The sequence below is a fragment of the Dorea chungnamensis genome (genome assembly GCF_039832125.1).
GTDB lineage: Bacteria > Bacillota > Clostridia > Lachnospirales > Lachnospiraceae > JAFBIX01.
This window is the reverse complement of record NZ_JBDOHT010000008.1, coordinates 1-57671: the sequence shown is the minus strand read 5'-3', so window position 1 is coordinate 57671 and position 57671 is coordinate 1. Positions and strand designations below refer to the sequence as shown.

Sequence of the window (57671 nt, the reverse complement as noted above, 5' to 3'; positions counted from 1 at the left end):
TTGCCCAGCACAAATACGATCCAGTTCGTACTTCCCTCAGATGCACCGGACAGCATAAGTACAACTTCCATCATTGCCGCATGACTGACTGCAAATGCGCCGATTCGCACATAAGATATGGTGTTGGAAAAGTAACTCAGCATTGTTTCGAACAATTCAAAAAATGCCTGCACAAAGAACATGACTTTTCCTTCTTCCATCTTCTTATGTCGCTTCTGAACCAGATTGGCAAGAGGTTCTTTGAACACGAACATCAAAATCGGAACTCCCAGGAAGATAACCATCATAATATTTCCCGGAACTTTATGTCCTGTCATATACAAGACGATCGTAAGAACGAGAAAGCCATAGAACACAAGTCCTGCCACTCCGTTATTCGAAAACAGCCCGTTTTCCAGATCATGTGACTTTATAGCGTTAACCACATTGAAGATCATCACCAGCAGATTCAGCGCCATACCAAATGCAATTGCCACAACAAATACGGTATTCAGCTGACCGATAAACGGAAGATTCGTCATTGCTTCCACCGGCCTTAACCAATGTGCTTCAATAATATTCTCAAATCCAAATATACTGCCGAACATATATCCAAAAAATGTCGAGAAAAGACCGGCGATGGATATGATTCCCGCCAGATCGATCTTCTTAATCAGATAGAGCAGACCGCCGATAACAAACAGGCACAGTCCCTGCCCCATATCTCCAAACATGGCACCAAAAATAAATGTATACGTCAGTGCCACGAACATCGTCGGATCCATCTCGTCATGAGCCGGAAGCCCATACATACGGATAAACATCTCAAAAGGCTTAAAGAATCGAGGATTCTTTAACTTCGTCGGAGGATCTCCAAAGAACTTTTCCTTATCCTCTTCTACCACGATGAACACTTTGTCATCGTGTTCTGCTTCTTTTACAAATGCCTCAACATCTTTTTCTCCCATCCAGCCGCAGAGGATATAATAATCTTCTTTATTATCTCCTACATCTGTCCTTGCCGCCATCTTTCGTACATCGAAGTTATTCGATAACTCTTCCAGCCTTCTTCTTGCACCAAGAAGCTGTGACGCATGCTTTGTCATGAGTTCTTCGATTTTAGTATCAATTTCCTTCATCTGTTCTGCAGCATCATTAATTTCTTTCTGGATATCCTGGCATGCCAGTTCCGGTGTCCCAACATAATCCCTGGATAGCGAGATTCTTTCAAAATGAAGAGAATTGAATACCGAGTCCACTTTACTTGCCTCTGCATTCGAGACAAAATAGCAGCCATAGACATAATTCTCATTCCGGACACCTTCCAGGAATATTGCATTCAGATCACTAAACAGATATCTCTCCAGTCTCTTATAATAATCGACTTCAATTCTTCCGAAACGAACCTTCATATACTTATATCTCATGACTTTGTAGAGATCCAGCTCCAGTGGTCTGAACGGCTCCAGTACATTCAGGTTATCCTTTATGCCATCTGCTTTCTTCTTTAAAAGTTCTTTCTTTTCTACCAGTTCCAGATAATTATGATTAATATTCCGAATCAATGTAATCATCTCGTCTTCCGTCATGGAAGCGTCCACATGAACATTTCCATCCGGTATCAAAGCCGCAAACTGTTCTGCCTTTGCTAATGGTTCCTTATACGGATTCACCTCTACAAAAGGCATGAGATTGTCTGTCGTCTTTAATTCAGTAAGGGCGTTCTCAAGCTGCATCTCATATTTTGACAGATATACATCACATACACGGTCAATATCTGTTCTTGGTCCGCTAATGCTCAAAAACTTCATTTTTACAATCATTCAATCACACCTCCTAGGTATCCTAACGTTTCTCTTGAAGATAAGCCGTAACGGATACATTCAAGGGCTGTAGTTAGTTTATATATTTCTTCTTCTTTTAAAAATAAATACGTATTGACCGTTGCTATAGAATATGGATTCTTTCTCCGGTCACTCAGATATAATCGCTTCAGACATTCTTTATAGATATGCTCCAGTTTCTTTCCCTCAAAACCAACAAGTTTCTTTGCATAATAAGTCGTCCCAAGCTGCCGTTCGAATTCTTCCAGTGTAGGTGCCTCGACCAGCATTTTAAATTCCTCAACACTGATTCGATAATGAATCGGAATAGTAAGGGAATAGATATCTGGTGGAAGCATATGATAATACTTCTTAGCACGATAGATCCACTGGATATTCAAAAGATCTATCTTCGTTCCACAGTCCCTGGTATAAAGTTCCAGTTCCTTCCCTTTCAGAAGCCGCTTATTCTTTTTCCACATACTGGAAAAATAATACAGATCCAATGCCAGATCATAATCAAAGAGATTCGCATCCTCTGCATCTCTTAGCTTCTGGAGAGGAGCATAATACTCCGTTCCCCGCAGGTTATCTACCAATTCTACAATATTTCTTGATGTGATCAACTTATCAATGGATATCTGGGAATACTTATCGAAGAATTCTTTCTTATATTCTAGATCAAACGGTTTATCGTAATGATTAAATATGATACGCAGACAATAATTAATCAGATCAATCTCATACCTCTTCCAGTATATCTTCAGGAACTTCTTCTGTTCCATTCCCGCAAACCGGAAAATTCTTGTGTAATCATCAAACAACGACTGATACAGCACTTTTTCCACATTGCCGCGGTGATACAACGAGACATCCATCCGATTAACATAATCTGCATAAGCCGGCTTTTCTTTCAGATAATCTATAGCTTCCGGTACGCTTTTCAGATTCGCAATATTCTCAAAATCTTTTTCTGTAAGGAGCTTTGCCTGCATCGCACGGACCTTTGTAACAATTCCGCTGTATGACATAACATTTCCCATGTTTTACACCTCTATTATATGCTTCAAAATCTCCTGGGCATATGCGCTGTGATTTTTCTCAAATTCTTTTCTCAGATTATCAATCGTCGACTGATTCTTCTCTCTCTGATCCGCCAGAATCCGTTCCATCTCCCTGTCGGCTTCTGCTTTAATCTGATCCAGTTGTACCTGCGTCTCACTTTCCAAATTCTCATCAAACTGGTCTCGCTTCCTCTGAATCTCTTTCTCAATCTCTTTTTTCTGAGCCTCGGCATGCTCCACAATTGCTTCCGCAGTCATCTCTATATCCGCTAATTTTTCAACAACAGATTCCATAGGCGCCTCCATTTTCCTATAATTACACTCATGTTATAATAATACTCTTATTTTTTCAAATTTCCATAGTCAATATTACCAAAAAATTACAGCCTTGTTACTTATTTAACACATTCGTGTAGAATTGACTTTTCTTTGCTCAAGAGATAAACTAAAAGATATGCTAAAACGCTTGAAAATAGGGAGGAATCGCGTATGCGTCTTAGAAATATACCACGCGCAGAAGGTGTATTGAACGACTGTAAAGAAGTTGTTAAAAATGAAACTGATTTTAAAGGAAATTGGCAAAATGTATTTGATAATACCAACCCCATACATATAGAAATTGGAATGGGAAAAGGAAAGTTTCTTCTCTCCCTTGCTCAGTGTAATCCAGATATCAATTACATTGGCATCGAGAGATATTCCAGTGTCCTTCTTCGTGCAGTAGAAAAATTCCAGGAAATGGAGAATTCTCCATCTAACATTCGCTTCATCTGTATGGATGCTGCTGATATCGCAGAGGTATTTGCTCCTGATGAAGTCTCCCGTATATATCTGAATTTCTCAGATCCATGGCCGAAGGCTCGTCATGCCCGCAGACGCCTGACTTCCGCTGAATTCTTTGCACAATATGACCGGATACTCACTCAGGACGGGACTGTTGAATTCAAGACAGATAACAGGCCTCTCTTTGATTTTTCCGTAGAACAGCTAAAAGAATCTTCCACATTTGAACTTGCCGCCTGTACCTACGACTTACATAACACACCAGATATGAACCAGGGCAATATTATGACAGAATATGAAGAAAAGTTCTCTTCTATGGGTAACCCCATCTGCAAATTAATTGCTCACAGGAAATCTTTATAATATCTCTCTGTGCCAAAGTCTTGTACATCTGCATATATTAATATAGAAGAATTTATATCTGGATGTAAGCATATGGGACGCAGACGAAAAAAAGGAATCAAACAAAAGATCTGTGAATTTACTTACCGACAAAAAGGATTACACAACAAATTAATCTGTCTAAGGCACTCTATGGATGAAGTATGTCGCATATTGAATCCCAGATGCTAGAAGATGAGAAAAAGAAAGGTTGAATAATATGTTACACTTAACAGCCAAAAATTTTGCGGCTGAGGCGAAACACGACCCTCTTCCGGTTGTGGTCATGTTCTATGCAATATGGTGCGGCAAATGCGCTATGATGAAGCCGGTTGTAGAGGAAATCGAAAAAAAATATGGAGGCCAGATTAAATTCTGCGAAGTAGAAGTTGACGAATCGGCCGTACTTGCCGCCAACTACGAAGCAAATATCGTTCCGACATTCGTATTCTTTCAGAACGGCGAATTGCTTGGAAGTATGCAAGGTGTCATAGACGAAGAGCTATTTGATCAACGTCTACAGAAAATCTTCAGAAATAGTTAATGCATATTTTATTTGCAAAAATAGCGGAATATGGTATATTAGGGTAGAATCATGAAGTCTCCGTGTGGCAGTCGACGAAGCTATAGCCATTTTGCTTGCGTCGGCTGTCGCCGCAAAAGAACAAAAAGGAGGTATGGTGTTTACACCAGACATTATGAAAAAGATAAAACGAACATTACCATTAATCATGGCTGCAGTACTTACCTGCTCCAGCCTGCCTCTGGTAGCTCAGGCTGACAGCTCAAAGGTTGTAACTCTTGGCGCCAATCTTACAGAGGAACAGAAAACCTCCATGTACGAATATTTCGGAACTTCTGCTGATGAAGTGGATACCATCGAAGTAACCAATGCGGATGAAAGAAAATACATGGAAGGAATCGCTTCTGAGGAACAGATTGGAACTCGTACATATAGCTGTTCCTATGTGGAACCAACCAGCAGTGGCGGTGTACAGGTAAAAGTTGCAAACCTGACTTATGTAACCAGTTCTATGATTGCAAGTACATTATTAACTTCCGGTGTTGAGAACTGCAATGTTGTTGCTGCCTCTCCAATCGAAGTATCCGGTACCGGGGCATTGACCGGAATCATGATGGCTTATGAACAGGCAAGCGGTGAAGCCCTGGACGAAGGACAGAAGGAAGCTGCCACTCAGGAACTGATAACTACCGGAGAACTTGCCGATACCATCGGTCAGGAACAGGCAAGCGACCTGATGAACGAAGTAAAAGAAGACGTCATCGATAACAACTTAACAGATGAAGGCGAGATTCAGGATGCAGTCAACAATGCCGCAGATAAATATAACATCACCCTTTCCGAAGGACAGATGGCTCAGATCGTATCCCTGATGCAGACAATCTCTCAATACGATTATGACACAAAAGCATTGAAGAAGACACTGGACAACTTGAACGGAGAAAGCGGCGGATTCTTCTCCAACCTCTGGAGTTCTGTCAAAGGATTCTTTACCGGCGATTCTAACGACGGCGGAATCATCAACGATACTCAGGACGATGTCCTCGGAGCAGATGCCATCATTGACAGTACACTGGATGCAGTTGTCGGCGAAGAAAAAGAAAGCTTCTGGGATAAAATAGTTGGATTCTTCAAAGATCTCTTCGGCGGAGAGGATGAAGATACCAACGAAGATACAGAAGAAGTAGACGAAGACGCTGACACCGACGAAGAAGAAGACAACACCGATGATACAGATATCACAGACGATTCCGATCTCGATGGAAGTGATTCCACAGATGATGCTGCAATCGACGATTCCACCGCAGACGGAACCGATACAGACACCTCCGGTGACACAGGATTAGTCATCGATGATGGCACAACCGATTCCAGCGAGAGTGTTCAGTAGGAATTTTGATGGGTAAGTTTTGTGATTGAGGAGTGCACGACGCAAGGGAGTTGGATCGGTTGGTCTGTATCCGGTATCCTTCGCTGAGAATCCATAACAGAAAAAAGAATTGCAATTTCGTGACCGGACTGATTCACCGAGAAATTTGGATAATTTCTCGATTCAGCAGTCCTTTCGAATTTGGTCTGTAACCAAATTCTCACACGGAATTGCAATTCTTTTTTCTGTAACGGATTCTAGTGCTTGGATAAACGGATACAGACCAACCGATCCAACTCCCTTGCGCCTGACATTCTCAATCACGGAACGAACTCATCTAGGGGAATTCCTAGCGTGAAGCGTAATGAGGTACGATATTCTTATACTATTCATTATTATTTTGATGGAAATATTGTTTAGTTATTCTGTCAAACTATTGCCAATATCTTTCCCTTTTCGTCATACGCAGGAATCCTCGCAGATGAGGAAGTTTCGGACTTGGGAATGACAGGCGAGAGGATGAATGAGATGGTTGACATTCGTTGGACAAGCGTTAGAAGCCGTTACAGAAAAAGGAACAGACATTTTGCGCGAAGATCTGGCCTCAAGCCAGATCTAAGAAGGCTGCTGAGCCTCGAAATCATCAAGATTTCGGGGTGAATCAGCCTGGTCACAAAATATCTGCTCCTTTTCCTGTTATGGCTTCTCAGCGAAGGACTCCGCAATGCCAACCATCCCATTCATCCTTGCGCCGTACACTCTCAATTACCAACTCACTCATCTAAATTCCCACTTAAAACTCAAATATAGCAACTCCATATGCTGGCAATTTATATTCGAAGGAATATGGTCTTCCATCGCATTCTTCCTTCTTAGCCTTATAAACAAGTGGTCTTTCTTCTCCTTTTCCACCATATTTCGGATCATCACTATTCATGATCAGCTTATACTGTTTCTTTCTCGGTACACCAACACGATAATCTTCTCTCTCCACTGGTGTAAAGTTACATACGAACAGGAGGTTCTTTTTATTTCCTTTGGAATGTCTGATAAAGCTGAAGATACTTCTGTCAGCATCGTCTGCGTTGACCCACTCGAAGCCATCCCAGCTGTCATCCTGCTCATACATTGCTTTATTCTTCTTATACAGATGAAGCAGATCTCTTACCCAGTTTTGCATCTGCAGATGTTCCTCTTCTGCCAGAAGATACCAGTCTAACTCTCGTTCTTCACTCCACTCACGAAGCTGGGCAAATTCCTGTCCCATGAACAGAAGCTTCTTTCCGGCATGTCCCATCATAAAGGCATACCCGACTTTTAGATTCGCATATTTGTCGAACCCAAGGCCCGGCATCTTGTTCAGCATAGAACACTTCAAGTGAACAACTTCATCATGTGATAATACCAGAATAAAGTTCTCGCTATGTGCATAACTCATAGCAAATGTCATCTGATTGTGATTATATTTTCTGAAGTATGGATCCAGTTTCATATATTCTATAAAATCATGCATCCATCCCATATTCCATTTCAGGCTGAAACCAAGGCCATCGTCTTCAACATCTCCGGTAACCTTCGGCCAAGCTGTAGATTCCTCTGCAATCATTAATGCACCTGGATTACGTTTTTTTACAATGGAATTCAGATGTTTGAAGAAATCAATTGCTTCAAGATTCTGATTTCCGCCATATTTATTAGAAATCCACTGACCAGTCTGTTTTCCATAGTCAAGATAAAGCATGGATGCAACCGCATCTACTCGCAGACCATCTACATGGAAATATTCAATCCAGAACAAAGCATTAGAAATCAAAAAGTTACGCACTTCATTTTTTCCATAATCAAAAATCTTGGTTCCCCAATCTGGATGTTCTCCCTTTTTTGGATCTGCATATTCATATGTAGGGGTTCCATCAAAATTAGCCAATCCGTGTATATCTCTCGGGAAATGAGCCGGTACCCAGTCCAGGATAACTCCGATTTTATTCTTATGAAGATAATTAATCATCCACGCGAAATCTTCTGGTGTTCCATAACGAGAAGTCGGTGCAAAGTATCCCGTCACCTGATATCCCCAGGAACCGTCAAACGGATGTTCCGCAATTCCCATCAATTCAACGTGAGTATATCCCATATCTTTTACGTACTTTACAATTTCCTTTGCAAACTCACGATAATTATAGAATCCCGTACCTTCCGTTCCAAGATGCCGCTTCCAGGAACCAATATGTACTTCATAGATAGACATTGGTTCTTTCATATGATTCCACTGTTCACGCTTCTCCATCCAGACAGAATCTGTCCACTTAAGCTGGGAAATATCCGTCACTCTTGATGCTGTACCCGGTCTTAGCTCTGCATAATTCGCATATGGATCAGACTTAAAAACATATTCTCCTGTATATGTCTCCACACAGTACTTATATAAAGCTCCCTCTTCAACACCCGGAATAAAACATGTGTATATTCCCAATGGTTCTTCCCTCTCCATTGGATTAGCTTCCATGCTCCACTCATTGAAATCGCCCACTACAGACACAGAACGCGCATGCGGTGCCCATACTGCAAAATATACGCCCTCTTTTTTCCCTTTTTTCACTCTATGAGCTCCCATTTTTTTGTAAATCTCATAGTGTGTTCCCTGTCCAAAAAGGTACTGGTCCAGTTCGCCGATTTCATATGGTTTTTTCTTTTTCTCTGCCATATAACTATCCCTCACATTCTGTTGCGATATATTATTATTATACTTTAGACCACCATAAAAAGAAAGGGTTTTGGCAAATCTTACTCACCAAAACCCTACTTTTTATTCATCTCTTATATTTTGAAATCTTCCTCTTTCAAAATAATTCTGTCAGACTCATCTGTACTTCTTCCAAACACTCTTCTTGCCAAATGCTTTACATTTGCCTTCTGAGAATGTTCAATTGCTTCATCCATGATTTCCTTAACCTCTGCAACAGATACCGCATGATCTTCTCTCTGCATCACATCAATTCTGCTGTATAATGCAAGAATTCCCATTTCATCCAGCTTATAACCATTCTCCTTCGCATATGTCTGTCCAAACGTTACCAATTCATCATTTATAAATACCGGAAGTTCCAGTCTTGAAGTAAACTTCTTCTTAAAATCTGGATTGGCTGTCATCAGACGCTCCAGTGGTTTTCTCTGATCTTCCAGCACAAAAAGAAGTTCTCCTGTCTTCTTTTCCATCAGATAATTTAACTCTTTAATTGTTCTGGAATTCAGTTTGCCTGCCTTTTCGATAATAATTGCACCACCACGAAGCTTCTGAATAATATTCGTCAATTCCTTCTTATTCAATGATTCTCCTGTTACAATCGCTACCTTTCCTTGCTTCAGGTTCCTCTGCTTCTGAATTGCCTTTACAATATCTACTGCAAGTACCGTCTTACCAGAACCTTTACGTCCGATTACCAGAAGGTTTCCTGTCTTTGAGGTTCCTTCTCTCTGTGCTCTCCGGTCATTATCAAGAACTTCCACGATCTGTTCACTCATTCCTCTTACCGGAACAAAATAAGAGAACAATTTTTTCTGTTCTTCGGTAAGTCCAGCTTTTAGACCAATCTCACTAGTTGCGCTCAGATCATAACGTCCGGTCACAACAAATCCTGTATCAAACGGAACTCCACCGCCTTTTGACTTTTTAATTCTTTTCTGAATCTCTTCTTCAGATGGCTCCTCAATTTCAAGAGTCTCTGTTACCGGTTCAGGCTCTGCCTTTTCAAGTTCCTCCTCTTCGAAATCTTCCTCCTCAAAGTCTTCTTCCTCAAGTTCTTCTTCCTCAAGTTCTTCTTCCTCGAAGTCATCTTCCTCAAAGTCTTCCTCGCCGAAATCTTCCTCCTCAAAGTCTTCTTCTCCAAAGTCTTCTTCTTCGAAATCTTCCTCTCCGAAGTCTTCTTCCTCAAAATCTTCCTCTGCAAAGTCTTCTTCTCCGAAATCTTCCCCGAAGTCTTCCTCGTCAAAGTCTTCTTCTTCGAAATCCTCTTCTCCAAAGTCTTCCTCGTCAAAGTCTTCTTCAAACTCCTCTGCAAAGTCTTCTTCGAAATCGCCGATAAAATCTTCTATATCAAAATCTTCTTCCTGATCTTCTACTTCCTCTGTTTCAAAGGTATCTTCCAGCGCATCGGCCTCGAAATTATCTTCTTCTACATCATTCTCCATTTCTTCCATCAATTTTACAATATCATCTGGAATTCTCTGTGTCTTTCCCTGAATGATCGTATCTGCTTCCTCAGCTGCTTTTTTAGCTGCTTCTTCCTCCGCTGCTTTTTTAGCTGCTTCTTCCTCTGCTGCTTTTCTGGCCGCCTCTTCCGCTGCCTTTCTGGCTGCTTCTTCCTCCGCTGCTTTTCTGGCCGCCTCTTCCGCCGCTTTTCTAGCTGCTTCTTCTTCCGCCGCTTTTCTGGCTGCCTCTTCGGCTGCTTTTCTGGCTGCTTCTTCTTCCGCTGCTTTTCTAGCTGCTTCTTCTTCCGCCGCTTTTCTGGCTGCCTCTTCGGCTGCTTTTCTGGCTGCCTCTTCGGCTGCTTTTCTGGCTGCTTCTTCCTCGGCTGCCTTTCTAGCTGCCTCCTCGGCTGCTTTTCTGGCTGCTTCTTCTTCGGCTGCCTTTCTAGCCGCCTCCTCAGCTGCCTTTCTAGCCGCTTCTTCCTCGGCTGCTTTTCGGGCTGCTTCTTCTTCCGCCGCTTTTCGGGCCGCCTCAGCTGCCTTTCTCTCTACTTCTAAGCGTTCTGCTTCTTTTCGACGTTCTGCCGCTTCCCGCTCTTTTCTAATTCTCTCGCGGTCTTCCTGCTTCTTCTTTTCGATTACTTCTGCATTCGCCTTCTGCTTTGCTTCCCACTCCTGAAGGATTTCTTCAATGCGCATCTGTCCAGTAACTCTTAACGCTTCCTCTTTCTCCTTCATTGCTTTCTCTTCTATATTGATTCCACTGGCGATTGCCACTCCCGTTGCAAGTGCTTCTTGCAAAGTTGCACCCTTTACAACTCTCGTAATTGCAGAATGCTTTTCTGGCTTTTCTTCTGGAATCTCTTCTTCCATTACTTCCGGCAATTCTTCTGCGACATCAATTCCATTCTGCTTCAATTCTCTTGCAACGTCCTGAACTTTTTCCTCTTCAGCCGCCTCTGCTTCACGGATAATTTCTGCCATAGGCGTTTTTGCCTGTTCCGGCTTCTTTTCTTCTGTCTTCTCAGACTCTTCTTTCTTTGGTGCGCCTGGGCGAGCATCGTATTTTTCCTTCTGAAGCGGGGTCAATGGCTTATACTTCATCTTCAATTCCATTGCCTGATAGACATACTTTCCTTCGCTAAACCACAGAATCAAGTCATCACATTCTTCCAGACATTCTGCAGTCATTCCCGCCTCATGATATAATTTTGCCAACTCGTATGCCCATTTTTCAACATACTCCGCCTTTTTAAAATCTTCCATGGCATGAATCTGTTCTTCTAATGGTGCTCCCTGTGCTCTCAGAATCTTGTATTTCAAAATATACTGATTTGGATCTTTTGGTGCAAGTTTTACAAATTCTTCATAACAATCTGATGCTTCTTCAAAATCTTCTATCTTTAACGCCAGATTACCGAGTCGGTATACAATCTTTCTGCTTCCCGGAGCGCGATCAAATGCAACAAATAGTATATCTCGGCTCTTCTGGAATTCTCCGTTATATTCATAGATCTCACTTACCATATTCAGCATAGACACATTCTTAACTCTGCGCCAGTCAATGGTATCTGCAATCTCCATAGCTTTCTTATATTGTTTTTTATCCATGTATTCGAGCATCTGCTCTGTCTTTACCCGATATTCATATTTATCCAAATTTCTCACCTCAAATAATTGTCAAAATAGTATATTTACTTACTTATATTTATATAAGTTTATCATATGGTTATAATAATGTCAAAATGTACAAAGAAAATTGTTAAAGATATATTACAAAAGTTACAACTTTATAACCTTATATTTCCATAAAAAAAATAGCCATTAGAACCTTTTGATTATAATGGCTATTTTATATTAAATTTTATCATATACTTTTATATTAATCGGAGGGTTATCTTTTGATTCGATGTTCCCTTTTGCCTTTTTTATTTTATACTTATAACTCAAAGTCCAAGATTACTATACTCTTTTTATTAACGATTATATTCTAATCTTCGATACCATTATTCATATCCCTCAAATCTATATAACCAGATTCCTTAGCTATTTATACCTATAACCGTTCCTATTATAGCCAGTGCCCTTATTATTTGTCTATAATCATATTAAGTTATTTCTTCTATAACATTCCAGTTAATATAGTTTACGAATACATCTGATATATTAGGTAATGTTTCTTTACACATCTTCTAATATCTTTGAACTATTATGTGGTATTATCCTCAATATGTCTGCAAATATAATCTATATTATTTCCGGTTTTTCTTCTCCGACTCTTTTTATTATTATAATTACCGGCTATTCTCTATCCTCTATGGTTAAGGCTTATTCTCTGGGAACTTTCATTTGCCATACCACTAACATATTGACTTGTAAATTCGAAATTGTCCAATGGATTAAGCCTCCTTTAACTTATATTTCCAATTTTGTTATACCTCACCGACATATGAACTATAACTATCTTCATCCATTTCCCTTCTAAAAACATCTCATATAGAATTATTTATATGGGACATCCTTCACTTTTGATTCCCTTTCTCGTCAGGAATTCTTTTGGTTAATTTGGATTTCCTTTGGATTGATTATATAATAGCACTTGAGATCATATTTGTCAACACTATTTTTATATTTTCTTTTTATTAATTTATAATTTGATTCATTTGTATAAATTTTCAGATTTTTATTATTTTTTCGTTATATTTACAAAATTAAGTCGTCTGTTTTCTGGTAGTCCTTCAAACTATAGGATTCTATAATATTGCCCTGTACAACGTACAATGTATCGTCTATGTAGACGCCTCTGACGCTTCGCAGTCCATTCCCGTTGATTTCTTCTTCCATATTGCAGACAAAGCCACTCTCTTCATCGTATGCAAAGAGGTAGTATTTTTCTCCTCCCTGTGCATCACCGGAGAATCCAATGATATTGCGCCCATAATCAATGAGTACTGCCTTGTAATCATAAGAAACGTCTGTACTGTATACATTTTCCAGGACATACGTATCCTTCTTTTTGACATCTGAAGGGTCCGAGATATCGAACATTGACAGCTTGACACCATCGGTCGTCATTGTCTCTTCATCTACGTTCATACCAATTCCAAGCAGCTGATCTTCTCCGTAAAAATGCAGATAATCCGAGAATCCTGGGATCTTCAGCGAACCAATAATCTCTGGATGCTCCGGGTCTGACAGATCAACACTGAACAGAGGATCTGTCTCACGGAACGTTACGAAGTAACCAGTATCTCCCAGAAATCTGGCGGAATATACCCTCTCATCTTCAGCCAGTCCTGTAATGGAACCGACAATTTCCAGTTCTTGATCCAGAATATATACGGAATTCGTCTCACCTTCGGTGGTTACCACTCGCAGATAGCCTTTATATTCATCGATCGAAAATGAATCATTGAGATATCCCTCAAACTGTCCCTGTGCTTCTGCTGTCAGCATTCCATTCTTATAAGATACCTTTCGGACGGTTGTCACATCATTACTTGAATACCTCCATTCGGTCTCATAGAAATAAATATTTTCATTGCTGACATATATATCTCCACCCTTGGAAAATAGTGCTTTACTGTCTGTGACCTCAGAAGGATGTTCAAGATTGACCGCTGTAATCACTTCATACATATATGCCTGAGAGATTTGTGGCAGATAGATATCCTTTTCCTCTATGAGTTTACCATTTACCATCGGTATATAAGTCTCTGGTTCTTCTTTTCTCGCCTGATCTTCCAGATAGTAATCACTGAACAGATATAGATATCCATCCGACATACGAGAGGAATGATAGCTGCCACTTTGGGTAACTGTACCTTGTATCTGTGGTTTTTGCGGATTCTGGATATCATAGGTAATGACCTTGACAGCCTCCATATTGAGACCACTGTGACTGCACACTGCCACTAATTTCTTCTGTTCTTCTGCCAGATAGAATTCGTAGATATAGTCTTCTTCCACGGATATAGAAGATACTTTTTCCATATTCCCGCTGGCAGTGTCAACAATTGCTATCTCTTGTTCATTATCTTCCAGGATATACAGGTATCTTCCATCTATCTTTACAACATCTCCTTCATCGACACCCTCTTGTCTTACATTCGTCTGAGAATAATCGCCAGTTGACGCAGCATAGTCAGAAACTGCACTTTTCGAATCGGCCGCGGATCCATTCGATCCATTTGTCAGAAAATTGCCCCCATCTAAGGCATACTCTTCCGTAATGCCGCCTCTCTCCATTGTGGATTCTTCCTGGTACGCTTCAATATAACGATATACCTGTTCATAATCTTCTGCAGTGGCAATGGTCTTACTGTCATTGATAACATTATCCGATGGCGTTGTCACCGTCTGTTGTTCCTGCCGGGAACCTGCCAATTGCCACACCGCTATCCCTGCCACGATCACCACACACGCAGCTGCCAGGGCACCCATCCGATACACTCGTATTCTTTTCTTCGGTTTCTTTTCTTCCAGCATCCGATGAATCCGATCCGGCCCAAGATTCTCTGGAATCTCGATATTCTCCGTCTGCTTCTGAATCTTATCTAATATCTCCTTTTCTCTTCTATCCATACAGCTGCCTCCCTTGACTCATCTTAATACACATTCCATCTTCTGCAGTGCACGTCGTCTTTTCGACCGCACAGTATTAGAATTTAAGCTCAACATTTTCCCAATCTCTTTACTGTTATATCCGCCAAAGACCGATAAACCTATAACGATCTGCTCTTCTTCTTCCAATACGAAAAATGCCCGCCTGATATCTACCGACAGACCTATGTCTTTTTCCTCAACGGAGAAAGATTCATATGTATCTTCCCATGAACACAGCGCCTCTTTTGTTGCATTTTTCAATTTCTTCTTGCAGATATTGGACAGAATCGTGAACATCCAACTTTTAAACGCATCGGCATTCCGTAGTTTTCGGACATTCTCGTAGGCAGCAATCACTGCCTCACTGACTGCATCTTCCGCTTCATGCTGGTTCTTCATGATACACAAAGCAAATCGATACAGATCCTTATAGACTGTCTCATACATCTGCGCAAATGTATTCGCATCACACTTCATATCTTTTCCTCCCTGCAAGATATATGGGTACTGGTACATATTAGAGTCAAAAATAGGGGTAACTGTTGCGGGGACGCAGAAAAAAACTGCGTCCCCGTGTATGTTTTCTTTTATTTAACCTTTGTAGTAGTTGATCAGGCATCCTTTTAAGATAATTTCTCTTTCGTTGTCTGTCATATCTCCGAGCTTAAGATCAATTTCTTTCAATCCTTCGCCAACCACGTATGCTTTGATGTCGGTTGCTTTTTCTTCGATTGCTTTTTTGATCTCTGGAACGAATATGTAATCGCCGTTTTTGAAGCTTAAGTTCTCATGATTTTCTTCTGTAATGAATGGAAGCATGCCCCAGTTGATCAGGTTCGAGCGATATCTCTTAGTTGCGTATTCATTTGCAATATTGGCCCAGCCGCCAAGCACTTTCTGGCAGGATGCCGCCTGTTCTCTTGCGGAACCATCTCCTGGTTTTACTGCAAATATGGTACTTCCGATTCCAAGATTACCCTTTCCGGCTTCCGGGTAAGTTTCCTGCACTTTTGCCATGACTGGTTTTAATTCATCCAGTACTTCCAGAGGACACTGTCCGGCTTCGATTGCCTTTTCAGCTTTCTGCACTTCCTTTGCACGTCCAACATATGCCGGATCTTTTCTGGAGAGTGCGAATTCTGCCAGTCCCAACGGATTAGAACGATAAGAGGAAGTCTCACCAGAAGGAATCAACTCATCGGTTGTGGTAACCGGATCATGAATCTCAGATACAACTTTTAACAACAGATTCTCCGGAAGTGGTGCCATTGCCGGCCAGTCTTTGATGTTTGGACCAAACTTAATCTCAACGGAAGGATCTGCAACTCCCTTACTGTCAAATACACGATTTGCATAGATATTCTTGTCAAAATGATAGGTACGACCTTTGTATTCCACATCCATCGCCGTAGCAGGAGTCAGGAATCCTTTGTTTGCTGCCGTTGCCGCAATAGAACGTGCATCCATAAGTGCAACAGATGCAATCTGTCCACTCTGCAGCTTAGAGCCTTCACGATTCGGGAAGTTTCTTGTAGAGTGGCGGATAGAGAATGCGTTATTAGCAGGTGTATCTCCTGCGCCGAAGCAAGGTCCGCAGAATGCTGTCTTCACGATCGTTCCTGCCTCCATAAGATCCGCAACTGCACCATTCTTCACTAATTCCATATAGATTGGGGTACTTGCCGGATATACACTGAAGGTAAATTCATCCGATCCGATATAATGTCCCTTAATGATGTCTGCTGCCGCACAGATATTTTCAAATCCACCACCTGCACATCCTGCGATGATTCCCTGATCTACATATAATTTTCCATCAACGATCTTATTCTGTAAGCTATAATCAACTGCTCCGTCCAGACTTACCAGTGCTTTCTGCTCTACATCATGAAGGATATCCTTCAGGTTCGCATTAACTTCATCAATTGTATATACGTTTGACGGATGGAATGGCATAGCGATCATTGGCTTGATCTCACTCAAGTTCACATAGACCATACCATCGTAGTAGGTCACTGCTCCCGGATTCAGTTCCTTATATTCTTCTACTCTTCCATGAATATCGTAGAATTCCTTAATCTTCTCATCCGTCTTCCAGATAGAGGACAGACAGGTTGTCTCTGTAGTCATAACATCAATTCCAATACGGAAGTCAGCACTCAGCTTCTCAACTCCAGGACCTACGAACTCCATAACTTTGTTATTCACATATCCATTTGCAAATGTTGCACCAATGATTGCCAGTGCGACATCCTGCGGACCAACGCCCTTCATCGGTTCTCCATCCAGATAGATTCCTACGACCTGTGGCATCTTAATATCATAAGTCTTATTCAGCAGCTGTTTTACCAGCTCCGGTCCACCTTCGCCCATTGCCATCGTACCAAGTGCACCATAACGCGTATGACTGTCAGATCCCAGTATCATCTTACCGCCGCCAGCCAGCATCTCTCGTGCGAACTGATGGATAACTGCCTGATGAGGTGGTACATAGATTCCACCGTATTTCTTTGCACAAGTAAGCCCAAACATATGATCATCTTCATTGATCGTTCCGCCCACTGCGCAGAGAGAATTATGGCAGTTCGTCAGGACATAAGGAATCGGGAATTTTTCCAGGCCGGATGCTCTTGCCGTCTGAATGATTCCAACAAATGTAATATCATGAGAGGTTAATTTATCAAATTTAATCTGTAATCTTTCCATATTACCAGAAGTATTATGCTCCTCAAGGATATGGTATGCCATCGTATTCTTCGCAGCCTCAGCCGGTGACAATTCCTGTCCTGTCTTTGCCTTTACTTCTTCTGCATGTTCCACAATCTCAGTGCCGTTTAACAGATAGACTCCATTTTCGTATAATTTCACCATGTACTATCTCCTCCTAATTATTTATGTATTTCATGTGGTCTGCTACCATCATGGCTATCTTAAACGTCAAAGCATCGTCAAATACCCTGACATCTAACCCTGTTTTCTTCTGGATCTTCTCCAGACGGTACACCAGCGTATTGCGATGTACATATAACTGTCTGGCAGTCTCTGATATGTTCAGATTGTTATCAAAAAATGTGTAGACCGTCGTCAGTTCTTCTTCTTCAAATTGATCTGCGACATTTCCCTGGAATACTTCCTCCAGAAACATCTCGCACAGAGATGATGGAAGCTGATGAATCAGCCGTCCAATTCCAAGTTCATTATATGCCAGAATATTCTTATCGGAATAGAATACTCTTCCAACTTCCAATGCCATATCCGCCTCTTTGTATGACTTGGACACGTCTTTCAGCTCTTCGATGATCGTTCCATAAGAAACTCTTACGCTTACCATTGCTTCCATATTCAGCGTATCTACCAGCTCTCTGGCAATCTGCGCAAGCTTCTGGTAATCATCCGTCTTCTCCAATGCTCTTACAAGAATTACATGCTTTTCATCCACTGCCGTTACAAAATCCTTTGTGCCCGTAGCGTATAATCCCTTTAACGTCTCAAGAATCAGGTTCTCCCCTTCATTCTTCGCCTCTATCAGGAACACGGTCCTTCGCAGTTCTACCGGGATCTTCATCTTTTTCGCCTGATTATACACATCGACCAACAACAGATTATCCAGAATCAGATTCTGGATAAAACGATTCTTATCCATTCGTTCTTTGTAAGCAAACAGCAGATTCTCCAGTTGGCTGACTCCCATTCTGCCTGCCATTTCCAGCTGTGGAGAATCTCCTTTTAAAACGAATACATAACAAGGATCTTCATCTTCATATGCCAAGAACATTCCTACATCTTCGCTGACTTTCTTCTCGTTCTCCTGTGCCGACTTACAAAACTCTGAGACATCTGCATCAAGACTTATCATTTTTTCATTTGTCATTACAAGGCAGATTCCCTTCATGTCCCACACAGCGCATTCTAATCCGGTAATCCGCTTCACATCCTGTACGGTTTTATGTAATATTTGATTTGATAACAATGGATATCCTCCTATTCTGTAGCATACATGTTTATTTTACCATAGGATAGAAATCATGTCTAATACTTTACTTCAATACAGCAAAGAAGAGGCCAGGCACCCGAAAGTGTCTGACCTCATTGTTATTATTCCTAGTTTGTAATTGTCTGCTCTGTCTCTTTGTCGAATACGTGGATCTTGTCAGCATCAAGAGCAAATTTAACAACATCACCTGTTCTTGCTGTTGTCTTAGGCTCAACTCTTGCTGTCATGCTAGATCCTTCATAATCGAAGTACAAAAATACTTCAGCACCAAGCATCTCGTATACACGAATCTTAGCTTCGATAACTGTATCTGGAGATTTTGCAAGGAATTCCGGCTCATCATGTACATCTTCTGGACGAATACCAAGAACAACTGTCTTTCCATCGTATCCGCCATCGATAAGTTTTTTAGCTTTTGCTGCTGGCAATTTAATCTCAGAAGGTCCTGCGATCAGAGATACTTCGCTGCCATTTACTTTACATACAGCATCTACGAAGTTCATCTGTGGAGATCCGATGAATCCTGCTACGAACAGGTTGCACGGACGATCATACAGTGTCTGTGGTGTATCTACCTGCTGAACGATACCAGCGTTCATAACTACGATTCTTGTACCAAGTGTCATAGCTTCTGTCTGGTCATGTGTTACGTAGATGATTGTTGTACCTAATCTCTGATGCAATTTAGAGATCTCGATACGCATCTGTCCACGAAGTTTTGCATCCAAGTTAGAAAGAGGCTCATCCATAAGGAATACCTTAGGATTACGTACGATAGCACGTCCCATAGCAACACGCTGTCTCTGTCCACCTGACAAAGCCTTTGGCTTACGATCCAACAATGCTTCCAGGTCAAGAATCTTAGCAGCTTCACGAACCATCTTATCAATCTCATCCTTTGGTACTTTTCTTAACTTCAGACCAAATGCCATGTTATCATATACTGTCATATGTGGATACAGAGCGTAGTTCTGGAATACCATTGCGATATCTCTGTCCTTAGGCTCTACATCGTTAACGATCTTGTCCCCAATCTTTAATTCTCCGGAAGAGATCTCTTCCAGACCAGCGATCATACGAAGTGTTGTTGATTTACCACATCCTGAAGGTCCTACGAAGATGATAAATTCTTTATCTTCAATTTCAAGATTGAAATCTTTTACTGCTTCAAATCCGTTTGGATATGTTTTGTTAATGTGTTTTAATGATAAACTTGCCATTTTAATCTTCCTCCTAAATCATTCTGCCATACCGACATTATTTCTTACGCTTTTTTTGCTCTGTTCAAAGTATATAAAAAAAGTTCAACTTCGGCTATGCCCAAGTTGAACAATTTTTTCAGGGTTTTCTATACAAGTTGACGAATGCTTCTTATTACTTGATTATCACTTTACAGCGGCGCATTATAACAGTGCTTTGTAGACGTCCCGCTTCCCGATTCCCCGGTCTTTTGCAACGCGTTTCATGGCCTCTTTTCGATCGATCCCCTGGCTCTCATAATACTCCATGTGTTCTTCGATAGTCATCTCTTCCCAGTGTGCCTGTTCTTCTGCCCGGATCTCGTCGCGGCTCTTTCCTTCTATCACCATCACACATTCGCCTTTTGGCTCATGATTATTATAATATGCAAGTGCTTCTTCCATCGTTGCAGCGAATACCGTCTCATGCTTCTTGGTAAGCTCCCGGCAGATACTGATCTTACGATTGCCAATCGTATCATACAGAAGCTGTAACGTTTTCACCAGACGATGCGGCGCTTCATATAAGACAATCGTCCGCGTCTCTTCCTTCAGCTCATCCAGCACTGCCTGACGTTCCTTTTTATCAGCCGGAAGAAATGCCTCGAATGCAAATCTTCTTGTAGACAATCCAGATATCGTAAGTGCTGTAATACAAGCTGCTGCCCCAGGAATTGCAGTCACCACAATTCCCGCCTCCTGGCACATCTTCACCAGTTCTTCTCCCGGATCTGAGATTCCCGGAGTTCCAGCATCCGTGATCAATGCAATATCTTCTCCGTTCAGCAGATGTTCTACCAGCTTATGTCCCTTTTCTATCTTATTGTACTCATGATAGCTGGTCATCGGCGTTTTGATCTCAAAATGATTCAAAAGCTTGATACTGTTGCGGGTATCCTCTGCTGCGATCAAGTCCACCTCTTTCAGAATCCGGATGCATCGAAATGTCATATCCTCCAGATTGCCGATGGGGGTGGCACACAAGTATAATGTTCCTGGCATTGTTATTTCCTCCTATATATCTCCAGAAGTTCTTCCGTATATTCTCCATCTTTCCGATACACGATAAGTGGCGGCTCCACCTGCATTCGTGGTCTTCCACCCCGCAGTCCTTCCAGAAGTACCATGTTCGGCTCTTTATCAATGTGGGGATAGACCAGCCGCATCCGCTTTGGCTCAATTCCATATGCTGACATCTTGGCAAGTATCTCCGGCAGCCGAAATGGCCGGTGCACCATATAAAACCGCCCTTTCGGCTTTAACAATCTTGCGCTTTCCCTCAAAATATCATCCAGCGTACACAATGCCTCATGCCGTGCAATGTACAATGCTTCATTTTCATTTTTCAGACCGTGCTCTCCGATCATATAAGGAGGGTTGGTCGTAATGACATGAAAGGAAGCTGCCCCAAAGATTCCGGACGCTTCCTTAATATCTCCCGTTACAATATCAATCTTATCTTCCAGCCCATTATGGCTCACACTCCGGCGCGCCATGTCTGCACTTTCTTCTTGAATTTCCAGTCCCGTATAATGTTCTCCCTCATTCTTGGCTTCCAGAAGAATCGGCAGAATTCCTGTGCCTGTTCCCAGGTCTAGTGCAAGTTCTCTCTTCCTGACCTTTGCATAAGACGACAGCAACACCGCATCCATCCCGAAGCAGAATCGTCCGGGACTCTGGATGATCTCATATCCTTTAATCTGAAGATCGTCCAGACGCTCTTCGGGCTTTAAATTATTCATCATCTAATTTGGACACTCCATTCTTTTCTTCCAGTGCTTTCAGTTCCGCCATCTCTTCCTTGGTCAGCTTCACGTCCTTCTTCTTACGTTTTGGCTTGAACCTCAGTTCCGATGCTTTATATTCACGGATCTCTTTCTCATCATTATCCAGTGTTACGATTACCTTGACCAGCTGACGCAGCACATTGACAGACTGTACGTCACCTTTTAACCCTTCCGGTGTTGTCACATGATCACCATTGTTCGGAAGATGGCTGTTCAGCTCTTCGTATGTCTCTTCCTCATTGGTCAGGCAGCACATCAGTCTTCCACATACACCAGATATCTTACTTGGATTCAATGACAGATTCTGTTCCTTTGCCATCTTGATGGATACCGGCGCAAATTCCGTCAGATACGTGTGACAGCACAGTGGACGGCCACAAATTCCGATTCCTCCGCGAATCTTCGTCTCATCCCTCACACCAATCTGCCGTAATTCGATTCTGGTCCGGAATACGCTCGCCAGATCCTTTACCAATTCACGGAAATCAATTCTTCCGTCTGCAGTAAAGTAGAAAAGCACTTTGTTATTGTCAAATGTATATTCCGCATCAATCAGCTTCATTTCCAATCCATGCTTACGGATCTTCTCCAGACAGATCTCAAAAGCCTCTTTTTCTTTTTCACGATTCTTTTCTTCCTTACGGATATCGTCTTTGGTCGCTATGCGGATCACCGGTTTCAGTGGCTGTGTAACCTTGTCATCTTCTACATCCTTCGGACCACTCACAACAGATCCAAACTCCACACCGCGCGCCGTCTCTACGATTACTTTATCACCCGTCTTGATCTCATATTTCCCCGGCGCAAAGAAATAGATCTTTCCTGCCGGACGGAATCTTACTCCAATCACTCTTGTCATATTATTAATTCTCCTTTATCGTCAGGAACAAAAGCTCCATTACCAGATCGAAGTTTACATTCGCCTTCAATCTGGCTTTGGCCTTCTCAAGGCTCTCCAGAATTAACTGGATACCCTCATAAGAGCTCTTTTTGGCCTGTTCTTTGATATAATTTATCTGATCTTTAAATACGACCTTGTCGATATCTTTGGTCGCTTTATACAGCAAGATATCCCGGTACCATATCATAATGATATCCAGATAATCTGTAATTTCTAACTTATACTTCGTAATCCGGCTGACTGCCTGTACGATCTCACTCAATTCCATCTCGTGAATGTATTTCAGCAACTGAATTGCCTCATCACGAATCTCATTAAAATGTTCTGAGTTCGCCAGCATGATTGCACGTCCCATATTGCCCTGGGCAAATGCAGTACAGATCTCTGCTTTATAATCTGGGATCTCCATGGTCTCCATCAAATACTTCTTAATTAACGTATCTTTGATATAGCGAAGTTTCAGCATAACGCATCTGGAGGTAATGGTCGGAAGCAAAGTCTCTGCATTCTCCGTCAACAGCATGATCACGGCATACTTCGGCGGCTCCTCAATCGTCTTCAGAAGTGCATTCTGCGCCTGTGGCGTCATTATATCTGCATGATCGATAATATATATTTTGTAAGGCCCCTGATAAGGCTTTATCATAATCGTGTTATTGATTTGTTCCCGGATATCATCGACACTGATAGAATTCGGCTTTTCATGTGTGACTCTGATAATATCCGGATGATTGCCGCTCTCTGCCTGCCTGCAGGAATGGCACTCATTACAGGGATCAGGTCCACCCTTCTCACACAAAAGTGTTGTCGCGAAAAGATTCGCCAGCAGCTTCTTCCCTGAGCCTCGTGCTCCATTCATAATATATGCATGAGACACCTGATCTTCTCTTATTGCATTCCCTATATATTTGATAATATCTTTGTGGCCAACCACATCTTTAAAGCTTCCCATATCGTATTTCCCCTATAATCTCTTCTAAGCATTGTGTTCTGTCTTGATTGACGAACCTTCTGGTAATTCCAAGGTTCGCAAGGTTCTCTTCTGAAAAATCTTTGGTATCCGCAAGGAATCTCCTACACAATTCCGCGTATCTGGGAACTTCCTGCTCCCTCTCACGCTTCAGGGCACGCATCAGACGCTCCCCGTCTTCTACTTCTATATATATAGGCACCAGATTCGACGCTCCATAATATGTTCTCATCTTATCGTATGATTCCAATGTGCCGATCACCAGATAATTCTCGTGATCCAGATCCACCTGTCCGTCATCGATCGTCGCATACTTCCAGATTCCATGCACGGTATGATATGCCCGCATCTCGATAATCTTGCCCTGGCTCTCATATGCATTTAACGTATCCTCTGACACGAAAAAGTATTCTACACCATTGTGCTCTCCTTCACGAATCGGCCGTGTTGTGTAGAGCGTTATGGTCTTCAGTTCCGGCATTGCCTGCTTCACTTCCTTAAACAGCGTGTCCTTGCCGGAGGAACTCTTTCCCATCATATAATATATCTTACCCATGCATCCATACCTCTATGTACTGCTCTTTTTTCAATCCTTCTATGGTAAAATCCAGATCCTGATACCATTGTAACATATCTGCCGCCTCTTGTGATATCTTTTCTCCCGGTACTACCAACGGACATCCCGGCGGATAGAGATATGCATACTCCATTGCCACATGACCAACGCTTTCCTGCCATGGCAATGATCTGATCATCCCTTCTTCCGAAAAAAGCTCTACCTCAGCGCCTGAACAGATAATCTGGGCCCTTGGAAGACTGGACTGTACCGGAATCTGGAACACTTCTGAGATTCCATGTTCTCTCATTCGCCGGTCCACCTTCTCATCTATCTCTTCCAGCGCCGCAATCAGGCGATTCATCCCTTCTTCCGTATCTCCAATGGATGTCATCGCCAAGATATAAGTGCCTGCTGCCATCTCCATCTGCAGATGATATTCTTCCAGCAGAATATGCGAAAGCAGCCTGCTGGTAAGGTCCGTATCCTTCACAGATATAATCAGCTTCGACCGATCAAAATGTTCTGTCTGAATCAGCTTCAGTCTTCGAAATCCCGATAATCGCATCCGCATATACTCTAACCTCTCCACATAAGGTGCAAAACATTCTTCTGCCTTATGCTCCAACATCTCAACACAAGCGTCTATGCTTGCCATCAACACATAAGACGGACTGCTGGTCTGCAGCATATCCAGATACTTCTTCACCTTTCTTCGATCCACAAGATCTCCGTTCACATGTAAGAGCGCCGTCTGTGTCAATGACGGAAGCGTCTTATGAAGGCTGTGAATGACCAGATCTGCCCCCTTAGTATTGGAGTTCTCTGGGAAATAAGGATGAAAGCCAAAATGCGCTCCATGGGCTTCATCAACAATGATCGGAATGCCTTTTTCATGGACCGCTTCTGCTATTGCTTCCACATCCGATACCACTCCATCATACGTCGGCGATACTATGACCACAGCACGTATCTTGGGATTCTTCTCCAAAGCTGTCCGGACATCTTCTGCGGAAATCTCTGTATTCAACTGAGCCTCTGAATCAAAAGCCGGATATAGATATACCGGATTCAATTCATTCATATCTATCGCATGATACACAGACTTGTGGCAATTTCTTGCCACAAGTATGGTATCTCCCTTCTGAGTCACACCGAATATAGCACTCAGGATTCCCACCGTACTTCCATTGATAAGGAAATGCGTCTCATCCGCATGATAGATTCTTGCCGCACGCTCCTGTGCATCCCTCAGGATTCCATCTGCGTGGTGCAGATCATCGAATCCGTCAATCTCGGTGATGTCAATCGAATAAGGAGAAGTATCTCCCAACAGATCCATCTGCCTCTTGTGTCCTGGCATATGGAAACCATAATAATCCGAATGACTATATTCTCTCAATCTGTCATATATTGTACGCATTATAATCTCTGTCTCCAACAGCAGCCTTCCATATCGTAAATGTATTTCAGTGCTGTCAAGCTTTCATCTCTTAAAAGTATATGTTATCATTCTATCAAATCAGTAAAGTTTAATCAAGCCATAAACTCCTCCAGAATCTGGCGTATCAGAACATCCTTCTCCACTTCGTCCAACTTGCCTTTCCTTGATTCCTTGTCTCTGGAAGCTGTCTGCATCTGTGATGCTGCCTGAGGAATACTCTGTGGAGGTGTCTGCGTCATTGTCTGTGGTGTTGCCTGCGGTGTGATCTGTGAGACTTTCTGTGGCGCTGGCTGAGGTGACGGCTGCGGCATCTCTTCTGGTCTTGGTGTTACAACTCTGGGAGCGGAAGGACTTGATATCTCCTGACCTGCCCCTGAATCTGGCGTCTCATTTTTCTCTTCCGGCATTACGCCAAATTCCATAGATGGCCCCTCCTGTGCCATGACCTTGATCTCCTTCTGATACGACTTCTCATAACGGTGAAGACATACATTTTCCAGATAATCTACCATATAATTCTGCACTGCTTCCAACTGATATCTTTCATCCGTTATCAGATGCACCAGATAGACCAAAATTGCAAGACCCGCTCCTGTTGCTCCTGTTCTCAGCACCATATCTCCCATTCCGTTCATAAGATATTCCAGCAACGCTCCGCCGGCTCCGAGCACCAGACACAGTCCGGCAGTTATATTCTCCATCCTTCTCCATCCATGAAGCTTCATCCCCAGCACCCGGTACTCGTACAGATACTTGTCCACAAATACCCTGACATTCTCCACTTTGTCGCTGACCATACACGCGTGTTCAAACTTGGCGCGCACCAGGCGCATGAGCGGATGGGTGCTTTTGTTCATATTCCCCGCTGCGCGCACCAGACGTTTCAAAGTGACATTGGCGATACATTTACTCACGATCCCTAAGACTGTCAGGATTCCCATAAGCACGAATAATACGTGCCCGTCCAATATGATTTCTAACATAATAAAGCCCTCCTTTGTCTAGCATTATAGCTGAATTTCCAAAGGAGAGCTCAAAAACCGTTCTACAGATTCCGCACCTCCCCGAGGGAGAATCTGTCAGATTCACAGGATTCTTGTACAGGATCCATTCTACAACATTGGCAGCAATTCCTTCATAAGCCTTACGCTGTGGGCAATTGCCTTGCGTTCAAATGCCGGATAATCCATGGTCGCACTGTTGTCGGCTTTGTCCGAAATGGCACGGATTATGACATACGAAACTTTGTTCAGGTAAGCGGCATGAGCGATCCCAGCTCCTTCCATCTCCACGCACAGCGGATGAAAATTCTCCACGATTCTTTCTTTCACTTCCTGCGAAGAGATGAACTGATCTCCGCTTGCGATTCTTCCGGTAAATGTATGGATATCCGGATTCGCCTTTTCATTGGCACGGACTGCTTTTTGAACCAACGTCTCATCCGCCGGAAATGCCAATGTATCCATTCGCGGCACCTGTCCCACAGGATCACCAAATACCGTGGCATCCATATCATGATGCAGGGCATCTGTAGAGATGACCATATCCCCAATATCAATCTTCGCATCCAGAGATCCCGCAATTCCAGTATTGATCAGTGTATCCGCCTGGAATCTGTCCACCAGAATCTGCGCACAGATTCCTGCATTAACCTTGCCGATTCCACTTCTCACTACCACTACCTCTTTGCCGCATAACGTTCCCTTGCAGAACACCATAGATGCCTGCTCGATCGTCTCCTGTACCTCCATATCATCCTTCAATGCTGCGACTTCTTCTTCCATTGCTCCGATAATTCCTATCATATATCCGACATCCTCCTTAATAAACTTATCCATTGATTCATCTCAGGATATGCCCAAGATGTTCTCTACATCACAATCATACATCTGTGCTATGCTCTATTATAACGGATGGAAAATAGGATTTCAACTTATGACTGATTCATGATCTTTTTATAAAAGATACGGAAAAATTATAGAATTTGCCCGGATTCTTTGCTATAATCCGATATATCGAAACACAAAGGAGGCAAATACGCATGGATTATAGACCACATGGTGTCTGTTCCCAGCTGATCCGAGTAGAACTGGACGGAGACATCATTAAGAATGTAGAATTTGTTGGTGGATGTGCTGGAAATACTACCGGAATCTCCAGCCTGGTAAAAGGCATGAATGTTCACGATGCCATCTCTCGTATGGAAGGCATTACCTGCGGAAGCAAGGCAACATCCTGCCCTGACCAGCTCTCCAAGGCACTTCGCATGGCACTCGCGAATAATAATTAGGATGGGAACGAGATTTCTTATAACATGGGAAAAGGATACGAAGCCTAGCATGTAGCCTCGTATCCTTTCTTTTTTTGTTTTTCGTTCTTTTTTTGGCCGGAGAGATTGTGGGAAGCACCGTCTGCGACGACTTTAACCCGTCTCGTGGGTCTTACGGTTTCTCAATGTAAGGTTGAAATTAAATTAATAGTTTTCATTCCTTTAAATCGCACCGCAAACGGCGCTTCCCACAATCTCCCCGACTGGCGCAACATAATTTTTTTAATTGGCTTTTGTTTTTGTTTCTTTTTTTGTTTTTCTGTCAGTTAATAAATTTTTTCCCTCTTGTTCAGATCCCCATCTGAAAGATTCCTATGGTTCTTCAATGTAGATTCCATCGGTGAATGAACTACTCATATCGCTATTAGCAGCATGCGTACATCTTACTCGATAGTAATAACCGCCTTCGACATCTAAAGAGCGATTTGAAGCTACTCGATCCATATTCAAGTTTTCTTTATACCATCCATCATAATAAGTCCATTCTGTATCACCTTCCTGTGCACGTTCAATGAGAACTGACACCTGAACGCTTTCTACAGTATGGGATGCAATAGTCGTACCACCTGCATACAGTTCTCCAGGTCCTAACCGGACACATTTGGAATAACCTGTAAGTAAATCATCTCCTCTGGTAATCTTCGTATCATAACCGATAGACTCCTCATCATGAGTCAAATACGAACCATCCAAAATTAGATCATCTGAACTCGCTTTGACATTAGTTGTTGAAATTAATAGCATGTTTGTCACTAACAACAATGCAAAGCACACAGACATAATTCTCTTTTCCATTTTTCACCTCCTCCATATAATTTTACCCTCATATTTATAAACACATATCTCTAAAAAAACTAACGCATTATTTAACAAAAAACAAATTATTTACAACAATATCAAAAGACATCCTATCCATTGTTCCAACCAAAAAATATTCTAATCCTTTATATTTGAAACTTGCTGAATATTTTTCCTTATTACTTTTTTCTATTCGGTATTCTTTAATTTCTACTTCACATCCACTTACTATTTTTTTTGACGAATCAATAATCTTATCTTCTACATCGACACCCCACGAAGCATCTTTGTATGATGCATTTATCAAATAAACTACATTTTCACCATTGTATTCATAATATAATTCTGCAGTTTGAAGTGTCTCATCAAAATCCATTCTTTTAAAATGCAGGTTTTCCTCTCTCTGAGTTATTTTAACCGGTTCAACACCAAATTCTTCTCTTATTTTTTCATACGCTTCCTCTTCGTTCTCTTCCACCATTGTCATGCTATCCTCCCCCGAGGTAACCTTCTCAACTTCCCTGTCTCCAACCGCCTGTTTCAGCATCCGCACTATTCTCTCGGGTCCACCAATACTGGTGATTCCCACGGCCATCACCAGTATCAGCACTGCTGCCAGGCCAAAGTACATCTTAAACCGCTTTTTCTTATGCACCACTTTGGCTTCTGTCTTCTCCTGTTCTTCTTCTGCCATGATCTTTCGTCCCAGTTCCAGTGCTTTCCGGTCTTCTTCCGATAACTGAGCATATACTTTTTCTTTTTTCATCTCTTCGATCTGCTGATCAATCTTCGCGCGCAGAGACTCTTTCGTTCCTTCGGGTACTTCTATCGTATCATCCGCCTGGATGTCGTTTTCTTCTTCTTTGGCAAGCCTGTCGTATTCATTTTTTATGATTTGTTCCAGTTGATCCTTACTTTCCTTCATTGTAATACTCCTTGTCAGATTTTCTTTGAATGATTACAGTGAGTTGCAATGTGAACAGTCCACCCCGCGCATCTGAAAAACGCATCAGAACTGTCACGATACGTGTTCGAAATCTTTTTCTTTCTCTTGACCAATCCCCACGTAAACGTATAATATAATTATAGCATATATCGTATGAATATTACGTAATATTGAGATTGGGAGGTCATTATGAAACGCATTATCTTAACTGGCGGTGGCACTGCAGGACATGTCACACCGAACATTGCCCTCTTGCCACGGCTGAAAGAATTACAATATGATATCCACTATATCGGTTCTTACAACGGCATCGAAAAAGAACTGATCGAGCAGTTCGGAATTCCATATCATGGAATCTCTTCTGGAAAACTGCGCCGTTATTTCAGTGTTCAGAATTTTACCGATCCGTTCCGTGTGATTAAGGGTCTGGGAGAAGCCAGGAAGCTGGTCAAGATCTTACAGCCAGATGTCATCTTCTCCAAGGGCGGCTTTGTCTCCGTTCCTGTCGTACTTGCCGGTAAGAGTCAGCATGTACCGACCATTATTCATGAGTCTGATATGACTCCGGGTCTTGCAAATAAGATATCCTTGCCTTCAGCAACAAAGGTATGCTGCAATTTCCCTGAGACGCTGGAACATCTTCCAGAAGGGAAGGCTGTACTGACAGGTTCTCCTATCCGTCAGGAATTATTGTCCGGTGACAAATTCAAGGCAAGAGAATTCTTAGGCTTCACTTCTGACAAGCCGGTGATCATGGTCGTTGGCGGAAGTCTTGGTTCTGTTGCAGTCAATGAAGCTGTCCGCGGCATCCTTCCAGAGCTTTTGAAGGATTTTCAGGTCGTACACCTCTGCGGCAAAGGAAAGATTGATGACTCTTTGAAGAATCTGGATGGATACGCTCAGTTTGAATATATCAAAGATGAGCTCAAGGATCTCTTTGCACTGACAGATATCGTAATATCCCGTGCAGGAGCTAATGCAATCTGCGAACTTCTTGCACTTCACAAACCGAATCTTTTGATTCCGCTTTCTGCAAATGCAAGCCGTGGTGACCAGATTCTCAATGCCCGTTCTTTTGAACGCCAGGGATATAGTGTTGTTCTGAAAGAAGAGGAACTGAATAAACAAGTCCTTCTCGATTCTATTCTTCGCTTATATGAGAATCGTGAATCCTACATAGATGCTATGAAGAATTCACCTCAGCAGAATTCTATCGATACCATTATTGATCTGATTGAAGCCGCAGCAAATAAATAACTTGCCGTCCTATATCATACACAGAAAACAGGTGTCATAATCGGCACCTGTTTTTATGCATTATTCAAGTGGTCATATTCTTCTTCAAAATTCTTTTTAATCCATTGTCTTGCACGATATAACATACTGTGCAGCACTTCTAATGTTACTCCCATATTTTCCGCCACTTCTTTTTGTGGCTTTTCTAATACATAAGTAATTGTAATCGCATCATACCACCTTAGATTCTTTTTATATAATGCCGCAAATATATCTTCTTTCAGCTTCATGAATTCACGTTCTTTCATTTTTCTGAAAAATGTATCTTCTGGGTTTTCACAGGATTCTGATAGTATCTTCTCCTCATCTTCATCCATCTCTTCTACCAGATACTCCCGCGCCATATCTCTTTTGTAGTTCAATGCCATGTATTTCGCTGTCAAAAGCAGCCAAGATCTGGCGGCATTGATATTGATATGATCCATATTCATATATAATTTCAGAAAGACTTTCTGCGTAATCTCTTCTGCAGTATGATGATTTCTAGAGTATTTCATGACTGCCTTATATACAATATCGTAATTATCGTTGTAAATTACATCGAAGGCAGTCTTTCCTATTGATTCAACTCCCACTTGTTCATCCTTCGCTTCCAAAATTATTTTATCTTAGATAAGATATCCTCTTTATCTTCGTCTGTCAGTTCTCCCATCTTCCAGCCAAGACCGACATTATCATCTTTATATCTTGGAATCATATGCAGATGGAAATGGAACACAGTCTGGCCTGCTGCCTCTCCATTATTCTGTACAATATTGTATCCATCGCATCCAAGGATATCTGTGAGCCTGGTAATCATCTTTTTCGCAAGAACCAACACCTTGGCTGCCACCTCATCATCCAACTCATAGAGATTCGCATAATGTTCTTTTGGAAGAATCAAGGCGTGTCCTTTTGCTGCCGGACTTGCATCCAGAATCACTCGAAAGTCCTCATCCTCATAAAGTGTAGATGTTGGAATCTCTCCATTTGCAAGTTTGCAAAATATGCAATTTTCATCTTTCATATTCTCATCCTTCTTTCCTAAAAATAATAATTGATTATTTTATCCGCCGATGCTAAACTGGTACTTCAGAAAGGGCGGTAATTACTATGTTTTCAGCGACAGACTACGACAAATTACAACAGATTATGAAAGAAAGTCCGGAGAAAAATGAGCTTCTCACCAGACTATTAGAATCTCATCGGATGGAAATCAGCACCATCAGTCACGAAATCCGTAATCCATTGACACTCGTCTATAGTACCTTGCAATTAATCGAGACTCAACATCCTGAAGTAACATCCTTCCGCCACTGGGCAGAGATGCATCAGGATATTGAATATATGAAGCAACTATTGGAAGAGTTATCTTCTTATAACAATGGCGAACGCCTGCATCTGTCATCTGTAGATACTGAGAGCTTCTTCCAGACAATATCCTTATCCTTTGCCGCTTCGCTTCTTGATACAGATATTGAATTTACCTCCAGAATCTCTCCTGAACTTCCTGAGACAATGTTAGACCCTACCAAGATCAAGCAGATCATTCTAAATCTCCTGGGCAATGCTAGAGATGCTGTTCTGGCTCGAACAGACAATATGCATCCTTCGATTTCTATGGATGTTGCGTTGGAAGACAGCCATATTCTTATCTCCGTCTCTGACACCGGATGCGGAATCTCTTCCGAGGACATGAGCTCTATCTTCGAACCTTTCGTAACTCATAAGAGAACCGGCACTGGACTTGGTCTTGCCGTTGCACAGCGGATTGTACATGCACATCACGGAAGCATCTGTGCCACATCAACGGTAGGAATAGGCTCTACTTTTACGATTACGCTTCCAGTACAGCAGGATACTCAGCAGGAATCCTGATAACAGCCCGCCAATATGCGCCATATTATCTACACCCGTACTTGTGAATCCATAATATAGGCTAAGAATAATCATAAATATAATTCCTTTGCCTGAGATATCGCCGATTCTCCCGCGATTGCGAATCGCTACATATAACAGTGCACCGATCAGTCCAAAGATTGCGCCGGAAGCACCTGCAGACACAGCATATTCACCCGTCTGAATATCCCACCATGCGGACAGGATATTTCCGCCCAATCCACTCAGGATATAGATAAGCAGGAACTTGATCTTTCCTATCTCAATTTCAAGATTCCACCCGATCAGAACCAGCGTCACCATATTGTTCAGCAGATGATCGAATCCAAAATGAAGAAACATACTGGTGAACAGCCGGTAATATTCTCCTTGTGCGATCATCAGTGGGACATACATTGCTCCATGCTTCAACATGAATGCTCCGTCTTCTGTCATTCCCTGAAAGGAAAGCACAAAAAATACAATCACATTGATTGCTGCTATTAAGATTGTACACGGAGCTTTCTTCACATTTTTTCCCATTATCACGCATCACTTTCTGGTAGCTTCTTCCATTTCTTTTGTTAAGTATAGCATAATTTCTTTGAGATAGTAACCAGTAACACTTTATTTCTTTTATCGAATGCTATTATTATGTATATATTATGTCATAATAATAGTAGAATATATTTACTGCGTAAATCACAATTCCTCTTCTTCGATATGCAAGCCATCCCAATCTCCCCACTTTGGTTTTTTATGACGATTCAGAAAACGTTTCACCGGTGTCCACAAGTTCTCTGTTTCTCTCATAATGGAGCTTCCAAGTTCTTGTTCTGTAATCCAGTCATGCTCTGCTGTATCATACTCTATCATCGCTTTCTCCCTCTCCCCTGTAGATTTTTCTTCCGTTTCCGGGCTGTGAATACACTCTGCCGTGAGCTTCTCCAGACTGTAATTCTCTTCCATCGTTCCTTTGTGTAACAAGAATACTAATCGGACACATTCCGCATCCTGATAGTCTGCCTGCTTTACAAAATATTCTGTCAGCGTGTGCAATGCCTCCCACAGATCCTGCCTTGCCAATGGATAATAGCAGAAAAAGAAGCTTCCTTCTTCGTAAAACAGATATTCTGGATCTAACAGGATACAATGTATATTCAGAAGATATGTCTCAACTTCTTTTAATACTGCATTAAGATCTGCGAGAAAGTTTTTAATATCTTCTGCTCTTATTTTGCTTCTTTCAAACATGGCTTTCATGGATATTTTTCCGCTGACGTCATAATCATAGCAACTACATCCGTTAACTCCTCTGCCTCCCATCTTCAATATTCCATTTAGATGGTTGACTTTCAACATCTGCATCTGATAATCTTCCTGATATCGTATCGGTTCTTCTATGGTAATCTTACGTTCCATCTTTCTTACTCCTATCTTTGCTTCATTCTTCTCAGCTTCCGGATATATCGCTCCGGCTCTGTAACCTTTGCACTTTCCATTACGGATATCTTCATATAGTTATGGGAAGCATTCGCTCTGACTATAATCTCTTCCTCTGTCACCGTAACCGTAGTTTGAAAGCTTCCAAACAGAATACATTTATTCTTTGTCCGTTGAAAAAAGAGGGATTCTAACTCTCCCTCTGATATACCATCCTTTTCTCTTGCCTTTGTACTTCCTGCCACTGCAGTTTCATACGCCGCCCCTGCCAGGATGTTCTTATCATGATAATAGAACACCGCCAGAATACACACCATGATCAAGAACAGAATCATAGGCATGAGAAATGACATCTCTACCGTCATGCTTCCCTGCAATCTCTTCATCTTCATCCCTTCACACCTCCTGCCAGCACCTGCAGCAGATATCCAATCGCCAGAAAAGGGAAGAACGGAATGGATTGCTTCCGGGACATTTTCTTCCTTGCAAGGAAAAACACAGATGCCAGCGAAAGTATGAAAAACGCGCCTGCAAGAACTTCCATAAGCTTCCATATTCCAAGGAAAATCCCCAGAATCAATATTGCCCAGCTATCGCCATATCCAATACCTTCACAGGTAACTTTACTGATATATAAGAACACGCCGCCTACGGCTGCACCTCCTGCAATCAGCCAGGGATCCATCTGTCCAATCATAATCTGATAGATGACAGCTGCAAGATTCGTCAACAACAGTATCTCAGCTGGTATTTTACGGAAATAAATATCCGACACCGACAGACATACCAGGATCATCTGACAAACCATCTGACTCAATGTCCACATCTGGAACATGCCCCCTTTCCTACTGCTTCAGATATCGGAACCGCATAGACCGTTCTCTTCAGTCCGCTGCATGACAGCGAACTATGATACCGGTCTCCTGTATCCGTAATATACACACCATCTCCTCCATTCCTCATACAATGTTCGCACGCATAATACTTTCCACCATCTGCATTTCGCATAGAAGATATGTCCGACGTCTGCACCATATGAATCGATAGATCCAGATGTGTACAATGATAATCTTTATGATAGACAAGCCCTGTCTCTGTGATATACACCGTCTCATCATCTTCCGATCCAAATCCTGCTTTTTCATATCCTGTCCACGCCTTGATCCGCATACTTTCCTGATACTTGACAGGGGCTACACCGAATAATGGAATCGGTAAACGTACTTTATAACAAACTTTCAGTTCACCAATTCCTGTTCTGGAAGACATTCTGGACTCAGAGCAATCGATTCCACTACTTCCTCCTTCTACAATACTCCTTTCCAGACGCTCGGCACCGACTGCATGGATAATATTACTTTCCAGACGGGACGGCATCAATATGGTAATCGGATACGCTTCTTTTGCTGCCTGCTTCCCTGCATATTGCAGACCACATCGAATAGATGTCTGAATAACCATAATCTCCATCAGATACAGAAGACTTACCACCGCCAAAAAGAAGAGTGGAACTGCCATTGCTGCCTCCAATGTGATACTCCCGGCAACAGAAGTTCTTTTAGAGGCAGATGCAGATGCCCTCCCAGAAAAATGGGAATAGATAGATTGTGAGGGGAGTATTGTTCTATTCATGGTACGAATCCTTCTCCTTTCTTCATATTTTATAAAACCCTTTTTCATGGGAAATTTGCTTGACAACTGAGAGGGCATCTGTATCTGCCTCTACTGGTAACCATAATAAGTCTTATATTGATAAGTAATTCCTCTGCGTAATCTGCTGGTCGTCTTTATCTCCATTCTGCTGACACAAAGATCTGCACGAAAATACGTCTGCCCATACATCTTCTGCATGTTCTGTTCTATGATCCCCAATGCTCTTTCTGCAACGGTCTCTTTGTTCTTCAGAAAAAGTATCATTCGCAGATACTCCCGATAATCCAGGCCATCTGCTACATCCTGCCCTTCACTTTTGTCTTCTTCTGTTCCAAGCTTTAGTAAACCTGCAAGCTGCAATTGCCAGCTTTCTTTTGACTTTGTCATAGGCACTCGATTGCCACTTAATAATGTTCTAAGATCCATAATCGTTTCTCCGTATGACCATGCCAGAAGAATCCCCTGTGCTGCAGCTTCCGTTATTGCCGGAACAGCTAATAAGGAACATAATGTTGCTGCCATCGCCTCTGCTTCCGCCTTCATCTCGCTGTCCGTCTGAATGTAGATATAATTAGGGACAAAACGCAATGCCATCAACCGCCTCACCACTGCTTCCAGATTCTCCCGGTCACTGTTCTTCCCGGCAAAGACATATTCCAGTTCATAATCCAGAACTCCGGTATGCTCTGTATTGGTAAACATCGAAAAATGTTCTAACAGGTATTCTCCAAAAAGCAGCGTTGATAACGTTCCCTCCCCATCTTCCACATCCGAAAATGTCCCATACCCCCTGTTCTGTTCCCGTAATGACAGCATAATGCCTTCATCTACTTGCTTTTCCGATATGATCTGCTCCTTTGGGAGCACCAGCTCTAATATTGGTGACTGTTTCAGCTGACCAACATAAGTAATGGGATTCTCTTCTTCTGGTAATTCTCCATTACTGTCAGCCAGCAGACCTTCCAGATACTGTTGTTGCTCCTGTTCTTCTTCCATATAAGTATCGGCTCTTTCCTCTTGCTGTTTCCATATGGAAGACAACCCCGTCTTGTCTTTCCATGCATCGATTCCATATTTCTGCTCCATATAGGATGCCACCTGTCTGCAAAAAGAACTACATCCAGAGTCTGTCAGGAACTGTATTCTCTCCATCTGATGTTCCATGCTTCCTGCACCATAGAAATCCATCCGATCCCATAGATTCTGTTCCGCATATTGTCCTGTCTCATAACTGGCATCTAATGCAAAGATATCGTATTCTTCTAATAATTCTTTCTGATATTCCGCAAACACACATTCCATTGCACGATTTACATCCGCTCTTTGGTAGTTTTTTGCCATCTGGATAGATGCACTTTCCATAATGCTGCACACAAAGGTGACCAGAAGAATAAAAATCAAGCTTAAGTACGCAGTCACCTCTGCACGGCAGAATTTACAGTCGTATCTGAATATCATATGTATGATCAGATACCTGAACTTTCGCTGACAATTTTCTGAAAAATATTCTGTACCAGACTGGTTAACTGGGATTTGAATATAATGACCAATCCAATCAAGACAACCAATATCAAGATCACTTCCACCACTCCGATTCCATCTTCTTCCCTTAACTTCTCTCGTATATACCACAATCTCCACATATACATCCTCCTTCCTACTCCGTAAACTATATCTGCAAGGACATAAATGCTGGCACAATTACTATGATCAAAACCACTGCCAGCATTAAGAACATGGGGAATAATAACTTCGTCCCTGCTTCCTCACCCAGTTTTTTTGCACGAGCTTTCCGCTCTTCAAATGCCTGAATGGATTCTAATTTTAGCATCTGTGTCAAACCTTTCATTCCTTTTCTCAGGTTCTGAGACAATAATGCTCCAAATCTTACGTACACTTGTACATTGCAGCGTCTCCCAAAGTTCTCATAGCTTTCTGCTTCTGTCACACCACTCTCCATCTCGTAACATGTCTTTTTCATTTCTTCGTATGCATAACGCGATCCCCAGATTGGTTTCTGTTGCTCATAATCCTCCACCACCTTTTTCCATGCTCTTTTTACTGTCATCCCCGCCCCGAGAAACAAGGTGATCTTATTCATAATCTCCGGGTAATCCAACATCATCTGCTGTTGTCTCTGCTCCGATTCTTTTGCCTGATTCTGTCTCTGAAGGGCACAGAGTAGACCTCCGATCAACAGCCCCATTAGCATAATCACGACTCCTCGCTGGTCCATCCTTTTATAATAGGTGACAGCTTGTCCTCCTATTCGGGATGGCAGAGATAGTATTTTGTCTTCTCGTTGTCTCTCTTCCTGCTTTTGCAATTCTTCTTTCATCTCTTTCGAATTCTCTTCCTCTTTGGTCAATGCTGCTGGACAGACCTTGACTACACATTGGTACAGCGCCTGCTCTTTTTCATCCTCTCGATAGGTAAGAACTGCACTCAATTTGACCAGTGTCTCTTCCTTTAATGCCTCTTTTTGTATCTCTCCTTTGACATTCATAACATCATAGCGATCCAGTTCCCAGGAGATATCCACCGGTTCATCCGGCACTTCTGCCAACAAGTTCAGATTCTTCTCCACATGATCCAGGCTTTTATTTTCTGCGAGGATCAATGATTCCATTCTGCGAATCACTCTTGCAAATAGTTCCTGTACCTCTTCGGAAGAATAGTTTTGTTCTGATATCTCAAGCTCTACCGGGATTTTCTCCGATTCATTTTCCAACTTCACATCAAAACTTTCGATTTTGCTTCCTTTGCCATAAGAATTTCTTGTTATATGCTCTTCCATCGGTGTCATCGAAGAAAGGTAATCCACAAGAAAAATCAGACCTCCCAATAGCAGAACGCCTCCTGGCACCAATATCTTTAGACTTCGATCCTTATGATCCTTAACCCAAGATAGTATGCGGCCAAATAGATGACCAGACATATTGTCATCACTCCAATCCCCAATATATTTCCGTACAGGCATTCCATAAATTCAGGAAAACTTAACGACATATATCCGATAATTGCATAAGGCACCACCGACATTACCCGGAACTCATATCTTTTTGAAGCTAATATGGTATCTATCTCCCTCTTTACATCAATTTTATCTCCAATCTGATTTGCAGTATTTTGTATAATAGCAATCATATTACCACCACTTTTCTTTGCCGCCACAAATACAGTCACAAAGTTTCTGACATCCTCTGTCGGTGCCCTCTGCGATAATTCTTCTAATATCTGTTCCATAGGAACATGTACCCGCAGCTGTCTTACAATCATCTGAAGTTCCTTCGATATTCTTGCTTCTTCCGGATAGATCTTCTTTAATTCCTTCTGTGCCTCCCGAAACGCATTTTCCACAGAATAGCCTATATTCATCGCAGAAGACACTGCCAGTATTGCTTCTTTAAATTGTAGCTGGAATTCCTTTTCTTTCTGATACGCCTGTTCTTGTACCAACCTCCAGAAGTTCCATCCACCCACCGGTGCCAGAAGGAAGACAGCCCAGAGGGAACGGTAGAAAAGCCATGCGGTTATTCCTGTAATTGCAATAGATTTAATCGTAATCCATGAATATTCTCTCTTTGTGATATCCTGCTGCCAACAATTTTTCGGTATGTGTAATCTCATGGATCTTCCTCCATTCTCCCTGAATCCGTCCTTCTTTTTCACCAGTTTCTTCATATTGATACAATGTCTGAAGCTGAATCTCTCCTCCTATATAACCAAGTACCTCGGTTACTTCCAATACTTTTCTGCTTTTGTCACGAAGCCTGCCCAGATGCACGATTACATCCACACCAGATGCAATCTGACGCTGGATAGCCGGAAGTGGTAATTCCATTCCCATAAGGACCATGGTCTCTAACCTGCTTAACATATCTTTGGGACTGTTCGCATGTCCGGTACTCAGACTTCCGTCATGCCCTGTATTCATAGCCTGCAGCATATCAATGGCTTCTGCCGAGCGTACTTCCCCCACGATTAACCTGTCAGGTCTCATTCGCAAGGCTGACTTAATCAAGTCCCGGATCGTTACTGCCCCTGATCCTTCGACATTGGCATTCCTGGCCTCCAGCCTCACCAGATTAGGCACATCCTGAATCTGTAATTCAGCATTGTCCTCAATGGTTATGATTCTCTCTGTTTTTGGAATAGATTGCGATAATGCATTTAAGAAAGTGGTCTTCCCTGATCCGGTTCCTCCACTTATGAATATGTTATATCCGGCAGCCACTAATGTGGCAAGAAATGCCGATACTTCTCTACTGATTGATTCCCATGCAATCAATTGCTTCATGGTAATCGCTTCTTTAGAAAACTTACGAATTGTTACAATTGGTCCGTCAATCGCAATGGGCGGCAGAACGATATTCACCCGGGATCCATCCAATAGCCTTGCATCCACAATGGGGGATGCTTCATTAACCAGCCGGTTAGATCCTGCCGCAATCTGCTGAACGACATCCTCTAACTTCTCTCGCGATACAAACCGCTTATCCGACTGATAGATTCTTCCATCTTTTTCAAAAAAGATGTTCTGGGTTCCATTGATCATGATCTCCGTAATATCTTCATCCTCCAGGAATTCCTGGAGAATATTTAATTTGCGGAATGCATTGAATAATTCTCTTCCCAGGAAAGACTTCTCAGCAAGGGAAAGATACTCTTGTGCGGATACTTCTTGCAGCACCCTATAGATTAGCTGCGTCAGTTCTTCATCTTCCATCTCCCTTGTCATATCCATCTCTTCCAGAATCCTGGCGTGAAGCTGTTCTGCCTGTATCATCTATCTCTTCAGCTCCTTCTTCACTATCTTGCGCCGAACATCATCATATCCAAGCAGATGAAGTTCTTCTTCAAACTGTTGTAGCTTTGCTTTTGCCTGTACATCTTCTGTCTTCGGAACCGGGATATAGATCTCTGTACATATTCTCAACAGACCGTAGACTTCTCTTATTCCTTCATCAATATCCAGAATTATCACATCATAGATACTTTGTTCCGTGATCTGTCGAAGTAGATCACACCATTCTTCCAGAGAGACGGCTTTGATATCTTCTGATACTCTGACCGGCAGAAGATAATCTAAGGCTCCCAGATGCTGCACCAGTGTAGTAAGCATAAATCCCAGATTCTTACTCTCCTGCCTGGAATAATAAAGCACATCCGCCAGAGTCTTTTCTTCTTCTGGAAAATATCCTCCGATTCCACCGTAGAGTTCCAGATTCAGATACAATACATTCTCTGATATGGCCATCTCTTTTCCAAGCTCCAGACAATAAGAGGTCTTCCCAATTCGATGGACAGGCGAAAAGATTCCTATGATTTTTGTCCTTCTGGTTTTCACCGTTCGAAGAAAGAATTCTCCAGTCTCATTTTCTTCACTGCATCGGTCAATGACTTCTGCCAAAATCGATTCCCCAGATTGATACTTGTACACCTTCACTTCATTAGGACCAACTTCTGTCTGTTCGGATTCTGCAAGAACAAAGACCGTTCCTGCCTGAATCTTACTCCGTTCTTCTCTTGAAAATCTTCCGCCGATCAACATAATATCAATGGGAGTATCCTGCTGAATCGCCCACACCTGCATAAGACTGTTGCACACCTGTACTTGAAAAGCAAATTCCTTTTTCTTCATCAGAAATGCGGCAAAAGCAGCTGCATACTTCTCTTCCTGGTCGCAGATCACCAGACTTCTGCTACTCACATAATATCCCTCCTCTTACAGTTCTTTTGTCTTACTAACTGTTCCTTGAACATCTGCCGAAATGGCATAGAATAACTTGAATAACACGAATCTATAGAATGAAATCATCAGATACAAGTCACGGGATGTAACTTGTAGGACGATTATAACCTACACCTTCCGCTTTGTCCATCCCGTTTTTAGAACTTCTCAAACTTTGTGCATTATTCACAGAATTTGATAAAAAGTAATTCCATAAAGGAGTGCAACCCCAGGCGTACCAAGGATTCCAGATGTCAATACAGTGACAGGATTTAATCCTACCTGCGCAGGAATTCCCTGAGAGGTCAGAAATTCATTTACAAAAAATATGATTGCGCTTCCCACGATCGCCCGAACAATAAACGGAATCAAAAAATGTGAGTGCTGTTCTGACATACAATTCCTCCCAAACAACTTTTCTATTATTATATATTCGTCCAACACGTATTTTATTCTCATTATTTGTCTATACTAGAAAAAAGAGGATTTCTTATCTGATTACGGAGGTTGATTATGCACTTATTTGAACGTAAGAATACTGCAGAAGAGGATATCTACAAACGACTGTCCTTTGACCCACAAGCCGATACTTTGATGGAAGAGATTGCACAGACACGCCAGGAATTGGAAGATGCTTACAACCATTTTCAGAATGCTTCCGATCCCGATCTCATCGATGCTTACATTTATAGTGGAAATGCTGCGTGGATGCGCTATCGTTTTCTGCTGCGGCAGGCCAAGATCATCTAACATCTAATCTATAGCTCTATCTGGCAGCATCTTCTTCTCAATGCATACAAAAGGAGTGGAAAATGGTATCTTCTCCATTTTCCACTCCTTTTTTTGATAAATATTACAATCGAATCGTAATCTCTCTGTCACTTCTGTGATACTGATGATAATTGACGCCCGCTGCATCAAACATTCTCATAGATGCCTGTACTGCCGTCGAATTCTCATACTTATTGCTGTCGTAGATGACTTCCTTGATTCCACTCTGTATAATCGCCTTCGCACATTCATTACATGGGAACAGCGATACATATAACTTGGCTCCTTCCAGACTTCCTCCGCGATAATTCAGAATCGCATTCAACTCACTGTGAACGGTATATACATATTTCGTATCCAAAGGATCTTCCCCTTCACGATTCCACGGAAATACATCATCTGAACATCCCTTTGGCAATCCATTATATCCCATGGACAGAATCTTATTATCCTGACTTACGATACAGCATCCCACCTGCGTATTGGGATCTTTGGAGCGCATACCTGAGAGCATGGCAACCCCCATAAAATATTCATCCCAGCTAATATAATCTTTTCTTTTATTTCCCATAGCACATTCCTCCTGCGCCATCTTATTTTGTTCCGAAAATCCGATCTCCTGCATCTCCAAGTCCCGGAACAATGTATTTGTGATCGTTCAGATGATCATCCAATGCTCCAATATATATATCTACATCCGGATGTTCCTCCTGCATTCTCTTTACACCTTCCGGTGCTGCGATAATACACATGAAGCGGATATATTTTACACCCTTATCCTTCAACATCTGAATCGCTGCAACACTGGAACCGCCTGTTGCCAGCATCGGATCTACTACAAAGACTTCTCTTTCATCGCAATCTGATGGCAATTTACAATAGTATTCCACTGGTTCATATGTCTCAGGATCACGATACAGTCCAATATGTCCTACTTTTGCTGCCGGTATCATACTCAGCATGCCATCTACCATTCCAAGCCCAGCTCTTAAGATTGGTACTACTGCCAGCTTCTTTCCACTTAATTCCTTTCCAACCGTCTCACAGATCGGCGTCTTAATCTTTACATCCTGTAATTTCAGATCCCTCGTAGCTTCATAACACATTAAAGACGCAATTTCCCCTACGATTTCACGGAATTCCTTGGAACCAACTTCTTCTCTGCGGATGTAACTGATTTTGTGCTGAATCAATGGATGATCCATAATCTGTACCTTAGACATTTTCTTTTCCTCCTCATATGATTTATATGTTACGTGTCACTTTCCATGTGAATGACATGATGTCCTGCTGCCTTCAGGAGGCGATTCATAATCGCACTTCCGATTCCTGCTGTGGCAAATGCTTCACTATAGATATAATCTACTCCGTCATTGTCAAATTCTCTTAATATTCCATATAAATGACTGGCAATCGTTGCTTCGTTCTCTCTGGTGCCAATACTTTTCACATCTCCGGCCACATATTGTCCTATCGTCTCTTCGGTGCCAATAATACCTACTTTGCATCCGGCTTCCATCTTCTCTTTTGTCAGACGGTTAATCTCCTCTACGACTTCCTGAATTGCTCCTTCTACAATGGTAAGCTCTGCCTTCGGTGCATAATGTCGATACTTCATCCCCGGAGCCTTTGGAGCCTTCTTACTGTCTGGATTGATCAGAGTCTTGTCCACAGATACTTCGCCAATTAATTCTTCCAGCATCTCTCTGGTAATCGCTCCTGGACGAAGAATCATTGGAGGTGTGACAGTCATATCCAAAATCGTAGATTCAACACCAATATCTACCATTCCTCCGTCTACAATCATATCAATCTTTCCGTTCATGTCCTCTTCCACATGCTGCGCAGTTGTAGGACTTGGCCGCCCGGAAGTATTGGCGCTCGGGGCTGCAATATAACCTCCTCCAGCCTCAATGACTTCTCTTGCAATCTCATGACTCGGCATGCGCACTGCTACCGTATCCAGTCCTCCGGTTGTTCCAAGGGGGACAGCTTCACTTTTATCAAATATCATAGTCAACGGCCCTGGCCAATATGCATCGGCAACCACTTTCGCCGCAGCCGGAATTGATGTCGTAATCTTATCCAAAGCTTCCATATTTGCAATATGCACGATCAAAGGATTATCAGATGGCCGCCCTTTCGCTGCATAGATCTTTTTCGCTGCATCCTCATTCAATGCATCTGCTCCCAGCCCATATACCGTCTCCGTTGGAAATGCCACCAGACCGCCTTCTTTTAAGATGCGGCCGGCTTCTGCTATAATATCTGTATCCTTTTGAGTTTTATCAATCTTCTTTATAATTGTCTTCACGATATTCCTCGTTTTCTATGTCTGTATACTTCTATTGCTTTCCTGAACAGTATACTACACTCTAGTCGGTAAGACAAGTTTCGATTCCCTGTACAATTGCCTGTGCAAGCTGTTGTTGATACTCTTCATTTACAAGTTTTTCTGCTTCTTCAGGATTGCTCAGGAAACCGCATTCCACAATAATGGTCGGTACCTCCGTTCTTTTTAACAGATAATAAGTAGAATCGGCTTTTGCCTGTCTGTGATTCTCTTCATCTACTTCCAATAATGCTTTCTGCATTACTTTCGCTGCTTCCTCTCCTTCCTGAGAATGCGTATAATAGAATACTTGTGCCCCATGGATACTCTCGTCCTGATAACTGTTCTGATGGATACTGACAGTAAGTCGTGGCGCTGTATCGTTGATCAGCTGAACCCTCGCTTTCATATCCTGCACTTTTTGATTTGTTGCACCTGGTTCTGCCAATGTAGAATCATCTTCTCTGGTCATGATTACTTTGATCTTCTTTTCCTCCAGTAATGTTTTCACTTTTTTCGCAATCTGAAGATTAATCTCTTTCTCTTTCGCTCCATTTACGCCAATTTTACCGGGGTCATTTCCGCCATGCCCTGAATCAATTACCACAATATCTTCTTGCTGTTCAACCTTTTCACTGGATACATATTGCTCCAATCTTCTACTGGCGACAATCAATCCAACCAACAACAACAGTAATAAGACAAATTCAACTTTTCTATACAAAAAAATACCTCCCGACAGTCTCTATATCTAACTATATGACTTCAAGAGGTATTTTAATCTTATTTAATTGACATATTTCAAAATCAGATTCCAGACTTCTGAACTTTCCTGTCCCAAAGCCCATGCAGCTGTTCCTGCAAGCTTATTATCTTTCATGAGTTTCAATTTTGGTTCAATAGACTGTTCATCCTCTAGCCAGATCTCATAAGTTGTGTTTTCTACTGTCCAGGTTGCATAATTCTGCTGTGTCTCTTCGTCCCAGGTAATCTCTGCACCAGCTTCTGCTACCTTTGCCTGAGCGCTGGCCATATCCAGAGCCTGACTGGTGACATTCATCGTATATTCAGCCTGATCTGTTCCTTCCTGTTCTTTCAACTCTTCGTCTGTCTTCGGAGTTTCTTCCCACAATCTTGTAAAGAATGGAATTCCACTGATAATCTTTTCTGCCGGAACTTCTTTTAATGTCTCTTCTATTCCTTCTTTTACAAAATTATATGAGGATACAGATCCAGCCTCCGGTGAGCCGGAAAAATGTTCATCATAACCCATGATTACAACATAATCTGCTACAATTCCCTGCTCTTTACGGTCATACTGCATATTATAGCCTTTTGGAACATAATTATCCACAGACAATACGATTCCATTCTGCCTACATCTTACAGATAGTTCACGGATAAACTGAATATAATGTTCTCCGCATTCTTCTGAAATCTTCTCAAAATCCACATTAATTCCATCAATTCCCACTCGCAACGCTTCAGATATTAACTGATTGATCAGATTCTCACGCTTAGAAGTATAACTTAGGACTTCATACGACTCTTCATAAGAGCTGATTCCTCCATCAAAATCACGCACCGCTGCCCACACTTCTATGTTGGATTGATGTGCATAATTAACATAATCTGCGGATGCAATGGAATCAAGATTACCGTCCGTATCCGATACATGGAACCATGTCGGCGCAATTGTCGTCAGACCCTTACTCTCTGCAATTCGCTGCAGCACGGTGCTGTTCGCATCACTGTTGGTCACGTTGTGCCATGCCATGTTTATCGTATAATCCTTGGTTATGCTACTGAACTCCTGCTCTTCAAAATCTCGGGAAATCGTTTTCGTCTCCTCTTTCTTCAGGGCATTATTCTTCACATATCCGATAAATCCATCTTTGGTACGGACTTTCTTCCAGTTTTCTTCACTTTCAATGATGGTAACTTCATCCTTTTTATTGAGTTCTGTCAATACCGGGCTCTTTACACCACCTTGATAACGGACCTGGGTGTCTCGTTTTACAGTTGCCACTGTCGTCTCTCCCCAGTCACTGATTATCATTACCCGGCTTGGATCATCATATAACTCATACTCAATATTCGTATATTGTTGTACAAAATCTAATGCGATATAAGCTGTGCTTCCTTCAGTTTTCAGAATGACGTAGTCTTCACTTTTCTTTTCTTTGGAAACGCTATAATCCTTGCTGCCTACTTCCACACTGACCATATCGTTCGGAAGCGTATACAAGAGAACATTTTCATTAGGATCCCAGTAAAACCGGCTGTTGATATAATTTCTTACAACGTCATACTGGACATAAACTTTTCCGTCTGATACCATGCCATGAGGTTCTACCACCTGATTATCAACAGTAATCGCTACCTGCCCTTCCTGTTCTATCCCATAATATTTATTCAAATCATATTTTTCCTTCGTCGGGCTGTATCTTTTCCATACAAATGCTGCTATAACTGCCAATACTGCTAATATGATTACTAAAGACATCTTGATGATAAGATTCCTTCTTCTTCTCCGCTTTGACTGTTTTCTTCTGGCCGGTGATTTTTTAATTCCTGGTCTGCCTGACTGGGGTCTTCTGGATTCCTGAACCCGCCGTCTTCTGACATTGTCTCTTTGAGGCTGCCGTCTCCTGGGCTCCTGGCCTCCTGATGCTACACGGCTTCTTCTTTCTCTATCTTCCATACTGTACCTCCTATTAGCCTCTATTATAGCAAAATCAGTGACCCACGTCATTATTTATTTCGACAATTATTTTGCGGGGTATTCGCATTTTACATGATTAATTATTTTTCAATACTGTCGAACCACAATTCCTTAATATCGCCTTTGTCGTTCAGCACATAGTCTCTCATATAAGCAATATCTTCCCGTATCATATGTGCCTGTACAATCTGCATAGGACTTGCCGGTATCCCATTCATTCTAAGATCGACTTTCCTTTTTTCATAACCGGTTAATTCTTTAAACATTCGTTGTAAGTCAACTTCATCCCCCAATTTCTACCCTCCTTTTTATACCAGATGATAACTACGGCTGCGACTGCATATAATATAAAAGGAGATGCCGTGATACAATTCTTTTACATGTCACAGCTATTTAACATAGAAGATAGCTCTGGTCATAGGTCTATATCTCATTGTTCCATGGTAATTTGCCGAAACGGCTGTTTTATGATTGATACTGATTGATTTCTGATGTTTATAGATTCAATGATTCATATGTTTAGAAATGAATTAGAAATAAAATTTGGAAATTCTCCCACCTTTGTTCTAAGAACGTAGTCATCCGGGAAAACTATCTTCTAGTATCGTCATTATATCCGATTCAATTTTTAAACGCAAGCACTTTTTGATTTTATACTTATTTTATTGAACATCTGACATTTTCTATGCTATACTACATTAAAAGGAAGTGATAATATGAAGATTGAAAAACTCAACGACAATCAGATCCGCTGCACTTTGACGCGTGCCGATCTCGCTGCCCGCCATCTTCAGTTAAGCGAACTGGCCTATGGAACCGAAAAAGCTAAATCACTTTTCCGCGATATGATGCAACAAGCAGCCTATGAATTTGGTTTTGAAGCAGATGATATTCCTCTTATGATCGAGGCTATTCCTGCTTCTTCTGATTCTATCGTGCTGATAATTACTAAAGTCGAGGATCCTGAAGAACTCGATACCCGTTTTTCAAAATTTGCACCTTCATCCATCAGCGAATGGGATGCAAAGAAAAAAGATATTTCAAATAAACTGGAAGGTGCAGATACCCTGTTAGATTTACTCGGTAAAATGAAGGAAAAGTTCGGCAGCGCCACTGCGTCAGATACAGATGAAAGTACGGCACCGTCAGAAACTGCAGACACGCACACATCTGAATTGCGGTTATTTTCATTTGCAACAATGGAAGGTGTCCTGAAAGCAGCTCATCTGCTTGACACCATGTACTCTGGTTCTAACACTCTGTATAAAGATCCAGGCGAGAATATATATATTCTTGCCCTGTCACAGTCAGAACACACGACCAGAGATTTCAACCGCATCTGCAATATGCTTTCAGAATATGGAACTTTGGAAGTTTCCTCCGGTGCTACTTTGGCATTTCTGGAAGAGCATTGCGAGATTCTTGTATCTGCCAATGCAGTACAGGAACTATCAAAAATCTGATCATGATAAAAAGAAGCTTTGGAATATCCCTAAGCTTCTTTTTTCATATGCTATATTATGCATTAATTGTTGCGTTGAGTTTCTCAACTAATAAATCAGGATCAATTCCATGTCCCATAGCACCCATCTCGATGGATTCCATCTGTGAATGTGGACATCCGATACATCCCATTCCTGCTTCTACAAGAACGTCAACGATCTTTGGGCATTTCTCATAGTACTGCTCAAGCAGCTCGGCAAATGTCATATCCTTTGTAACCTGTGCCATCATGACACCTCCTTTTCTCTTCAGTGTTTCCATTATAGTCGGTTTTTATCATTGTGTAAACATTTTCAACGAATTTCTTTCTAATATTTGACTTCTTGGATGTCAATATTTTTTTCGTTTTTTTTCGACAAAACATCATTTTTATTATAAGTACACAAAACATCCGTTCTTTTATTTACCCTGAGTAATCCCCAAAATTCTTTGCTTTTTATGTGGATAATGTGGATAATTTTTAAGAAACATCGTTTTTTCCACCTTTTTTGGCTATTTCGATGTGGAAAACTTGGATAAGTCCGTTTTCCATTTTTTTACATTTTTTTACATTTTTGTCTATTTTGTACACTGTCATGACAAACATTTTACATATATAAAAATCCCAGGAATAATCCCAGGATTTTTTGCTTTTTCTTAATATTCTGTATATTCTAAATTAATCTTCTGATTGTTACAATATTTGTGTAAGTGGCCGGCAGAATTCCGATTCCTTTTGCACTGTTGATTGCATTTACAATCTGACCGTTACCCATATAGATTCCTACATGTCCGTCATACAATATAATATCGCCGGGAATTGCCTGATCATAACTGACAGCAGTTCCCACATGTTCCATATCCCATGTTGTACGAGGCAGACTGATTCCAAAATGTGCAAATACTGACTGGACAAATCCAGAACAATCCGCACCATTCGTCAGGCTTGTACCACCCCACACATAAGGATTTCCAATAAACTGACATGCATAATCAACAATTGCCTGTCCCATTCCCGCCTTCGCGGCAGCCTCCTCCTGAGCTCTCGCAGCAGCTTCTTCTGCTTCTTTTGCAAGTCTTGCTTCCTCCTCTTCTCTGGATTCCGCATAAGTAAATACGTCCTCAGGATTCTCTGTCCCGGAATTCTGTATCATATCCTGAGCCTTTTGTTCTGCATTATTTCCTATAATAATGTAGTCAGAATATACATAGCCTGTTACCGTACCTGATTGAACCTTCGTCCACTCTCCGACCGGTCCGATAATCTTAGCTGCATAATCAGGATATAACTTGCCGACCCACTCACTGTCCGTTGTCGGTTCACTTCTTATATATAGAAACGACTGGACATTGGCAAACGCCATATCTAAATACTCACCCTTCTCTGTCGGCACAAGATAATCATCTACTTCGATTTCTTTATCTGCCAGATAGCAATTACTTAGCACTTCTTCAATTCCCACTTGCGGTAATACGTTATCAGTTGCTGTATCTTCAGCATGCACCGTAGCAGGAAATGCTGTAATAGCTCCCGTTATTGTAACTAAGAACAATCCTTTTTTAAGAATAGAATCCATAAACTCCCTCCTTTATGTTTTCTTATCTTTTGTAAATATTACAGAATTGTTACATATGTTACGCAATAATTATATCATCCACAAAAGTTATGTCAAGGCTATTTATCAATATTTTCTTCGTCATATTATACGATGATTTCTTAATAAAATACATTTTTTACCAATTATTTTATTACAAATTGTTACATTTTAAATTTATTCGTTGACAAATGAAATACATTCATATATACTGATTATAATAACAATTATCATTATTGAAAGGAGCGTAAAAATGGCAAACTTAAAATACAGCCGGCAGCGGGCATCTATCAAAGAATATTTGTCACATACCATGGAACATCCAACTGCTGATACTGTATACATGCATATAAAGGAAGAATTTCCCAATATTAGCCTTGGCACTGTATACCGCAATTTAAATCTGTTAGCTGATATGGGCGAAGCCATTAAGATCCCCACTCCTGACGGAGGCGATCGATTCGATGGGCGGACCGAACCTCATTATCATGTTGTATGCCAATCTTGTGGCAACGTTTTTGATCTAGAATTAGATGAAGCACATATTCATTCCATTAATGAACTTGCCAACCAACATTTTGCTGGCACAATCGATTCACATACAATGCTGTTCTACGGAATATGCGGGGAATGTGAGAAACGAAAAAAGGAAAAAAACTTAAAATAACGATTGACATTTATCAATAACTATGGTAAATTAATATCAGTAATAATTACTAATATTAAAAACAATAAAATTTAAATAAGAAAGGGAGATAATTATCATGAAAAAATTTGTATGTACAGTATGTGGTTATGTTTACGAAGGAGAAGCAGCTCCAGAGAAATGTCCAGTATGTGGCGTTCCAGCTGAAAAGTTCAAAGAGCAGACAGGTGAAAGAGAATGGGCTGCAGAGCACGTTGTTGGTGTAGCTAAAGGCGTAAGCGAAGATATCCTTGCTGATTTAAGAGCTAACTTTGAAGGAGAATGCTCTGAAGTTGGTATGTATCTTGCAATGGCTAGAGTTGCTCACAGAGAAGGATATCCAGAAATCGGTCTTTACTGGGAAAAAGCTGCTTACGAAGAAGCTGAGCATGCTGCTAAATTTGCAGAGTTACTTGGTGAAGTTGTAACTGACAGTACAAAGAAGAACCTTGAAATGAGAGTTGACGCTGAGAACGGTGCAACAGCTGGTAAATTTGATCTTGCTAAGAGAGCAAAAGCTGCTAACCTTGACGCTATCCATGATACAGTACACGAGATGGCTAGAGACGAAGCTCGTCACGGCAAAGCATTCGAAGGTCTGTTAAAGAGATACTTTGGCTAAGATATAAAATTTACAACAGAAACTCATTATAAATGAAAAAACCCTACGCTTCGAAGAGTCTACTCGGTTATGTGTAGGGTTTTTTTCCAAAAATAATTAATACATAAAGGAGATTATCATATGTCTAAGTACGCTGGAACAAAAACAGAGAAAAATCTTATGGATGCATTTGCTGGTGAATCAGAAGCACGTAACAAATATACATTCTATGCATCTGCTGCTAAGAAAGCTGGATTCGTTCAGATGGCAAATATCTTTGAAGAAACTGCAAATCAGGAAAAAGAACATGCAAAAATGTGGTTCAAAGAATTCCATGGAATTGGTGATGTAGCTGAAAACCTTGCAGACGCTGCCGCCGGAGAGAATTTCGAATGGACTGATATGTACAAACGTATGGCTGCAGAGGCAAGAGAAGAAGGATTCGATGCACTGGCTGCCAAATTCGAACTTGTTGCAGAGGTAGAAGCTGCACATGAGAAACGTTACAACAAACTTCTTGAAAGCTACAAATCAGGTACAACCTTCAAAGGTGATGCTCCTCTTGGATGGAAATGTGGAAACTGCGGATATATTTACATTGGAGAAGAAGCTCCGGAAGTATGCCCTGTATGTGCTCATCCAAAGGCTTATTTTGAAAGAAAAGTAGAAAATTACTAAAATAAACTGGAGATAGTGGAAAATCATTTCCGCTATCTCCTTTTTTATTGTCATTTTAAATAATATCTGCCGGATCTATCTTGCGTTGCTTTAGTTTTAAGTATACAACTTCCCGGAATAATGCATATACAACTGAAACAATAGGAATAAATATGAGCATTCCTACTACCCCCATAAGACTGCCGCCAATACTGACTGCCGCTAACACCCAGATGGAAGGAAGACCAACAGAACTTCCAACCACATGAGGATAGATCAGATTTCCTTCGATCTGCTGCAATATCAAAAACAATATAATGAATATGAGTGCTTTGATTGGATCTACCATAAATATAAGAAATGCCCCTACAACACACCCTATAAACGCTCCAAAAATAGGAATTAATGCAGTAAATGCAATCACGATTCCTACAAGCAGAGCATATGGCAACCGTAAAATTGACATAGTAATCACAAACATACATCCTAAAATAATTGCTTCTACACATTGTCCCGTCAGAAAGCTGGAAAATGTATTATAAGTCAATGACAGCACTTCTAAAGTTGCTTCTGCTCTTCCTTTTCTCACAAAGGCAAATAACACTTTCTTAGCCTGAATGCTTAATTTTTCCTTCTGTAATAAAATATAGATTGCAAAAACAAAGGCAATAAAGAATGTTGCTATTCCGCTTACTATACTTTTTGCCGCCATAATCGTAGAATCCAGGACACTGCCGGCTCCATTTTTCAAAAAATTGATTCCTGCATTCATAATCTTATTCCAATCAAATTCAAGATGATTTACCCAATTCATAATTTCCTTATTATCATGGAATAAAGTGTCTGCCCATTTCTGAATTTTCGGAATAAACGCCTGTATACTATTTCCCAGATTGGCAAAAGTATTTCCCAATTGAGGAATCAATACAAACATAACCAACACAATAATTCCAATCACACAAAATAATACAATCAGCATACTTAACGGACGTGCAAGCTTCTTTATAACCTTTCTCTTTTCAATCTTATCCTCTGGAAAGAGATGCCTTTGTATAAAATTCATCGGAACATTAAGTACAAATGCAATTGCTCCACCAAGAACAAATGGAAAAATCACATGAAAAATAAATGCCAAAACACTTATGACGACATCATATTTCCAAAAACATGCTATAATAATTGCCGCAAATATAATCAATCCTCTGATCTTCTTAACCGCTTCATCACTTATATTCATATTTTCTCCTTTTTATCTTCGAATCCATTTTAACAACTGAATAACCGGAAGATTCAACAATGCCAAACCATATACTATCAGAAGTTGATAAATATCCAGACTTACCACTTTGAATAATCCTTGTAATCCAGGTATCGTCAATACCCCAGTAATTAATATCAGCCCAATTAAAAATGCTCCTATCAGATAAATATTATTGAAAAATCGTTTTGTGAAGATAACAGGTCTTCCTGACTTACAGTTAAATCCGTGCACTAACCGACTGGTACACAGAGTTCCAAATGCCATTGTGCATGCTAACGCGGTACTGGTTCTATATCCTATTAAAAATCCAATGATAGTCATGATTCCTATACATAGACCTTCTGTTCCTATACTGGTAAGATAATTTTTTGTCAAAATGGATTCGTTCATTGGTCTTGGTTTTTGCTTCATCACTTCTTCTGTATGAGGCTCTAATCCCAATGCGATCGCCGGTAAACTATCTGTAAGAAGATTAATGAACAAAAGATGCACAGGTTCAAATGGCACTGGAAGTCCAGCCAGTGATGCATATAATACTGTCAAGATACCCGCAAAGTTTCCAGACAATAAAAATTGAATGGAATTCTTGATATTCTGATATATATTTCGACCGTTCTCAACAGCTTTCACAATTGTAGCAAAATTATCATCTGTTAATATCATAGCTGCAGCATCTTTTGAAACTTCACTTCCTGTAATTCCCATTGCAACACCAATATTAGCCTGCTTTAATGCCGGTGCATCATTTACGCCATCTCCTGTCATGGCAACAATATTTCCCTTTTCCTGCCATGCCCGAACAATTCGGATTTTATGTTCTGGTGATACTCTGGCATACACAGAAATTCCTTCCACAAAATCCTGAAGCTCCTCATCTGACATATCTTCGATAACTGCTCCCTCACATGCTTCTGCATCATCTTTTAATATTCCGATTCTTTTCGCAATTGCCGCTGCCGTGATCTTATGATCACCAGTAATCATAATCGGCTTGATTCCCGCTTTTATACATTCTTCAACAGCTGCTTTTGATTCTTCTCTCGGAGGATCCATCATCGCTATTAATCCCAGAAATGTCAGCTCATTTTCATCTTCTAATGTCAATTCCTGTTCCATATCTAGTTCTTTATAGGCAAATGCAAGGACTCTCAATCCATCTCTGGAAAACTCCAGATTCTGTAATTCAATTCGCATTCTATCTTCTTCAGATATATCTCTTACAGTATCGCCAATTCTAATATGGTTCATACGGTCAACTAAAACATCTACCGCACCTTTTACAATCATAACTGGCTTATCAGCAAATCTATGCTCTGTAGACATTAACTTTCTATCACTGTCAAATGGAATCTCAGCTATACGCGGATAGCTTTCTCTCACTTTTAGGGCATCTATTCCCAAATTATTTCCAAGATTAATCAGAGCTGTCTCTGTTGGATCTCCAATCTCCTGACCATCTGTATTAGTAGAATCATTACATAAAATGCTATATTGAAGAAGCATCTCCTGATTCTCATGATTCAAATCAATCTTATCTGCAGAGATTCTCTTTTCATCTACATAATAATCTTCAACTGTCATTTTATTCTGAGTCAAAGTACCCGTCTTATCTGAACAAATAACAGAGACACTCCCAAGCCCTTCTACAGCCTGTAGTTTTCTGATTATAGCATGCTCTTTTGCCATCTTTTGTGTTCCAAAAGATAATACGATCGTTACAATAGAACTCAAGGCTTCTGGAATCGCTGCTACCGCAAGTGCCACTGCAAATAGAAATGCATCAACTACAGATCCGCCTCTCATGACATTTAGCCCAAATAATATTGCACAAAATACCAGAATAATAATAGATAATTTTCTTCCGAAATCATCCAGATTTATCTGAAGTGGCGTTCTCTTCTCTGAAGTCGTTTTTAATAAACGTGCAATCTTACCTACTTCCGTCTCCATGCCAATCTCTGTAACTTCATAGGTCGCTCTTCCATAAGTAGCAAAACTTCCGGAGAAAACTTTATTCGTCTGGTCTCCAAGTGCTGCTCCTTCTGGAACTTCATCCAATGACTTTTCAACCGAAAGACTCTCCCCTGTCAATGCGCTCTCATCAACTTTCAGACTTGCGCATTCTAAAAGCTTCCCATCTGCCGGAATACAATCTCCTGCTTCAATAATTACTTCATCCCCCACAGTAACTTCTCTGGATGGAATCTGTATCAACACACCATCTCTGATAACTTTTGCTTCCGGTGCTGACAGCTTTTTAAGACTATTTAAAGATTGCTCTGCTTTTACTGTCTGCACGGTTCCAAGAATGGCATTTATTGTGATTACAACAAAAATAACGATTGCACTTTCTGCATCTCCCAGGAATCCTGACACAATTGCTGCTATAATTAAAATAATTACCAGAAAATCTTTGAATTGCTCCAGAAAGATTTGAAAAACACTCTTTTTCTTTCCTTCCACCAATTCATTAAATCCATATTTCTTTTGATTCTGTTTTGCCTGTTCATTTGTTAACATCATTCAACCTCACTTTCTCGCAATAGAAGAAAAAAGACTCCTATTGCATAAATTAATACTTATGCAATAAAAGTCTCACCATTTCATTACGATACGGATGATTATTCATCGTATTGACGACATCGCAAACGCCGACATATTAATCAACGCCAGTTACTCCCTTTTATTATGAATCAATATACTTGAAAATATACTAATTGTCAAGTAAAAAAAAACTCTTTAAAGATACATTCCTTAAAGAGTTTAACTGAGCGTGCGGGGATTCGAACCCCGGACAACTTGATTAAAAGTCAAGTGCTCTACCACCTGAGCTACACGCCCTTATAATATTTAGTAAATAAAATGCCCAGAGCCGGAATCGAACCAGCGACACGAGGATTTTCAGTCCTCTGCTCTACCGACTGAGCTATCTGGGCGAATGCACATTGCTGTGCGAGTTGCGGGGGCAGGATTTGAACCTACGACCTTCGGGTTATGAGCCCGACGAGCTTCCAGACTGCTCCACCCCGCGATATGAAATTAATGTCTTTTTCAAGACTAAGCCGATGATCGGACTCGAACCGATAACCTGCTGATTACAAATCAGCTGCTCTGCCAATTGAGCCACATCGGCACAAGCCTGATGGCTATAGATGAAAAATTATCACCTAGTGGATGGAGAAGGATTCGAACCGTTTTGGTTTCAGCAAACAGTTGATTCTTTCAACATCTAATGGATGGAGAAGGATTCGAACCTTCGAAGGCGTCGCCAACAGATTTACAGTCTGCCCCCTTTGGCCACTCGGGAATCCATCCAAATTTGTTTAAGTGGGACCAATAGGGCTCGAACCTATGACCCTCTGCTTGTAAGGCAGATGCTCTCCCAGCTGAGCTATGATCCCATATTAAATTCTAATGTCGTATCATTCGATACGGACGACCCAGAAGAGACTCGAACTCTCGACCTCCGCCGTGACAGGGCGGCGCTCTAACCAACTGAGCCACTGGGCCTTGCTAAAGGTATATACCTTCAAAACTGCATACAAGAAATATCATCCATTACCTATCACCTTGCTTGGTCATGCCCTCGACCGATTAGTAGCAGTCAGCTCCATACATTACTGTACTTCCACCTCTGCCCTATCTACCTCGTCGTCTTCAAGGGGTCTTACTACTTTCGTAGGGATATCTCATCTTGAGGGGGGCTTCACGCTTAGATGCCTTCAGCGTTTATCCCGTCCCGGCTTGGCTACTCTGCCATGAACCTGGTGGTTCAACAGATACACCAGCGGCCAGTCCATCCCGGTCCTCTCGTACTAAGGACAGCTCCTCTCAAATATCCTACGCCCACGCCGGATAGGGACCGAACTGTCTCACGACGTTCTGAACCCAGCTCGCGTACCGC

At 41.5% G+C, this 57671-nt stretch carries 55 protein-coding genes, 7 tRNA genes and 1 rRNA gene (1 of these 63 running past the window's edge); 11 read left to right on the top strand and 52 right to left on the bottom strand.

The genetic code is table 11. The features are described 5' to 3' along the window. The 3 genes in view from ABE613_RS08710 to ABE613_RS08700 are tightly spaced (at most 3 nt apart) and all read right to left on the bottom strand, a layout consistent with a single transcriptional unit that may run on beyond the window. Positions 1-1802, bottom strand: the 5' portion of a protein-coding gene (locus ABE613_RS08710; protein ID WP_235232006.1) for a V-type ATP synthase subunit I. The gene continues 139 nt to the left of window position 1, outside the view; only the first 1802 of its 1941 coding nucleotides appear in the window; it begins with the start codon at positions 1800-1802; its stop codon lies beyond the left edge, outside the window. After that, a complete protein-coding gene (locus ABE613_RS08705; protein ID WP_235232007.1) occupies positions 1799-2845 on the bottom strand; it encodes a V0D/AC39 family V-type ATPase subunit in 1047 nt (348 codons plus the stop codon). The genes ABE613_RS08710 and ABE613_RS08705 overlap by 4 nt, the downstream gene beginning before the upstream one ends. A 3-nt stretch (positions 2846-2848) precedes the next feature. Next, complete coding sequence (locus tag ABE613_RS08700) at positions 2849-3160, bottom strand: hypothetical protein (protein WP_235232008.1); 312 nt, start codon at positions 3158-3160, stop codon at positions 2849-2851. 195 nt (positions 3161-3355) lie between these two features. Between ABE613_RS08700 and trmB the strand changes: the two genes are divergently transcribed. The 3 genes from trmB to ABE613_RS08685 all read left to right on the top strand — a co-directional run bounded on the left by trmB (position 3356) and on the right by ABE613_RS08685 (position 5943). Next, positions 3356-4012: a tRNA (guanosine(46)-N7)-methyltransferase TrmB gene (gene trmB / locus ABE613_RS08695; RefSeq protein WP_235232009.1), complete on the top strand. Its 657-nt coding sequence runs from the start codon at positions 3356-3358 to the stop codon at positions 4010-4012. A 238-nt stretch (positions 4013-4250) separates the two neighbouring features. After that, positions 4251-4574: a thioredoxin family protein gene (locus ABE613_RS08690; RefSeq protein ID WP_347376168.1), complete on the top strand. Its 324-nt coding sequence runs from the start codon at positions 4251-4253 to the stop codon at positions 4572-4574. A gap of 64 nt (positions 4575-4638) precedes the next feature. Then, positions 4639-5943 carry a DUF1002 domain-containing protein gene (locus ABE613_RS08685; RefSeq protein WP_235232011.1) on the top strand — a complete coding sequence of 435 codons (1305 nt, stop codon included), beginning with the start codon at positions 4639-4641 and terminating at the stop codon, positions 5941-5943. A 772-nt stretch (positions 5944-6715) separates the two neighbouring features. On the opposite strand, the gene glgB is transcribed toward ABE613_RS08685, so the two are convergent. The 15 genes from glgB to ABE613_RS08610 form a co-directional block, all read right to left on the bottom strand. Beyond that, a complete protein-coding gene (gene glgB, locus ABE613_RS08680; protein WP_235232012.1) occupies positions 6716-8626 on the bottom strand; it encodes a 1,4-alpha-glucan branching protein GlgB in 1911 nt (636 codons plus the stop codon). A gap of 113 nt (positions 8627-8739) precedes the next feature. Next, positions 8740-11730 carry a hypothetical protein gene (locus ABE613_RS08675; RefSeq protein WP_347376203.1) on the bottom strand — a complete coding sequence of 997 codons (2991 nt, stop codon included), beginning with the start codon at positions 11728-11730 and terminating at the stop codon, positions 8740-8742. Positions 11731-12810: 1080 nt separating this feature from the next. Continuing rightward, positions 12811-14691, bottom strand: a complete 1881-nt coding sequence (locus ABE613_RS08670) for a beta-propeller domain-containing protein (protein WP_347376167.1) — start codon at positions 14689-14691, stop codon at positions 12811-12813. An 18-nt stretch (positions 14692-14709) separates the two neighbouring features. Then, positions 14710-15189 carry an RNA polymerase sigma factor gene (locus ABE613_RS08665; RefSeq protein ID WP_235233647.1) on the bottom strand — a complete coding sequence of 160 codons (480 nt, stop codon included), beginning with the start codon at positions 15187-15189 and terminating at the stop codon, positions 14710-14712. A 114-nt stretch (positions 15190-15303) separates the two neighbouring features. Next, entirely contained in the window at positions 15304-17583 is a 2280-nt protein-coding gene (locus ABE613_RS08660) for a hydratase (protein ID WP_347376166.1), read from the bottom strand. A 13-nt stretch (positions 17584-17596) separates the two neighbouring features. After that, entirely contained in the window at positions 17597-18682 is a 1086-nt protein-coding gene (locus ABE613_RS08655; RefSeq protein WP_235233638.1) for a PucR family transcriptional regulator, read from the bottom strand. 131 nt (positions 18683-18813) lie between these two features. Further along, positions 18814-19926: an ABC transporter ATP-binding protein gene (locus tag ABE613_RS08650; RefSeq protein ID WP_235233636.1), complete on the bottom strand. Its 1113-nt coding sequence runs from the start codon at positions 19924-19926 to the stop codon at positions 18814-18816. A 183-nt stretch (positions 19927-20109) separates the two neighbouring features. After that, positions 20110-20946 carry a 16S rRNA (cytidine(1402)-2'-O)-methyltransferase gene (rsmI, locus tag ABE613_RS08645; RefSeq protein WP_235233634.1) on the bottom strand — a complete coding sequence of 279 codons (837 nt, stop codon included), beginning with the start codon at positions 20944-20946 and terminating at the stop codon, positions 20110-20112. Between the two features lie 2 nt (positions 20947-20948). Continuing rightward, entirely contained in the window at positions 20949-21689 is a 741-nt protein-coding gene (locus tag ABE613_RS08640) for a tRNA1(Val) (adenine(37)-N6)-methyltransferase (protein WP_235233632.1), read from the bottom strand. Continuing rightward, the gene (locus ABE613_RS08635; RefSeq protein WP_347376165.1) at positions 21679-22590 is read right to left on the bottom strand and encodes a PSP1 domain-containing protein; all 912 of its coding nucleotides are present in this window, start codon (positions 22588-22590) and stop codon (positions 21679-21681) included. Before ABE613_RS08635 ends, ABE613_RS08640 begins: the two co-directional genes overlap by 11 nt. A 4-nt stretch (positions 22591-22594) precedes the next feature. Further along, complete coding sequence (holB, locus tag ABE613_RS08630; protein ID WP_347376164.1) at positions 22595-23584, bottom strand: DNA polymerase III subunit delta'; 990 nt, start codon at positions 23582-23584, stop codon at positions 22595-22597. After that, a complete protein-coding gene (locus ABE613_RS08625; protein ID WP_235233627.1) occupies positions 23571-24158 on the bottom strand; it encodes a nucleoside/nucleotide kinase family protein in 588 nt (195 codons plus the stop codon). The genes holB and ABE613_RS08625 overlap by 14 nt, the downstream gene beginning before the upstream one ends. Further along, a complete protein-coding gene (locus ABE613_RS08620; protein ID WP_347376163.1) occupies positions 24151-25581 on the bottom strand; it encodes an aminotransferase class I/II-fold pyridoxal phosphate-dependent enzyme in 1431 nt (476 codons plus the stop codon). The genes ABE613_RS08625 and ABE613_RS08620 overlap by 8 nt, the downstream gene beginning before the upstream one ends. Before the next feature lie 113 nt (positions 25582-25694). Then, the gene (locus ABE613_RS08615; RefSeq protein ID WP_347376162.1) at positions 25695-26585 is read right to left on the bottom strand and encodes a hypothetical protein; all 891 of its coding nucleotides are present in this window, start codon (positions 26583-26585) and stop codon (positions 25695-25697) included. A 129-nt stretch (positions 26586-26714) separates the two neighbouring features. Further along, positions 26715-27407 (bottom strand): 5'-methylthioadenosine/adenosylhomocysteine nucleosidase, encoded by a 693-nt coding sequence (locus ABE613_RS08610; RefSeq protein ID WP_235233623.1) that lies wholly within the window; start codon positions 27405-27407, stop codon positions 26715-26717. A 209-nt stretch (positions 27408-27616) separates the two neighbouring features. Between ABE613_RS08610 and ABE613_RS08605 the strand changes: the two genes are divergently transcribed. Continuing rightward, positions 27617-27892, top strand: a complete 276-nt coding sequence (locus ABE613_RS08605; RefSeq protein ID WP_510182353.1) for a TIGR03905 family TSCPD domain-containing protein — start codon at positions 27617-27619, stop codon at positions 27890-27892. Between the two features lie 351 nt (positions 27893-28243). Here ABE613_RS08605 and ABE613_RS08600 read toward each other — a convergent pair whose 3' ends face one another. Both ABE613_RS08600 and ABE613_RS08595 read right to left on the bottom strand, forming a co-directional pair. Next, complete coding sequence (locus ABE613_RS08600; protein ID WP_347376161.1) at positions 28244-28726, bottom strand: hypothetical protein; 483 nt, start codon at positions 28724-28726, stop codon at positions 28244-28246. A 67-nt stretch (positions 28727-28793) separates the two neighbouring features. After that, the gene (locus ABE613_RS08595; RefSeq protein WP_347376160.1) at positions 28794-29654 is read right to left on the bottom strand and encodes a DUF4367 domain-containing protein; all 861 of its coding nucleotides are present in this window, start codon (positions 29652-29654) and stop codon (positions 28794-28796) included. A 210-nt stretch (positions 29655-29864) separates the two neighbouring features. On the opposite strand from ABE613_RS08595, the gene murG reads away from it, so the two are divergent. Beyond that, positions 29865-30932, top strand: a complete 1068-nt coding sequence (gene murG / locus ABE613_RS08590; RefSeq protein ID WP_347376159.1) for an undecaprenyldiphospho-muramoylpentapeptide beta-N-acetylglucosaminyltransferase — start codon at positions 29865-29867, stop codon at positions 30930-30932. A gap of 53 nt (positions 30933-30985) precedes the next feature. On the opposite strand, the gene ABE613_RS08585 is transcribed toward murG, so the two are convergent. Together ABE613_RS08585 and ABE613_RS08580 are read right to left on the bottom strand one after the other, a co-directional pair. Continuing rightward, complete coding sequence (locus tag ABE613_RS08585) at positions 30986-31546, bottom strand: RNA polymerase sigma factor (protein ID WP_347376158.1); 561 nt, start codon at positions 31544-31546, stop codon at positions 30986-30988. A gap of 23 nt (positions 31547-31569) precedes the next feature. After that, a complete protein-coding gene (locus tag ABE613_RS08580) occupies positions 31570-31977 on the bottom strand; it encodes an HIT family protein (RefSeq protein ID WP_235233616.1) in 408 nt (135 codons plus the stop codon). Between the two features lie 86 nt (positions 31978-32063). On the opposite strand from ABE613_RS08580, the gene ABE613_RS08575 reads away from it, so the two are divergent. Further along, positions 32064-32828, top strand: a complete 765-nt coding sequence (locus ABE613_RS08575; protein WP_347376157.1) for a sensor histidine kinase — start codon at positions 32064-32066, stop codon at positions 32826-32828. On the opposite strand, the gene ABE613_RS08570 is transcribed toward ABE613_RS08575, so the two are convergent. The 12 genes from ABE613_RS08570 to ABE613_RS08515 form a co-directional block, all read right to left on the bottom strand. Further along, entirely contained in the window at positions 32757-33371 is a 615-nt protein-coding gene (locus ABE613_RS08570; RefSeq protein WP_347376156.1) for a rhomboid family intramembrane serine protease, read from the bottom strand. The two genes, ABE613_RS08575 and ABE613_RS08570, sit on opposite strands and share 72 nt — an antisense overlap. Positions 33372-33530: 159 nt before the next feature. Further along, positions 33531-34250: a DUF6382 domain-containing protein gene (locus tag ABE613_RS08565; RefSeq protein ID WP_235233612.1), complete on the bottom strand. Its 720-nt coding sequence runs from the start codon at positions 34248-34250 to the stop codon at positions 33531-33533. A gap of 11 nt (positions 34251-34261) precedes the next feature. After that, complete coding sequence (locus ABE613_RS08560) at positions 34262-34663, bottom strand: TadE family protein (protein ID WP_347376155.1); 402 nt, start codon at positions 34661-34663, stop codon at positions 34262-34264. Continuing rightward, on the bottom strand, positions 34660-35097 hold the full coding sequence (locus tag ABE613_RS08555) for a prepilin peptidase (RefSeq protein WP_347376154.1): 438 nt from the start codon (positions 35095-35097) through the stop codon (positions 34660-34662). Before ABE613_RS08555 ends, ABE613_RS08560 begins: the two co-directional genes overlap by 4 nt. Next, complete coding sequence (locus ABE613_RS08550; protein WP_347376153.1) at positions 35085-35903, bottom strand: pilus assembly protein; 819 nt, start codon at positions 35901-35903, stop codon at positions 35085-35087. Before ABE613_RS08550 ends, ABE613_RS08555 begins: the two co-directional genes overlap by 13 nt. Positions 35904-35993: 90 nt before the next feature. Then, complete coding sequence (locus ABE613_RS08545; RefSeq protein WP_347376202.1) at positions 35994-37286, bottom strand: DUF5702 domain-containing protein; 1293 nt, start codon at positions 37284-37286, stop codon at positions 35994-35996. Between the two features lie 104 nt (positions 37287-37390). Beyond that, complete coding sequence (locus ABE613_RS08540; RefSeq protein WP_510182352.1) at positions 37391-37573, bottom strand: Flp1 family type IVb pilin; 183 nt, start codon at positions 37571-37573, stop codon at positions 37391-37393. A gap of 20 nt (positions 37574-37593) precedes the next feature. Beyond that, positions 37594-38769 (bottom strand): type II secretion system F family protein, encoded by a 1176-nt coding sequence (locus ABE613_RS08535; RefSeq protein ID WP_347376152.1) that lies wholly within the window; start codon positions 38767-38769, stop codon positions 37594-37596. A gap of 29 nt (positions 38770-38798) precedes the next feature. Continuing rightward, positions 38799-39554, bottom strand: coding sequence for a type II secretion system F family protein (locus tag ABE613_RS08530; RefSeq protein WP_347376151.1), 756 nt, complete (start codon positions 39552-39554; stop codon positions 38799-38801). Then, complete coding sequence (locus ABE613_RS08525) at positions 39481-40713, bottom strand: TadA family conjugal transfer-associated ATPase (protein WP_347376150.1); 1233 nt, start codon at positions 40711-40713, stop codon at positions 39481-39483. The genes ABE613_RS08530 and ABE613_RS08525 overlap by 74 nt, the downstream gene beginning before the upstream one ends. Beyond that, on the bottom strand, positions 40714-41637 hold the full coding sequence (locus ABE613_RS08520; protein WP_347376149.1) for a P-loop NTPase family protein: 924 nt from the start codon (positions 41635-41637) through the stop codon (positions 40714-40716). It abuts the gene before it with no gap. Between the two features lie 207 nt (positions 41638-41844). Continuing rightward, positions 41845-42054, bottom strand: a complete 210-nt coding sequence (locus tag ABE613_RS08515; RefSeq protein WP_235233601.1) for a pro-sigmaK processing inhibitor BofA family protein — start codon at positions 42052-42054, stop codon at positions 41845-41847. Between the two features lie 117 nt (positions 42055-42171). Between ABE613_RS08515 and ABE613_RS08510 the strand changes: the two genes are divergently transcribed. Next, entirely contained in the window at positions 42172-42408 is a 237-nt protein-coding gene (locus ABE613_RS08510) for a YaaL family protein (protein WP_235233600.1), read from the top strand. Between the two features lie 103 nt (positions 42409-42511). On the opposite strand, the gene ABE613_RS08505 is transcribed toward ABE613_RS08510, so the two are convergent. From ABE613_RS08505 to ABE613_RS08480, 6 genes are all read right to left on the bottom strand, one after another. Then, positions 42512-43000 (bottom strand): deoxycytidylate deaminase, encoded by a 489-nt coding sequence (locus ABE613_RS08505; RefSeq protein ID WP_235233599.1) that lies wholly within the window; start codon positions 42998-43000, stop codon positions 42512-42514. A 22-nt stretch (positions 43001-43022) separates the two neighbouring features. Beyond that, entirely contained in the window at positions 43023-43652 is a 630-nt protein-coding gene (gene upp, locus ABE613_RS08500) for a uracil phosphoribosyltransferase (RefSeq protein WP_235233598.1), read from the bottom strand. A gap of 29 nt (positions 43653-43681) precedes the next feature. Further along, positions 43682-44743 (bottom strand): L-threonylcarbamoyladenylate synthase, encoded by a 1062-nt coding sequence (locus ABE613_RS08495; protein WP_347376148.1) that lies wholly within the window; start codon positions 44741-44743, stop codon positions 43682-43684. Positions 44744-44804: 61 nt separating this feature from the next. After that, positions 44805-45485, bottom strand: coding sequence for an N-acetylmuramoyl-L-alanine amidase family protein (locus ABE613_RS08490; RefSeq protein ID WP_347376147.1), 681 nt, complete (start codon positions 45483-45485; stop codon positions 44805-44807). Between the two features lie 63 nt (positions 45486-45548). Further along, positions 45549-47465: a glycosyl hydrolase family 18 protein gene (locus tag ABE613_RS08485; protein WP_347376146.1), complete on the bottom strand. Its 1917-nt coding sequence runs from the start codon at positions 47463-47465 to the stop codon at positions 45549-45551. A gap of 101 nt (positions 47466-47566) precedes the next feature. Further along, positions 47567-47779: a hypothetical protein gene (locus ABE613_RS08480; RefSeq protein WP_235233592.1), complete on the bottom strand. Its 213-nt coding sequence runs from the start codon at positions 47777-47779 to the stop codon at positions 47567-47569. 423 nt (positions 47780-48202) lie between these two features. Here ABE613_RS08480 and ABE613_RS08475 point away from each other — a divergent pair, with 423 nt between their 5' ends. Further along, on the top strand, positions 48203-48949 hold the full coding sequence (locus tag ABE613_RS08475) for an adaptor protein MecA (RefSeq protein ID WP_235233591.1): 747 nt from the start codon (positions 48203-48205) through the stop codon (positions 48947-48949). Between the two features lie 55 nt (positions 48950-49004). Here the strand turns inward: ABE613_RS08475 and ABE613_RS08470 are convergent, their stop codons facing one another. Both ABE613_RS08470 and ABE613_RS08465 read right to left on the bottom strand, forming a co-directional pair. Beyond that, complete coding sequence (locus tag ABE613_RS08470; protein WP_235233590.1) at positions 49005-49217, bottom strand: DUF1858 domain-containing protein; 213 nt, start codon at positions 49215-49217, stop codon at positions 49005-49007. A 425-nt stretch (positions 49218-49642) separates the two neighbouring features. Next, positions 49643-50545: a C40 family peptidase gene (locus ABE613_RS08465; RefSeq protein WP_235233589.1), complete on the bottom strand. Its 903-nt coding sequence runs from the start codon at positions 50543-50545 to the stop codon at positions 49643-49645. Positions 50546-50816: 271 nt separating this feature from the next. Between ABE613_RS08465 and ABE613_RS08460 the strand changes: the two genes are divergently transcribed. From ABE613_RS08460 to rbr, 3 genes are all read left to right on the top strand, one after another. Continuing rightward, positions 50817-51230 carry a Fur family transcriptional regulator gene (locus ABE613_RS08460; protein WP_347376145.1) on the top strand — a complete coding sequence of 138 codons (414 nt, stop codon included), beginning with the start codon at positions 50817-50819 and terminating at the stop codon, positions 51228-51230. Between the two features lie 97 nt (positions 51231-51327). Next, a complete protein-coding gene (locus ABE613_RS08455; protein WP_235234222.1) occupies positions 51328-51870 on the top strand; it encodes an NADH peroxidase in 543 nt (180 codons plus the stop codon). A gap of 120 nt (positions 51871-51990) precedes the next feature. After that, entirely contained in the window at positions 51991-52527 is a 537-nt protein-coding gene (gene rbr / locus ABE613_RS08450; protein WP_347376144.1) for a rubrerythrin, read from the top strand. 55 nt (positions 52528-52582) lie between these two features. On the opposite strand, the gene ABE613_RS08445 is transcribed toward rbr, so the two are convergent. The 10 genes from ABE613_RS08445 to ABE613_RS08400 all read right to left on the bottom strand — a co-directional run. Further along, positions 52583-53743: an AI-2E family transporter gene (locus ABE613_RS08445; protein WP_347376143.1), complete on the bottom strand. Its 1161-nt coding sequence runs from the start codon at positions 53741-53743 to the stop codon at positions 52583-52585. Between the two features lie 12 nt (positions 53744-53755). Further along, on the bottom strand, positions 53756-56287 hold the full coding sequence (locus tag ABE613_RS08440; RefSeq protein WP_347376201.1) for a cation-translocating P-type ATPase: 2532 nt from the start codon (positions 56285-56287) through the stop codon (positions 53756-53758). Between the two features lie 248 nt (positions 56288-56535). Further along, a tRNA-Lys gene (locus ABE613_RS08435) sits at positions 56536-56608 on the bottom strand. A 22-nt stretch (positions 56609-56630) separates the two neighbouring features. Then, positions 56631-56703, bottom strand: a tRNA-Phe gene (locus tag ABE613_RS08430). A gap of 21 nt (positions 56704-56724) precedes the next feature. Continuing rightward, positions 56725-56798, bottom strand: a tRNA-Met gene (locus tag ABE613_RS08425). 29 nt (positions 56799-56827) lie between these two features. Further along, positions 56828-56900, bottom strand: a tRNA-Thr gene (locus tag ABE613_RS08420). Between the two features lie 100 nt (positions 56901-57000). Beyond that, positions 57001-57082, bottom strand: a tRNA-Tyr gene (locus ABE613_RS08415). Positions 57083-57095: 13 nt separating this feature from the next. Further along, positions 57096-57168, bottom strand: a tRNA-Val gene (locus tag ABE613_RS08410). 35 nt (positions 57169-57203) lie between these two features. After that, positions 57204-57277, bottom strand: a tRNA-Asp gene (locus ABE613_RS08405). A gap of 64 nt (positions 57278-57341) precedes the next feature. After that, positions 57342-57671 (bottom strand): 23S ribosomal RNA (locus ABE613_RS08400); the annotation flags it as partial.

Excerpts from the sequence above, each read along its gene's own strand:
- ABE613_RS08705 (WP_235232007.1), bottom strand. The coding sequence starts at position 2,845 with ATGGGAAATGTTATGTCATACAGCGGAATTGTTACAAAGGTCCGTGCG.
- ABE613_RS08700 (WP_235232008.1), bottom strand. The coding sequence starts at position 3,160 with ATGGAATCTGTTGTTGAAAAATTAGCGGATATAGAGATGACTGCGGAA.
- trmB (WP_235232009.1), top strand. The coding sequence starts at position 3,356 with ATGCGTCTTAGAAATATACCACGCGCAGAAGGTGTATTGAACGACTGT.
- ABE613_RS08690 (WP_347376168.1), top strand. The coding sequence starts at position 4,251 with ATGTTACACTTAACAGCCAAAAATTTTGCGGCTGAGGCGAAACACGAC.
- glgB (WP_235232012.1), bottom strand. The coding sequence starts at position 8,626 with ATGGCAGAGAAAAAGAAAAAACCATATGAAATCGGCGAACTGGACCAG.
- ABE613_RS08675 (WP_347376203.1), bottom strand. The coding sequence starts at position 11,730 with ATGCTCGAATACATGGATAAAAAACAATATAAGAAAGCTATGGAGATT.
- ABE613_RS08670 (WP_347376167.1), bottom strand. The coding sequence starts at position 14,691 with ATGGATAGAAGAGAAAAGGAGATATTAGATAAGATTCAGAAGCAGACG.
- ABE613_RS08665 (WP_235233647.1), bottom strand. The coding sequence starts at position 15,189 with ATGAAGTGTGATGCGAATACATTTGCGCAGATGTATGAGACAGTCTAT.
- ABE613_RS08660 (WP_347376166.1), bottom strand. The coding sequence starts at position 17,583 with ATGGTGAAATTATACGAAAATGGAGTCTATCTGTTAAACGGCACTGAG.
- ABE613_RS08650 (WP_235233636.1), bottom strand. The coding sequence starts at position 19,926 with ATGGCAAGTTTATCATTAAAACACATTAACAAAACATATCCAAACGGA.
- rsmI (WP_235233634.1), bottom strand. The coding sequence starts at position 20,946 with ATGCCAGGAACATTATACTTGTGTGCCACCCCCATCGGCAATCTGGAG.
- ABE613_RS08640 (WP_235233632.1), bottom strand. The coding sequence starts at position 21,689 with ATGATGAATAATTTAAAGCCCGAAGAGCGTCTGGACGATCTTCAGATT.
- ABE613_RS08635 (WP_347376165.1), bottom strand. The coding sequence starts at position 22,590 with ATGACAAGAGTGATTGGAGTAAGATTCCGTCCGGCAGGAAAGATCTAT.
- holB (WP_347376164.1), bottom strand. The coding sequence starts at position 23,584 with ATGGGAAGCTTTAAAGATGTGGTTGGCCACAAAGATATTATCAAATAT.
- ABE613_RS08625 (WP_235233627.1), bottom strand. The coding sequence starts at position 24,158 with ATGGGTAAGATATATTATATGATGGGAAAGAGTTCCTCCGGCAAGGAC.
- ABE613_RS08620 (WP_347376163.1), bottom strand. The coding sequence starts at position 25,581 with ATGCGTACAATATATGACAGATTGAGAGAATATAGTCATTCGGATTAT.
- ABE613_RS08615 (WP_347376162.1), bottom strand. The coding sequence starts at position 26,585 with ATGTTAGAAATCATATTGGACGGGCACGTATTATTCGTGCTTATGGGA.
- ABE613_RS08610 (WP_235233623.1), bottom strand. The coding sequence starts at position 27,407 with ATGATAGGAATTATCGGAGCAATGGAAGAAGAAGTCGCAGCATTGAAG.
- ABE613_RS08600 (WP_347376161.1), bottom strand. The coding sequence starts at position 28,726 with ATGGAAAAGAGAATTATGTCTGTGTGCTTTGCATTGTTGTTAGTGACA.
- ABE613_RS08595 (WP_347376160.1), bottom strand. The coding sequence starts at position 29,654 with ATGAAGGAAAGTAAGGATCAACTGGAACAAATCATAAAAAATGAATAC.
- murG (WP_347376159.1), top strand. The coding sequence starts at position 29,865 with ATGAAACGCATTATCTTAACTGGCGGTGGCACTGCAGGACATGTCACA.
- ABE613_RS08580 (WP_235233616.1), bottom strand. The coding sequence starts at position 31,977 with ATGAAAGATGAAAATTGCATATTTTGCAAACTTGCAAATGGAGAGATT.
- ABE613_RS08575 (WP_347376157.1), top strand. The coding sequence starts at position 32,064 with ATGTTTTCAGCGACAGACTACGACAAATTACAACAGATTATGAAAGAA.
- ABE613_RS08570 (WP_347376156.1), bottom strand. The coding sequence starts at position 33,371 with ATGGGAAAAAATGTGAAGAAAGCTCCGTGTACAATCTTAATAGCAGCA.
- ABE613_RS08565 (WP_235233612.1), bottom strand. The coding sequence starts at position 34,250 with ATGGAACGTAAGATTACCATAGAAGAACCGATACGATATCAGGAAGAT.
- ABE613_RS08560 (WP_347376155.1), bottom strand. The coding sequence starts at position 34,663 with ATGAAGATGAAGAGATTGCAGGGAAGCATGACGGTAGAGATGTCATTT.
- ABE613_RS08555 (WP_347376154.1), bottom strand. The coding sequence starts at position 35,097 with ATGTGGACATTGAGTCAGATGGTTTGTCAGATGATCCTGGTATGTCTG.
- ABE613_RS08550 (WP_347376153.1), bottom strand. The coding sequence starts at position 35,903 with ATGAATAGAACAATACTCCCCTCACAATCTATCTATTCCCATTTTTCT.
- ABE613_RS08545 (WP_347376202.1), bottom strand. The coding sequence starts at position 37,286 with ATGGAAAGTGCATCTATCCAGATGGCAAAAAACTACCAAAGAGCGGAT.
- ABE613_RS08540 (WP_510182352.1), bottom strand. The coding sequence starts at position 37,573 with ATGTATATGTGGAGATTGTGGTATATACGAGAGAAGTTAAGGGAAGAA.
- ABE613_RS08530 (WP_347376151.1), bottom strand. The coding sequence starts at position 39,554 with ATGAGATTACACATACCGAAAAATTGTTGGCAGCAGGATATCACAAAG.
- ABE613_RS08525 (WP_347376150.1), bottom strand. The coding sequence starts at position 40,713 with ATGATACAGGCAGAACAGCTTCACGCCAGGATTCTGGAAGAGATGGAT.
- ABE613_RS08515 (WP_235233601.1), bottom strand. The coding sequence starts at position 42,054 with ATGTCAGAACAGCACTCACATTTTTTGATTCCGTTTATTGTTCGGGCG.
- ABE613_RS08510 (WP_235233600.1), top strand. The coding sequence starts at position 42,172 with ATGCACTTATTTGAACGTAAGAATACTGCAGAAGAGGATATCTACAAA.
- ABE613_RS08505 (WP_235233599.1), bottom strand. The coding sequence starts at position 43,000 with ATGGGAAATAAAAGAAAAGATTATATTAGCTGGGATGAATATTTTATG.
- upp (WP_235233598.1), bottom strand. The coding sequence starts at position 43,652 with ATGTCTAAGGTACAGATTATGGATCATCCATTGATTCAGCACAAAATC.
- ABE613_RS08485 (WP_347376146.1), bottom strand. The coding sequence starts at position 47,465 with ATGGAAGATAGAGAAAGAAGAAGCCGTGTAGCATCAGGAGGCCAGGAG.
- ABE613_RS08475 (WP_235233591.1), top strand. The coding sequence starts at position 48,203 with ATGAAGATTGAAAAACTCAACGACAATCAGATCCGCTGCACTTTGACG.
- ABE613_RS08470 (WP_235233590.1), bottom strand. The coding sequence starts at position 49,217 with ATGGCACAGGTTACAAAGGATATGACATTTGCCGAGCTGCTTGAGCAG.
- ABE613_RS08465 (WP_235233589.1), bottom strand. The coding sequence starts at position 50,545 with ATGGATTCTATTCTTAAAAAAGGATTGTTCTTAGTTACAATAACGGGA.
- ABE613_RS08460 (WP_347376145.1), top strand. The coding sequence starts at position 50,817 with ATGGCAAACTTAAAATACAGCCGGCAGCGGGCATCTATCAAAGAATAT.
- ABE613_RS08455 (WP_235234222.1), top strand. The coding sequence starts at position 51,328 with ATGAAAAAATTTGTATGTACAGTATGTGGTTATGTTTACGAAGGAGAA.
- rbr (WP_347376144.1), top strand. The coding sequence starts at position 51,991 with ATGTCTAAGTACGCTGGAACAAAAACAGAGAAAAATCTTATGGATGCA.
- ABE613_RS08445 (WP_347376143.1), bottom strand. The coding sequence starts at position 53,743 with ATGAATATAAGTGATGAAGCGGTTAAGAAGATCAGAGGATTGATTATA.
- ABE613_RS08440 (WP_347376201.1), bottom strand. The coding sequence starts at position 56,287 with ATGTTAACAAATGAACAGGCAAAACAGAATCAAAAGAAATATGGATTT.